Genomic DNA, 57,084 nt, shown 5'->3' on the forward strand with positions numbered 1-57,084 from the left:
GCACCCCGCTGGAGTCGAAGAAGGACAAGGACCTCCGGTCGGATCTGCGGCGGGCCGCGGTCGTCACCGTTCTCGTGACCGTCGCGGGCATCGTCCTCGGGCTCCTCTGGCTGTGGCTGGCGCCGAGGGTTCCGCTGATCTCCGACAGCACCGCCGTCTTCCTGAACGACAGCGAGGGCGAGGAGGCGATCGGCGCCGACGGCACGTTCGTGCTGCTGGGCCTGGCCTTCGGGGCGGTCTCCGCGGCCCTGGTCTTCTGGTTCCAGCGGCGCGGCGGGATCGCCCTGGTGGTGGGGCTCGCGCTGGGCGGGCTGCTCGGTTCGCTGCTGGCGTGGCGGCTGGGGGTGTGGCTCGGGCCTACCCAGGACGTGGTCGCGCACGCGCGGGCGGTCGGCAAGGGCGTGGTCTTCGACGCGCCGCTCCAGCTGCGGGCGAAGGGGGCGCTGCTGGCGTGGCCGCTGGGGGCGATGGCGGTCCATCTCGGGCTGACCGCGCTGTTCGGGCCGCGGGATCCGGAGCCGGAGTGGGGGGTGTTTCCGGGTGGGCCCGTGCCGGGGGCGCCTTCGGCGCCTGTGGCGCCCGGGTCCGGGGCGCCTGCGGGTGGGGGTGTGCCGCCGGTGCCGCCGGTGCAGTCGTAGGTCTGCGGAGCTGGTGGGGGTGCGGTGCGGTGCGGTGCGGGCGCTGGTGGGCTTGGGCGGGTGGGCCGCTGCGCGGGGCTTGTCCCCTACCCGCCCCTTCCCGAAACCGGGGCTCTGCCCCGGACCCCGGTCCTCAATCGCCGGACGGGCTGAAAAGGTTCCCGGACGGGCAGGGAGGCGCCGGAAGGGCTGAAAGGTTCCGGACGGGCCGTGAAGCGCCGGAAGGGCTGAAAGGTTCCGGACGGGCCGTGAAGCGCCGGAAGGGCTGAGAGGGCTCCAGGACGGACCGGGAGGCGCTCCGGACAGGCCGAAAAGGTGCCCGGACGTAGCCGGGAGCGATGCCCGGCTATCCTCGGCCGATCTCCGCGAACACCGCTCCCGTCAGTGACGCCAGGTCCGTGGGTGAGAGCTCTACCTCCAGGCCGCGGCGGCCCGCCGAGACGCAGATCGTGTCGTGGGCACGTGCCGAGGCGTCCAGCACCGTACGCAGGCGCTTCCGCTGGCCCAGTGGGGAGATGCCGCCGCGTACGTAGCCGGTGGTGCGTTCCGCGGCTGCCGGGTCGGCCATGGTGGCCCGCTTGCCGCCCACCGCGGCGGCCAGGGCCTTGAGGTCCAGGGTGCCGGCCACCGGGACGACCGCCACGGTCAGGGTGCCGTCGACGTCCGCCACCAGGGTCTTGAAGACCCGGTCGGGGGAGACGCCCAGCGCCTGGGCCGCCTCCTCGCCGTAGGAGGCCGACGCCGGGTCGTGGTCGTAGGAGTGGACGGTGAACGCCGTGCCGGACGCGGTCAGGGCGACCGTTGCCGGAGTGCCGCCGGACTGTTGCTGCTTCTTCGGCTTCTTCGCCACGGGGGAGACGGTCCTCGGTCGATCGGTCGGTCGGATCGGTTCCGGATCAGTTGGGGTGGGTCGGGGCACGGGTCAGGTCCGCCGCGGGCAGGGACGGCAGATGGCGGATGACGGCGGTCTCGGAGCGCAGCAGCGTCAGTTCCTCGCGCAGCCGGGTCGCGGTGTCGGGTGCCTGGAGCAGCCGTTGCTTGGTCGGTGCGTCGAGTACGGCCGCCGCCGCGACCAGGTAGGAGACGACGGAGGGGTCGTCGGGCAGGTCCGCGCCGGTCGTGAGGGACCGTTCGCTCGCCCCGGCCAGCCGCTTCTGGTAGCTGCGGAAGGCCCGCAGTACGCCTTCGGCGAGCGCCCCCGCCTCCTCGCCGGTCTCCTCGTCCAGCTCTTCGAGTTCGGCCGTCAGGAAGGGGCCGCTCGCGTCGACGGAGAGCAGTTTGACCCGGGTGGTGCCGGTCGCCAGGACCTCGAAGCTGCCGTCCGGCCGTTCCCGGATCTTCGCCGCGTCGGCGATGCAGCCGACCCGGTGGAAGGTCTGGACAGGGTCGGGGCCGAAGCCGTCCGCGGGGCCGCGTTCGGCGGGGACGTTCACCGCTTCCGGCATTCCGGAGCCCGTCGGGGCGGTCTCGCGGCCGTCGCGGATGGCGACCACGGCGAAGCGGCGGGGTTCGTCCTCGTCGGTCTTCAGGAGCTCGCGCATCATGGCGCGATATCGCTCCTCGAAGACGTTCAGCGGCAGCACGAGGCCGGGGAACAGCACCGCGTTCAGCGGGAACAGAGGCAGGCGAGCGGTGGTCACAACGGTCAAGCGTAATGGCCGCCGGGCCGGGCCCGGTCGGCCCGTCCCGGGAACGGCGTCGCGCGGGCCGCCCGGAGCCGCGTGTCGTCCCGCGCCTCCAGGAACCGGCGGAGCGGATCCTCGGAGACCGAGGACCACGGGAACGACGCCGCGTGGGGTCCGATCTGCCGGAACTGTTCCAGCGCCTCGTCCCAGCGGCCCCGGGTGACCAGCACGAACGCCAGCAGGTTGCGGACCTCGGCGGGCCAGGGGTCACCCGGCGTGAACGAGGCGGACAGCGCGATGGCCAGATCCGCCGCCGCGTCGATCCGTTCCTCCTGCACCGAGGTGGTCCGTGCGCCGGCTCCCTCTATCAGCAGGGCGAAGGCGGCCCGCAGCGGCAGTGCCTGGACCAGCGAGCTGGGCAGCGAGTCCTCGGCCGCCCGCTCGGCGAAGTCGAAGCACTCGCGGTGCGAGCCGTACCAGGCGGCGGAGAGGTACCGCAGCGCCGCGACATGGCAGCCGTAGTGGTGCGAGGAACGCCGTATCGCCTGCTCCCACAGTGCCTCGAACATGGTGTGCGTGGCGTGGGTGCCGCGCGCGTGGTCGAGCGCGAGGCGCCAGGGCACCGGGTCGCGCGGATCGCTCTCGGCCGCCGCTGTGATCAGCGGTCCCACCTCGCGCAGCTGCTCGGCCCGAGCGGGCGACTCCCAGGCCCGGCGGACCGCCAGCTCGGCCTTGACGAGCAGCGCGTCCGGGTCGTGCGGGGCGGCGGCGAGCCAGTCGGTCAGCCAGCCGTCGCGGTTGCGGGCGAAGGTGACGAGCCGGCCGAGGTAGCGGTCGCGGTTCTCCCACTCGGCGCCGTCCCGGGTGGTGGCGAGGAGTTTCGCGGCCGGTCCGTACTCCCCGAGGGCGGCGGCGACGAGGGCCGGGGAGAGCCGCTCGTCGGGGGCGTCGAGCAGCACCTCGTCGTCCGCCGGCAGTCCGGCAGGGCCCTGCGAGGGGCGCCGGACCGTGCACGCGGCACGGAGCAGAGCACGAAGGATTGGCATGGTGCAGACCATTGAAAAGCGCTGGTCGGGACGGCGCCAGAGGTGCGCTGTGAAGCTTTGGTGCCGAGTGAATGGGTTGTATTGGACCGGGTCAAGAAGAAGTAAAGGAAAATATGGAATCTGGCTTGTTCCTGCTGTTCCGGCCGATGGCTTGCGGCAGTTCGACCGCAGCTCGGGCAGCCGTTCGACCGCGGCCCACGAGCGCCGTGCGGACCGTTCGGCAGAGGTGATGGCGAACGGTCCGACGGCCCGTGGTCGGGTCGGCCGTGGCCGGATTCCGGTCAGCCCCGGCGCAGCAGCCGTGAGGCGCCGGCCGCGACGGTCGTGGCGAGTATCCAGCCCAGCAGGACGAGCACCGCCGCCGCCCACTGCCAGCCGCCCTCCATCCGCCAGTAGCCGTCCTGGCCCAGATTGATCACCGGGATCAGCAGGTCCAGCGCGTACAGCGCCGGGTTCCACTGCGGATGCTCGTCCTGCTTGATCGCCGCCGGGACGTGCTGGGCGAAGGCCATCGCCCCCGCCGCCCACAGCAACGCCATCCACAGCGCGGCCCGCCCGGGTCGGTAGCCGTACGCCACCGTCCAGTCCTGGAGGAAGCCCCAGAGCTTCGCGGCGAGCGGCAGCGTCTCGCGCCGCCGCCGCTGCTTGGCCAGCAGCACCTCCCGGGCGTCCGCGTCCTCCCCGCAGTTGCGCAGCACCGTCGCGAGCCGCTCGTACGGCTCCGGTACGTACTCCGGGGTCGCCGCCGCCACCCACTCCAGGCGCCGGGAGAGCGGGAAGTGCCCGTACGGGACGAGGTTCTCGTACACGAAACCGCCCATCGCCAGCCCGCCGGGCCCCGGCCAGCTGGTCGACACGTCGATCAGCGTGACGACCTTCGCGCCGTTCAGCACGACCCGGCCCTCCTCCGGCCGTTCCGCGTTGAACCGCAGCTCCGGGGTGACGATCCGGCGCAGCGACAGCTCCTCGTGCCGGCCCAGCACGAACCGCGCCTTGTGCAGATCGACCGCGTCGCCGAACCGTCCGTCGTCCAGGCGCACCCCGCCGCGGCACTCGAAGATCTGCGAACGCGTGCCGCTCGCGGGGGTCGACGCCAGGACGATGCCGAACGGGGGAGTGGTGCCCTGGATCCCGGTGTCGACGCTCACCCAGGCCTCGCTCATGTACAGCGTCCGCTCCACGGTCAGCTGCGGGGCGTTCAGTGCGCGCCGTCCCTCCCTGCCCCGCAGCCGGCTGCCGCGCAGGCTCAGCGAACCGCCGACCTTCGCCCCGCGCAGACTCAGCTCGCCGCGCGCCTCGATCAGCTCCGCCTGCAGATCCTGGGCGACCGCCAGCCCGTCACCGGCCAGCGCCCGCCCGCCCCGGTCCGGGCCGATCTCGATCTGGTTGATCAGCAGATCGGTGCCGATCTGGGCGTCGGTGAGCCGGATCCCGCGTGGGATCCGGCAGCGCGGCAGATGCAGGTCGCCCTCGGTGCGCAGCCGGGCCGCCTCCAGCCGGGGCATCGCGCAGCCGACGATCCGTAACGTCGTGAAATGGCATTCCGGCAGCACCACCTCGTTCTCGAAGCGGCAGCCGGTCATCTCGACGTACGGCGCGACGCGCCCGCCCGCGAGATCGAGTGTTCCGGTGATCCGCACACCCCGGAGCTTCAGCGCCGCGACCCGGCCGGGCCGCGGCGGCGGACCCGAGAGCAGCAGGCGGGCGACGACGCGCCCGTCCACACTGCGCTCCGGCCCCCAGACGCGCGGCGCGAACGGATCGTCCCGCGCCGGGTCGCGGGCGCGCAGATCGTAGGTGCTGCCGTTCCGGAAGGCCTGCCACATGCCGAGCTCGGCTGCGCTCAGTCCGTCCGGGAAATCACCGTCGTGCGGCTCGGTCACGGGTGCCCCTTCCGCTCGGAGCTGTTCTTCCCGCTGAGTGACGAGGTGAAAGCTATTGGTCAGCAGTGACGTCCGGGACATGTATCAGCCAGTGATACGGGCGACCGGACGCCGGAGGCGGTCTGCGAGAATTGCGGTGTGATCTCTCGAATCGATCTGCGCGGCAATGCCCTCCCCGAGGGTGGAGCCCTGCGCGACCTGCTGCCCCGTGCCGAGTTCGACGTGGAAGCCGCCCTGGAGACGGTGCGGCCCATCTGCGAGGACGTACGCCATCGTGGCTCCGCGGCAGTGATCGAGTGGGGGGAGAAATTCGACGGCGTACGGATCGACTCGATCCGGGTCCCGGCCGCGGCGATCACCGAGGCCGTCGAACAGCTCGATCCGGCCGTGCGGGCCGCCCTGGAGGAGTCGATCCGCCGCGCCCGCCTCGTCCACCGCGAGCAGCGCCGCACCACGCACACCACCCAGGTCGTCCCCGGCGGCACCGTCACCGAGAAGTGGGTGCCGGTCGAGCGCGTCGGGCTCTACGTCCCGGGCGGGCGCTCCGTCTACCCGTCGTCCGTGGTCATGAACGTCGTACCGGCCCAGGAAGCGGGCGTCGAGGGCATCGCCGTCGCCTCCCCGCCGCAGAAGGACTTCGGCGGTCTGCCGCACCCCACCATCCTCGCCGCCTGCGCCCTGCTCGGCGTCGACGAGGTGTACGCGGCCGGCGGCGCCCAGGCCGTCGCGATGTTCGCGTACGGAACGGCCGAATGTCTTCCGGTGAACCTCGTCACCGGCCCCGGCAACATCTTCGTCGCCGCCGCCAAGCGCCTCCTCAAGGGCCGCATCGGCATCGACGCGGAGGCGGGCCCCACCGAGATCGCGATCCTCGCGGACTCCACCGCCGACCCGGTGCACGTCGCCGCCGACCTGATCAGCCAGGCCGAGCACGACCCGATGGCCGCGGCGGTCCTCGTCACCGACTCCGCGGAACTGGCCGCGGCCACCGAGGCCGAGCTGAAGCCGCAGATCGCCGCGACCAAGCACGTCACCGACCGGATCGAGCCCGCGCTGGCCGGCCGCCAGTCCGCGATCGTCCTGGTCAACGACCTGGAGGACGGCCTCAAGGTCGTCGACGCGTACGCCGCCGAGCACCTGGAGATCCAGACCGCCGACGCCGCCGCCGTCGCCGACCGGGTCCGCAACGCCGGCGCGATCTTCGTCGGCCCCTGGGCCCCGGTCTCGCTCGGCGACTACTGCGCCGGCTCCAACCACGTGCTGCCCACCGGCGGCTGCGCCTGCCACTCCTCGGGCCTCTCCGTGCAGTCCTTCCTGCGCGGCATCCACATCGTCGACTACACGCGCGACGCGCTCGCCGAGGTCACCCACCACGTCGTGACCCTCGCCGAGGCGGAGGACCTCCCCGCCCACGGCGCCGCGCTCAAGGCCAGGTTCGGCTGGAAGGTCCCGCAGCAGTGACGAACAGCGACACCCCTCGCAAGACCACCCGCATCGACGATCTCCCGATCCGCGACGAACTGCGCGGCAAGTCCCCCTACGGGGCGCCGCAGCTCGACGTACCCGTGCGGCTGAACACCAACGAGAACCCCTACCCGCTGCCCGAGGCGCTCGTCGACCGGATCGCCGAGCGGGTCCGCGAGGCCGCCCGCGACCTCAACCGCTACCCCGACCGGGACGCCGTCGAGCTCCGCACCGAACTGGCCCGCTACCTCACCCGCACCGCCGGGCACGAGGTCGCCCTCGCCAACGTCTGGGCGGCCAACGGCTCCAACGAGGTGCTCCAGCAGCTGCTCCAGACCTTCGGCGGCCCCGGCCGCACCGCGATCGCCTTCGAGCCCTCGTACTCCATGCACGCCCTCATCGCCCGCGGCACCGGCACCGCCTGGATCTCCGGACCGCGCAACGAGGACTTCACCATCGATGTCGAGGCCGCCCGCGAGGCCATCGCCGAGCACCGGCCCGACGTCGTCTTCATCACCTCCCCCAACAACCCCACCGGCACGGCCGTCGACGCCGGGACCGTGCTCGCGCTCCACGACGCGGCCCAGGCGGCCAGGCCGTCGATGGTCGTCGTCGACGAGGCGTACGGCGAGTTCAGCCACCACGCCTCGCTGCTCCCGCTGATCGAGGGCCGGCCGAACATGGTGCTCTCGCGCACCATGTCGAAGGCGTTCGGCGCCGCCGGACTGCGCCTGGGCTACCTCGCCGCCGACCCGGCCGTGGTGGACGCGGTCCAGCTGGTGCGGCTGCCGTACCACCTGTCCTCCGTCACCCAGGCCACCGCGCTCGCCGCCCTGGAGCACACCGATACGCTGCTCGGATACGTCGCGCAGCTCAAGAGCGAGCGCGACCGGATCGTCACCGAGCTGCGCGCTCTCGGCTACGACGTCACCGACTCGGACGCCAACTTCGTCCAGTTCGGCCGCTTCGCCGACAGCCACACCGCCTGGCAGCGGATCCTCGACCGGGGCGTCCTGGTCCGGGACAACGGCGTACCGGGATGGCTGCGGGTCTCCGCGGGCACCCCGGCAGAGAACGACGCGTTCCTCGACGCGGCACGCGAACTGAAGAAGGAGCACGACGCATGAGCCCCCGCGCAGGCCGCGTACCGCATCTCCCGGGCAACGTCCCCCGGACCCCCAGCCGACACGGGGCCGACCGCGATCCGGCCCGGCGAGGCGAGCACAACCAAGGAGCAAGCGCATGAGCCCCCGCGTAGGCCGCGTGGAACGCACCACCAAGGAAACCTCGGTGCTCGTCGAGATAAACCTCGACGGCACCGGCAAGGTCGATGTGTCGACCGGGGTCGGTTTCTACGACCACATGCTCGACCAGCTCGGCCGACACGGGCTCTTCGACCTCACGGTCAAGACCGACGGCGATCTGCACATCGACTCGCACCACACCATCGAGGACACCGCCCTCGCCCTCGGCGCCGCGTTCAAGCAGGCCCTCGGCGACAAGGTCGGCATCTACCGCTTCGGCAACTGCACCGTCCCGCTGGACGAGTCGCTGGCCCAGGTCACCGTCGACCTGTCCGGCCGCCCCTACCTGGTGCACACCGAGCCGGAGATCATGGCGCCGATGATCGGCGCGTACGACACGACGATGACCCGGCACATCCTGGAGTCCTTCGTCGCGCAGGCGCAGATCGCCCTGCACGTCCACGTGCCGTACGGGCGCAACGCCCACCACATCGTGGAGTGCCAGTTCAAGGCGCTCGCCCGCGCCCTGCGCTACGCCAGCGAGCACGACCCGCGCGCCGCCGGGATCCTTCCCTCCACGAAGGGCGCGCTGTGACCGGCCTCAACACCATCCTGATCGTCCTCGGCCTCTTCCTGGCCGGCGGCGTCTACTCCTTCTCGAAGCAGGGCATGCCCAAGGGCGTCATCGTCCTGCTCTCGATCGCCTCCGTGATGTGCCTGGTTGCAGGCATTATGCGGATCCAGGGACTCTGGGACTGAGGAACGAGCTGTGAGCGACAACAAGAAGGTCGTCGTCTTCGACTACGGCTTCGGCAACGTCCGCTCCGCCGAACGGGCCCTCGCCCACGTCGGCGCGGACGTCGAGATCACCCGCGACTTCGAGAAGGCGATGAACGCCGACGGGCTGCTGGTGCCCGGCGTCGGCGCGTTCTCCGCGTGCATGGACGGGCTGAAGAAGGCCCGCGGCGAATGGATCGTCGGCCGCAGGCTCTCCGGCGGCCGCCCCGTCATGGGCATCTGCGTCGGTATGCAGATCCTCTTCGAGCGCGGCATCGAGCACGGTGTGGAGACGGAGGGCCTGGACGAATGGCCCGGCACCGTCGCCCCGCTGAAGGCCCCGGTCGTCCCGCACATGGGCTGGAACACCGTGCGGGCCCCCGAGGACTCCCAGCTCTTCGCCGGTCTCGACCCCGAGGCCCGGTTCTACTTCGTGCACTCCTACGCGGTGCACGACTGGAGCCTGGAAGTCACCAACCCCAAGATCCGCGCCCCCCGGGTCACCTGGGCCACCCACGGCGAGCCGTTCGTCGCCGCCGTGGAGAACGGCGCCCTGTGGGCCACCCAGTTCCACCCCGAGAAGTCCGGCGATGCCGGCGCCCAGCTGCTGACCAACTGGATCGAGACGCTGTAATGCCGAAGCTTGAACTGCTCCCCGCCGTCGACGTCCGCGACGGCCAGGCCGTCCGCCTCGTCCACGGCGAGTCCGGCTCCGAGACCTCCTACGGTTCCCCGCTGGAGGCCGCCCTCGCCTGGCAGCGTGCCGGGGCCGAGTGGCTGCACCTCGTCGACCTGGACGCCGCCTTCGGCACCGGGGACAACCGCGCGCTGATCGCCGAGGTGGCCGGCGCCATGGACATCAAGGTCGAGCTCTCCGGCGGCATCCGCGACGACGCCTCGCTCGCCGCCGCCCTCGCCACCGGCTGCCGCCGGGTCAACCTCGGCACCGCCGCCCTGGAGACGCCGGAGTGGGTCGCCAAGGTCATCGCCGAGCACGGCGACCAGATCGCCGTCGGCCTGGACGTCCGCGGCACGACGCTGCGCGGCCGCGGCTGGACCCGCGACGGCGGCGACCTCTACGAGACGCTCGCCCGCCTCGACTCCGAGGGCTGCGCCCGCTACGTCGTCACCGACATCGCCAAGGACGGCACGCTCCAGGGCCCCAACCTGGAGCTCCTGAAGAACGTCTGCGCCGCCACCGACAAGCCCGTCGTCGCCTCCGGCGGCGTCTCCTCGCTGGACGACCTGCGGGCCATCGCCTCGCTCGTCCCGGACGGCGTCGAGGGCGCGATCGTCGGAAAGGCGCTCTACGCGAAGGCGTTCACCCTCGAAGAAGCACTCCAGGCGGTCTCCGGATGAGCGACTCCGTCAACCGTGTCTCCTCCGGCGCCCCGTGGGAGGAGAAGTTCGGCTACTCCCGCGCGGTGGAGCTGCCGAACGGCCTCGTCCTGGTGGCCGGCTGCACCTCGGTGGAGAACGGACAGATCTCCGCCGGCGGCCCGTACGAGCAGACCGTCACCTCCTTCAAGGTCGCCTTCGACGCGCTGAAGCAGCTCGGTCTGGGCCGCGAGGACGTCGTCCGTACCCGGATGTACATCACGCACGCCCGGGACGTGGACGAGGTCGGCCGCGCCCACAAGGAGCTCTTCGACGACGTCCGCCCCGCCGCCTCGATGATCATCGTGTCCGGTTTCGTGGACCCGAGCCTGGTCGTCGAGGTCGAGGTCGAGGCCTACCGGGCAGGTGCGCGATGAGCCTCGCGGTACGCGTCATCCCGTGCCTGGACGTCGACAACGGCCGGGTCGTCAAGGGCGTCAACTTCCAGAACCTGCGCGACGCGGGCGACCCCGTCGAGATGGCGAAGCTGTACGACGCCGAGGGCGCCGACGAGCTGACCTTCCTGGACATCACCGCGTCCAGCGGTGACCGGGAGACCACCTACGACGTGGTGCGCCGCACCGCCGAGCAGGTCTTCATCCCGCTCACGGTCGGCGGCGGCGTCCGTACCGCCGACGACGTCGACAAGCTGCTGCGGGCCGGTGCGGACAAGGTCGGCGTCAACACCGCCGCCATCGCCCGCCCCGACCTCATCCGGGAGATCGCCGAGCGCTTCGGCCGCCAGGTCCTGGTGCTCTCCGTGGACGCCCGGCGCACCCCCGCCGGCACCTTCGAGGTCACCACGCACGGCGGCCGCAAGGGCACCGGCATCGACGCCGTCGAATGGGCGCACCGGGCCGCCGAGCTGGGCGCGGGCGAGATCCTGCTCAACTCGATGGACGCGGACGGCACCAAGGACGGCTACGACACCGAGATGATCACGGCGGTACGGAAGCACGTGACCGTCCCCGTCATCGCCTCCGGCGGCGCCGGCCGGCTCGCGCACTTCGCACCCGCCATCGCGGCGGGCGCCGACGCGGTGCTCGCCGCGTCCGTCTTCCACTTCGGCGATCTGCGGATCTCCGAGGTCAAGAACGCGCTCAGGGAGGCCGGACACCCCGTCCGCTGACCCGCGGTACCCATCGAGCCCATCGCCGGGCGGAGCCGATTCATCGGCCCCGCCCGGCGATGGGCTTTTCCACGGCCCACGAACCCGCAGCTTTTATTGCGCAATAAAGATTGCGCAAGTTTCCTTTCCTATTTACGGTGGGGGCATGGCAAGCAAGGAATCGCGCCGGGTCTCGGACCTGGAGACCCTGAAAGCGTTCGGACACCCCCTGCGGATGAAGCTCTACCGGGCGCTCCACATCGCCCGTGAGGCCACCGCGTCCCAGCTGGCCGAGCAGGTCGACGAGGCGGTCTCACTGGTCAGCTACCACCTGCGCAAGCTCGCCGACCACGGCCTGATCGAGGAGGCCGAGCAGCAGGGCAAGGACGGCCGCGAACGCTGGTGGCAACCCGCCTCGAACGGACTGAACTTCCACGACGAGGACTTCAGCGACGCCCCCGAGAAGGCCGCCACGCACGCCGCCGTCGGCCGGCTCTCCTTCGACCAGCACATCGAGCTGTACCGCCGCTACCTCGACTCCACCCAGTCCTGGGCCCCCGAGTGGCGCAGCGCCTCCTTCGCCTCCGAGTGCCTGCCCCGGCTCACCGCCGAGGAGCTCGCCGCGCTCGCCCGCGAGATGCACGAGCTGATCAACCGCTACCAGGACGCCGCCCGCGTCCGCGAGGAAGCCGGCGATTCGGACGGCCGTGAACAAGTCGCGCTGCACGTGTACGGATTCCCGTTCCGGACCTGAACCGGCCCCCCGAGGAGGACGATCCATGACCGTCACCGCCACACCCGCGCAAGCCGCCGAACGCCCCGCCCACCGCGACGCCAACGTCCTGCGCTGGCTCGGCGCCCACACCGCCTCGATGATCGGCGACAGCGTCTACTACATGGCGCTCGCCTGGGCCGCCGCCCGCACCGGCAGCGACGCCCAGACCGGGATCGTCCTCGCCGTCGGCTCCATACCCCGGGCCGTGCTGATGCTCGGCGGGGGAGTGCTCGCCGACCGGATCGGACCGCGCCGCGTCGTCATCGGCAGCGACGCCGCCCGCTGCCTGGTCGTCCTCGGCCTGGCCGGCGCCCTGCTGCTCACCTCGCCCGCCCTGTGGATGCTGATCGCCGTCGCGCTGGTCTTCGGCGTGGTCGACGCCCTCTTCCTGCCCGCCGTCGGCGCCCTGCCGCCCCGGATCACCACCGCCGGACAGCTGGCCCGCGTCCAGGGCCTGCGCGGGCTCGCCACCCGTATCGCCAATGTCGTCGGAGCGCCGCTCGGCGGTCTCGCGGTGGCCCTCGGCGGACCGACGCTCGCCTTCGCCGCGGCCGGGGTGCTCTTCGCCGTGTCGCTGCCGCTGCTCCTGTCCCTGCGGATCCGCCCGCTGCCCGATCAGGACGGCGCCGAACCGTCCGGCACCGCCCGGCGCGAACTGGCCGACGGGCTGCGCCACATCCGCCGCCACCCGCTGCTCGGGCCTCTGATGATCGTCGTCGCCGTCAGCGAGCTGGGCTTCGTCGGACCGCTCAACCTCGGACTGGTCCTGCTGGTCCGCGAGCGCGGCTGGGGGGCGTCCGGCATGGGCTGGATCATCGCCGCGTTCGGCATCGGCGCCGGTGCGACGGCGCTGCTGCTCGCCGTGCGCGGCCGGGTGCCGCGCGCGGGGCTGGTGATGTGCCTGACGGTGCTGACCGGCGCGGTCGCCATCGGCGCCCTGGCGTACATGCCCTCGGTGGCCCTCGCCGCCGCCACGGCGGTCTGCGTCGGGCTCTTCGCGGGCCTCGGCGGCTCCCTGTGCGGCGCCCTGATCCAGACCGTCACCGAACCCGCCTACCTCGGCCGGGTCACCTCGGTCTCGACGCTCTTCACCCACGCCATCGCCCCGCTCAGCTACCCGGTCACGGGAGCGGCCGTCGCGGTCTGGGGGACCGGCCCGGTCTTCGTCACCAGCGCCGCGGTGTGCGCCGCGGGGGCGACGGCGGGCCTGGCCTTCACCCGGCTGCGCCGCGCGGAACTCCCGGGCTGAGGCCCTACATCCCCAGCTCCGCCGTGTGCAGCCGGTCCACCGCCTCCTTGTCGCCCTCCAGGCCCACCGTCGCCGCGTCCTGCCGCCCGAATGCGAAGAGCAGCAGCTCGCCCGGCTCGCCGGTGACCGTCACCACCGGGGTGCCCTTGTGCGCCACCGCCGTCTGGCCGTCCGGGCGGCGCAGCACCAGACCCACCGGGGACCGGCGGCCCAGCAGCCGGGCCGTCCTTTCGGCGCGCGACCACAGCAGATCGGCGAACACCGGGTCCAGCTCGCGCCGCGACCAGTCCGGCTGGGCCCGGCGGACATCCTCCGCGTGGATGTAGAACTCCACCGTGTTGGCGGCCTCGTCCAGCTGCTTCACGGCGTACGGGGAGAACCTCGGCGGCCCCGTACGGATCAGCTGGATCAGCTCCTCGTACGGCTTCGCGGCGAATTCGGCCTGCACCCGTTCGAGCCGGTTCCGCAGCGCGCCCAGCAGAATCCCGCCCGCCGCGTCCGGCCGCCTTTCCCGGACCACCACATGGGCGGCCAGGTCCCGGGTCGTCCAGCCGTGGCACAGGGTCGGGGCCTCCGGTCCCGCCGCCTCCAACAGGTCGGCGAGCAGAAGTCGTTCACGCTTCGCATGGGTCGACATGCTCGCCAGCGTACGACCGCCGCACGCGGTCCGCCCAGTGGACGCCGCACGGAAACGCCCCCGCGGCCACGGCACAATGGGCGCATGACCAGCGCGCCCACGCCCAGCACTCCGCCGCCGTCCGGCAACCTCGACCCGGCCATCGCGGCCCGCCTCAAGCGCGGTGCCGACGGACTCGTCCCGGCCATCGCCCAGCAGTACGACACCGGCGAGGTGCTGATGCTCGGCTGGATGGACGACGAGGCCCTGCACCGCACCCTCACCACCGGCCGCTGCACCTACTGGTCCCGCAGCCGCCAGGAGTACTGGGTCAAGGGAGACACCTCGGGCCACATCCAGCAGGTCAAGTCCGTCGCCCTCGACTGTGACGCCGACACCGTCCTCGTCAGGGTCGACCAGACGGGTGCCGCCTGCCACACCGGCGACCGCACCTGCTTCGACGCCGACGTCCTCCCGCTCGCGCAGTAAAGGGCCAGCCGCCATGGATCTCGACACCTTCCGCAAACTCGCCGTCGACCGGCGCGTCATCCCCGTCAGCCGCAGGCTCCTCGCGGACGGCGACACCCCGGTGGGGCTCTACCGCAAACTCGCGGGCGAGCGCAGCGGCACCTTCCTCCTGGAGTCCGCGGAGAACGGCCGCACCTGGTCGCGCTACTCCTTCATCGGGGTACGCAGCGCCGCCACCCTCACCGCACGCGACGGACAGGCCCACTGGCTGGGCGTCCCGCCCGTCGGCGTCCCCGTCGACGGCGACCCGCTGGAGGCCCTGCGCGCCACCATCGAGACCCTGCACACCCCGCGCGACCTGGTCGTCGACGACGGGCTGCCCCCGTTCACCGGCGGCATGGTCGGCTACCTCGGCTACGACATCGTGCGCCGCCTGGAGAAGATCGGCGACAGCGGCGAGGACGACCTGCACGTCCCCGAGCTGACGATGCTGCTCACCTCGGACCTGGCCGTGCTCGACCACTGGGACGGCAGCGTCCTGCTGATCGCCAACGCGATCAACCACAACGACCTCTCGACCGGCGTCGACGAGGCGTACGCGGACGCCGTCGCCCGTCTCGACGCCATGGAACGGGACCTCTCCCGCCCCGTCCAGAACACCCCCGCCGCCCTCCCGCCGTCCGAGCTGCCCCCGTACACCGCGCTGTGGGGCGGCGCGGCGTACCAGGACGCCGTCGAGGACGTGAAGGAACGCATCAGGGCCGGCGAGGCCTTCCAGGTCGTCCCCTCCCAGCGCTTCGAAACCCCGTGCACGGCAAGCGCGTTGGACGTCTACCGGGTGCTGCGCGCCACCAACCCGTCGCCGTACATGTACCTCTTCCGGTTCGACGGCTTCGACGTCGCGGGCTCCAGCCCGGAGGCCCTCGTCAAGGTCGAGGACGGACACGCCATGGTCCACCCGATCGCCGGGACCCGGCACCGCGGCGCCACCCCGCAGGAGGACCAGGCGCTCGCCGACGAGCTCCTCGCCGACCCGAAGGAACGCGCCGAGCACCTGATGCTGGTCGACCTCGGCCGCAACGACCTCGGGCGGGTCTGCGCACCCGGCACCGTCGAGGTCGTCGACTTCATGTCGATCGAGCGGTACTCGCACGTGATGCACATCGTCTCCACCGTCACCGGCCGCGTCGCCGAGGGCCGCACCGCCTTCGACGTCCTCACCGCCTGCTTCCCCGCGGGCACCCTCTCCGGCGCCCCCAAGCCCCGCGCGATGCAGATCATCGAGGAACTCGAACCGACCCGCCGCGGACTGTACGGAGGCTGCGTCGGCTATCTCGACTTCGCCGGGGACTCCGACACCGCCATCGCCATCCGCACCGCCCTGCTCCGCGACGGCACGGCGTACGTCCAGGCCGGAGCGGGCGTCGTCGCCGACTCCGACCCGGTCGCCGAGGACACCGAATGCCGCAACAAGGCCGCGGCGGTCCTCCGCGCGGTGCATACGGCCAACCGGCTCCACGGCGCGTGAGGCGGTAGGGGATAGTGGAGTACGTGAGTGCTGTCCCCGTACCCCAGCCCCGTGCCCGAGCCGCCACCGCGCCCGACACCTCGGGAAGCCGCCGCAGCCTGGCCGCCGGTCTGCTCCTCGGGGCGGCCGGCGCCACCGTCGTCCTGCTCGCCTCCGGCCAGACCTGGGCCGAGGGCGAGGCGTCCGTCGGCGGCGGCTCGCTGCCCCTGACCGCCGACGGCCAGGACGTCACCGGCCTCCCGGCGGCCCTCGCCATAGTCGCCCTGGCCGCCCTCGTCGCCGTCTTCGCGGTCCGCGGGGCCTCCCGGCTGCTCGTCGCCGGGCTCCTCGCCCTCAGCGGCCTCGGTGCCGGACTGAGCGCCTGCCTCGGCGCCTCCGACAGCGCGGCGCTCGACGAGAAGGCCGCCCAGTCCACCGGCGACGCCTCGGCGACCATCGACGCGCTCACCCACACCGCGTGGCCCTACGTCACCGCGGCCGGCGGCCTGCTGATCCTGCTCGCCGGGCTGCTCGCCCTGCGGTACGGGAAGCTCTGGCCCACCATGTCGGGACGGTACGAACGGGACGGCACCCCCCGCCCCCGCAAGGCCGCCCGCACCGCCCCGGACCCGGACCGGCCCGAGGACCTCTGGAAGGCCCTGGACCGCGGCGAGGACCCGACGCGGTAGAAGACCCCCAGCTCACGTCCTACCCGTACGTACGGGACAATGAAGCCGAGCTCTCAGCACAGCAGCACCAGCTTTGCGTACAGCGATACCCACAGCGCAACACCAACAAGGAGCAACTCATGGCGGGCAGCAGCCACGGACACACCCCGGCCGCCTGGACCGGTGTCATCATCTCCTTCATCGGCTTCTGCGTCGCAGGCGTCTTCATGGTCGCGGCCAACCCCGTCGGCTTCTGGGCCGGAATCGCCGTCGTCCTCCTCGGCGGGGTCGTCGGCCTCGCGATGAAGGTCGCGGGCCTCGGCATGCCGAAGGAGTCCGCGGAGATGGCCCAGGCACGGGCCCGCGCCGCACAGGCCCAGGTCTCCTGACGCCACGCGGCACCCGTACGCATGCGAGGCGCAGCCCGCTCCGGGCTGCGCCTTTCCGCGTCAGCGGGGACAATCACCGGGTGGACGCATCGCCTACCCCCGCCGCCGCAGCACCGGCCCCGGCCCCCGGGCCCGGTCCCGGTCTGCCGATGACCGGACAGCCGCCCATGTCCGGCCATCCGTCACCGCCGGTCTTCCCCCCGGCCCCCGTACCCGTCTCGCGTGTCCGGCGGCTGGCCACGCCGGTGGGCGTCATGGCCGTCGTCGTCGGTGCGTTCGGCTACGTCGGTGCCGTCGACCCCAACCAGCCCGGCCACTACCCGCTCTGCCCGCTGCTCCGGTTCACCGGGCTCTACTGTCCGGGCTGCGGGGGCCTGCGCAGCGCCCACGCCGTCGCGCACGGCGACATCGCCGCCGCCCTCGGGTCCAACGCGCTCGCCGTCGTCGGCTACACGGTCTTCGCCGTCCTGTGGGCGGTCTGGATGGTCCGCGCCGCCCGGGGCAGGCCGATGAGCGTCGCGGCGAAACCTGTGGTCTGGTGGGGGATCGGGGCCGTACTGCTGATCTTCTCGGTCGTCCGGAATCTACCGATCGGCTCCGTTCTGGCCCCTTGAATGCCCAGGTAGTGGGACATTCGCCCACCGGATTCGGGCCCTTCGCCCTCCTGCGGATAGCATTGACATGGCTGATCCTGTTCCCTCATCACTGTTCCGGAAGGGGGCCGCTCGCGTGAGTGTGCTCGACGAGATCATCGACGGCGTACGCGCCGACCTCGCAGAGCGGCAGGCGCGTGTCAGCCTCGACGAGCTGAAGGAACGCGCCGCGCGCGCTCCCGGAGCCAAGGACGGAGTCGCCGCCCTGCGTGGCGAGGGCGTGACCGTCATCTGCGAGGTCAAGCGTTCCAGCCCCTCCAAGGGGGCCCTGGCTGCCATCGCCGACCCGGCCGCGCTCGCCGCGGACTACGAGGCGGGCGGCGCGTCCGTCATCTCGGTCCTCACCGAGGAGCGCCGCTTCGGCGGTTCGCTCGCCGACCTGGAGGCCGTCCGCGCCAAGGTCGACATCCCGGTCCTGCGCAAGGACTTCATCGTCACCTCGTACCAGCTCTGGGAGGCCCGCGCCTACGGTGCCGATCTCGCCCTGCTGATCGTCGCCGCCCTCGACCAGGAGGCCCTGGTCTCCCTGATCGAGCGCGCCGAGTCCATCGGCCTGACGCCGCTGGTCGAGGTGCACGACGAGGAGGAGGCGGAGCGTGCCGTGGACGCCGGGGCGAAGATCATCGGTGTCAACGCGCGCAACCTGAAGGACCTCAAGGTCGACCGCTCCGTCTTCGAGCGCGTCGCCCCCGAGATCCCGGCCCACATCGTCAGGGTCGCCGAGTCCGGCGTCCGCGGCCCGCACGACCTGATCGCGTACGCCAACGCGGGCGCCGACGCGGTGCTCGTGGGCGAGTCGCTGGTCACCGGCCGCGACCCGCGGGCCGCCGTCGCCGACCTGGTCGCCGCCGGCGCCCACCCGGCGCTCCGGCACGGACGGGGCTGACCCGACCCGTGTCCGCCGAACGCCCCGCGTCCCGTCCCCGGCGGGGCCTGCGCCCCACCGGAGCGACGGCCCGGGTCCCGCACGCCCCGCCGGCACGCGGCTGCCTCCCGCCCGTCGCTCGCCACCACCCTCAACCGAGCCGCTGCGCGCCGCCCTTCTGGCATCGCGGCTGCCGCGCGCCCGCGCGCCGTGTGCACGGCCGGCGGGTGCGGTACGTGATCGGCGACGAGCCCGGCCAGGTCAACGGCATGCGATGGCGCACGGGGTCCGCGCTGTAGCGAGCCCCGGCCGACGTACCCGCACCACTCCCCTCGTACGTACGACCGCACCGCCCGACCGATCGCCGGTCGCGGTGGCGCTCTGCTCACGGCGCATACGGTGAACCCACCCATTGCGATGTCGAGGAGCACGTCGGATGTCATCTGACTTCTTCATTCCGGACCCGGAGGGTCTGATCCCCAGCGCCGAGGGGTACTTCGGTGCGTTCGGCGGCAAGTTCATCCCGGAGGCGCTCGTCGCCGCCGTGGACGAGGTCGCCGTCGAGTACGACAAGGCGAAGGCCGATCCGGCCTTCGCCGCCGAGCTCAACGAGCTCATGGTCAACTACACCGGCCGGCCGAGCGCGCTGACCGAGGTCCCGCGTTTCGCGGAGCACGCGGGCGGCGCCCGGATCTTCCTCAAGCGCGAGGACCTCAACCACACCGGCTCGCACAAGATCAACAACGTGCTGGGCCAGGCGCTGCTCACCAAGCGCATGGGCAAGACCCGGGTCATCGCCGAGACCGGCGCCGGCCAGCACGGCGTCGCCACCGCGACCGCCTGCGCGCTCTTCGGCCTCGAATGCACCATCTACATGGGTGAGATCGACACCGAGCGGCAGGCGCTGAACGTGGCGCGGATGCGGATGCTCGGCGCCGAGGTCATCTCCGTGAAGTCCGGCTCCAGGACCCTCAAGGACGCCATCAACGAGGCGTTCCGCGACTGGGTCGCCAATGTGGACCGCACGCACTACCTCTTCGGCACCGTCGCGGGACCGCACCCCTTCCCGGCCATGGTCCGCGACTTCCACCGGGTCATCGGCGTCGAGGCCCGCCGCCAGATCCTGGAGCGGACCGGCCGGCTGCCGGACGCCGCCATCGCCTGCGTCGGCGGCGGCTCCAACGCCATCGGGCTCTTCCACGCCTTCATCCCGGACGCCCGCGTCCGGCTGATCGGCTGCGAGCCCGCCGGACACGGCGTGGAGACCGGCGAGCACGCGGCGACCCTGACCGCGGGCGAGCCCGGCATCCTGCACGGCTCGCGCAGTTACGTCCTCCAGGACGACGAGGGCCAGATCACCGAGCCGTACTCCATCTCGGCCGGTCTCGACTACCCGGGCATCGGCCCGGAGCACTCGTACCTCAAGGACATCGGCCGCGGCGAGTACCGCGCGGTCACCGACGACGCCGCCATGCAGTCGCTGCGCCTCCTCTCCCGCACCGAGGGGATCATCCCGGCCATCGAGAGCGCCCATGCGCTGGCCGGGGCCCTGGAGGTCGGCCAGGAGCTCGGCAAGGACGGGCTGATCGTGGTCAATCTGTCCGGCCGCGGCGACAAGGACATGGACACCGCAGCCCGCTACTTCGGGCTGTACGACGAGACCGACGGGGTCGTCGAGGCCGATGTGGCCGACGGGGAAGAGGAGGTCACCAGGTGAGCGGCAATGTGGAGCTGTTGAGTGCCTCCCTCGCGCAGGCGAAGGCGGAGGACCGGGCCGCGCTCATCGCGTACCTCCCGGCCGGATTCCCGACCGTCGACGGCGGGATCGAGGCCGTGAAGGCGGTCGTGGCGGGCGGCGCGGACATCGTCGAGGTGGGGCTGCCGCACAGCGACCCGGTGCTCGACGGACCGGTCATCCAGACCGCCGACGACATCGCCCTGCGCGGCGGTGTGCGGATCGCCGACGTGATGCGCACGGTCCGTGAGGCGTACGCGGCGACCGGTGTCCCGATCCTCGTCATGACGTACTGGAACCCGATCGACCGGTACGGCGTCGAGCGCTTCACCGCCGAGCTCGCCGAGGCGGGCGGCGCCGGGTGCATCCTGCCCGACCTGCCGGTCCAGGAGTCCGCGCTGTGGCGCGAGCACGCCGACAAGCACGGTCTGGCGACCGTCTTCGTCGTCGCGCCGAGCAGCAAGGACGAGCGCCTCGCCACCATCACCGCGGCCGGCTCCGGCTTCGTCTACGCGGCCTCGCTGATGGGTGTCACCGGCACCCGCGAGTCGGTCGGCGACCAGGCCCAGGACCTGGTCCGGCGGACCCGCGCGACGACGGCCCTGCCGGTCTGCGTCGGCCTGGGTGTCTCCAACGCCCGGCAGGCCGCCGAGGTGGCGGGCTTCGCCGACGGGGTGATCGTCGGCTCCGCCTTCGTCAAGGCGATGCTGGACGCCCCCGACGAGGCGGCCGGCCTGGCCGCCGTCCGCTCCCTGGCGGGCCAACTCGCCGAAGGCGTTCGAAAGCGCTGAATCGGGTGTAACCCAAAAGGGTGGACCTGGACCGGGGAGGCACGCACGTGCCTCCCCGGTTCGTTGCTGCGGGTGTGAGCGAGAAGAACGAACAGGGAAAAAGGGCCGCGCGAGACCGGCTCGTCCAGCAGCGCGAGCGCCAGAAGGCGGGCGAGCGCCGCAGGCGCACGCTGATCGTCACCAGTGCGGTGGTGGGTGTGCTGGCGCTGGCCGCCGTCGTCGGCGTGATCGCCGCGAATTCGGGCGGCAAGACCGACAAGAGCGAGGCGGGCCCCGCCGTCGCACCGTCCGGCGCGATCGGGAAGGACAGCCTGGCCATCGGGGTCGGCGCGGACAACGCCCCGTCCACGCTCACCATCTGGGAGGATTTCCGCTGCCCGGTCTGCGCCCAGTTCGAGAACGCGTTCCGCGACGCGATCCACCAGCTGGAGAACACCGGACAGGTCAAGGTCGAGTACCACCTCGCCACGCTCATCGACGGCAATCTCGGCGGCAGCGGCTCGCTGCGCGCGGCCAACGCGGCGGCCTGCGCCCAGGACGCCGGCAAGTTCCCCGCGTACCACGACGTGCTCTACCGCAACCAGCCGCAGGAGACCGACGACGCCTTCGGCGACAACGCCAAGCTGATCGAGCTCTCGGGGAAGGTCCCGGGACTCGACACGCCCGGTTTCCGCAGCTGTGTGGACGACGGCAAGCACGACAGCTGGGTCAAGAAGTCCAACACGGCGTTCCAGAACGGCGGATTCCAGGGCACACCGACCGCGCTGCTCAACGGGGAATCGATCTTCCCGAAGAAGGGGAACGAGCCGATCACCACGGCGAATCTGAAGAAGTGGGTGGCCGAGGCCAACAAGGGCAAGAAGCCGGGCACGGTCACCCCGGCCCCGTCGGGCTCCTGACCGCTCCCCGGGCGGAGTCCGGCAAGGGGAATCGATGACCTGCCCGTTACCCATACGTTGTCGGGTGGGTTGCCGTACGCCCCACCCGGCAAGGTAGCGTCGACCCTGCCATGGACCTTGCCTTCATTCCCAGCCCGTCGACCGGCGTGATCGATCTCGGCCCGATCCCGCTCCGCGGCTACGCGTTCTGCATCATCATCGGTGTCTTCGTCGCCGTCTGGTTCGGCAACAAGCGCTGGGTCGCCCGGGGAGGCAGATCCGGCACCGTTGCCGACATCGCCGTCTGGGCCGTGCCCTTCGGCCTCGTCGGTGGCCGGCTCTACCACGTCATCACCGACTACCAGCTCTACTTCAGCGACGGTCAGAACTGGGTCGACGCCTTCAAGATCTGGCAGGGCGGCCTCGGCATCTGGGGCGCGATTGCGCTCGGTGCCGTCGGCGCCTGGATCGGCTGCCGCCGCCGCGGGATCCCGCTGCCCGCCTGGGCCGACGCGCTCGCCCCCGGCATCGCCCTGGCCCAGGCCTGCGGCCGCTGGGGCAACTGGTTCAACCAGGAGCTGTACGGCAAGCCGACCGACCTGCCGTGGGCGCTGAAGATCAGCGAGGGCCCCAACCGGGTCGCCGGCACCTACCACCCGACGTTTCTCTACGAGTCGCTGTGGTGCGTCGGTGTCGCCCTCCTGGTGATCTGGGCGGACCGCCGCTTCAAGCTCGGGCACGGCCGGGCGTTCGCCCTGTACGTCGCCGCGTACTGCGCGGGGCGGGCCTGGATCGAGTACATGCGGGTCGACGAGGCCCACCACATCCTGGGCCTGCGCCTGAACGTGTGGACCGCGCTGATCGTGTTCGTGCTGGCCGTCGTGTACATCGTGATCTCGGCGAAGGTACGGCCGGGGCGCGAGGAGGTCGTGGAGCCGGGGGCCGCTGAGGACGCGGCGGACGCTGAGGGCGCTGAGGACACGGCGGACGCCACCGATGCCGAGGGCGTCGAGGCCGCCAAGGCCGCCAAGGCCGTCAAGGGCGACGCGGACAAGGGTCCGAAGGGCGACGGTGATACCGAGCGCACGGATGCCGCCAGGACACCGGAGAAGAACGGCGCCGCGGAGGCGGCCAAGAACGGCTGAGCCGTGTGAACCCATGCGAAGGGGCCCCGGACCGACTGGGGCGGATTCTCGGGGTCCTCGCAACACCTGATGGCCTATGCGGTCGTCAGTAGATCACGCAGGCGCTCGGCTGGGGTTCTCCAGCCGAGCGTTTTGCGTGGTCGGCCGTTGAGTTGCTGAGCGACGTGTTCGAGGTCTGCGGCGCTGTGCACGGACAGGTCGGTGCTCTTGGGGAAGTACTGCCGCAGCAGACCGTTGGTGTTCTCGTTCGATCCGCGCTGCCGGGGGAGTGCGGATCGCAGAAGTAGACCGGTACTCCCGTGGCGACGGTGAACTGCTTGTGCGCGGCCATCTCGCAGCCCTGGTCCCAGGTCAGCGAGCCGCGCAGGTGCGCGGGCAGGGTCTGGATCAAGGGCACCAGCACGTCACGGACCTCCTCGGCGGTGTGTCCGCCGGGCAGATGCCCGAGCATGACGTAGCGGGTGGAACGCTCGACCAACGTCACGATCGCGCTCTCGCTGCGGGGGCCGACGATCAGATCGCCCTCCCAGTGGCCGGGCACCGCCCGGTCCTCGACCTCGGCAGGCCGCTCGGAGATCATCACCATCTCGTCGACGAACCGGCGAGTGCGCTGCTCCGGGCCACGGTGTGGCTTGCGGCGGGTGCGCCCGGTGCGCAGCGCGAGTGCGATCTCGCGCCGCAGCCCGCCACGGGCCTGGACATAGATCGCCTGGTAGACCGTCTCCGGACTCACCCGCATACCCTCGTCGTCGGGGAACTCCATGACCAGAGCGTGACAGATCTGCTCGGGTGACCACTGCTGCTGCAGTTTGCCCGCGACGTACTCGCGCAGCGGACCGTCGTGGGCGAGCTTGGACTGCTTGGGGCGTGCCCGGCTCTTCGCCCAGGCCCGCTGTGCCCGGTGGGGCTGATAGACGCCCTCGACGCAACGGGCATCGATCTCACGTTTGACGGTGGATGCCGGCCGGCCCAGTGCCCGTCCGATCGCCCGCAGTGAGCGGCCCTCACGACGCATGTCGGCGATCAACTCCCGCTCGGCCACCGTCAGGAACCGTGGGTGCAGCTCGGCTTCGACTGCCGCAAGAGAGGGCGCCGACGTGACGGCGACGGTGCTGGTCATGCCCGTTGTGTAGTCGATCCTTCGCCCATCGGGGTGCAGGCGCGCGTTGCCGATCTTCCGGATCCCGCGGTCCCAGTCCTTGGCTGTGCGCTCGTGGACCCCGACCTGCGCCGCGGCATCCCGTCGTCGCACCCCCGACGCGCGAAGCCGGTCGTACTCCGCCCGCCCCGGATGCCCACTGGTGCCCGTCTTCCCACGACCACGGACGCCGGCCTTCCGCGCCCAGCCCGCCGCCGTGTGTCGGCTCACCCCAACCGCCCGAGCAGCACCCGAGACACTCCCGTTCTCCCGGTCCAGCGCCTCGAAGAACCGCGCCTTCAACTCCTCAAAATCCACGATCCCCGCAACTCCCTGAAATCCAGGGTGTTGCGGGGATCGCTAGAACCCGCCCTGGTCCGGGGCCCCTTCGCATGGGTCCTCACTCCCCGGACGGGCTCGATTCACCGGCCAGCGCCAGCGTCCTGCGGGCCGAGGCCACCACCGCCGCGTCGACGAACCGGCCGTCCGGCAGGGCCAGCGCACCCTCGTCCGCCACGGCCGCCGCCACGATCTCCGCCGCCTCCTCGACCTCCTGCGGCGTCGGTCGGAACGCCCGCTCGATGACCGGGAGCTGGCGGGGATGGATCGCCGCCCGGCCCAGGAAGCCCAGCGCACGGCCGTGCGCGCAGGACGCCCACAGGCCGTCCAGGTCCCGGACGTCCGGGAACACCGACTGGGTGGGCGGGGCGAGTCCGGCCGCGCGGGCGGCGACCACCACCCGGCTGCGCGACCAGTCGAGCCCGGCGTCGTCCCGTACCCCCAGATCGGCCCGGAGATCCGCCTCGCCGAGGGCGATGGAGCGCACCTGGGGATGGGAGGCGGCGACCGAGTACGCGTGCTCGATACCGAGAGCCGACTCCAGCAGCGGACAGAGCGCGACCCCCGGCGCCACGGCCGCGATGTGATGGACGGACGCCGCATGCGTGATCTTGGGCAGCCGCAGCTCGGTGAGTCCCGGCAGCCCGGCCAGGGTGAGGACGTCCGCCTCGGTGTGGACCCGGACATGGATCGGCACGGCGGCGTCCCCGGGCGCCTCGGACAGCAGCTCGGCGGTGGCCGAGCGCGCGTACTCCTTGCGGTCCGGCGCCACGGCGTCCTCCAGATCCACGATCACCACGTCCGCGCCCGAATCCCGCGCCTTGCGCACCACCTCCGGCCGGTCCCCGGGGACGTACAGCCAGGTGAGTGGAACCGTCGTCGTCACAGGACCCGCTCCGCCCGCAGCGCGGCGATCTCCGGGGCCGACAGCCCCAGTCCGGTGAGGATCTCCTCGGTGTCCGCGCCGTGCGGCCGGCCCGCCCAGCGGATCGCGCCCGGCGTCGCCGAGAGCCGGAACAGCACGTTCTGCATCCTCAGCGGACCCAGCTCCGGGTCGTCGACCTCGGTGACCGAGTCCAGCGCCCGGTACTGCGGGTCCTCCATCACGTCCTGGATGCCGTGGATGGGCGCGATGGCCGCCTCCGCCTTCTCGAAGGCCGAGACCGCCTCCTCCCGGGTGCGCCGGGCGATCCAGTTGCCGACCGCCTCGTCGAGCTCGTCGGCGTGCTCGGCGCGGGTGGTGCCGGAGGCGAACCAGGGTTCCTCGATCAGCTCGGCCCGGCCGACCAGGTGCATCACCCGCTCGGCGATCGACTGCGCGGAGGTGGAGACCGCGACCCAGTGCCCGTCCGAGGTGCGGTACGTGTTGCGCGGGGCGTTGTTCCGGGAGCGGTTGCCGGTGCGCGGCTGTACGTAGCCGAGCTGGTCGTACCAGATGGGCTGCGGGCCGAGCACGGTCAGGATCGGCTCGATGATCGCCATGTCGACGACCTGCCCCTCCCCGGTGCGCTCGCGCCCGGCGAGCGCGGCCATCACGGCGTACGCGGTGGCCAGCGCCGCGATCGAGTCGGCGAGCCCGAACGGCGGCAGCGTGGGCGGCCCGTCCGGCTCCCCGGTGATCGCGGCGAACCCGCTCATCGCCTCGGCCAGGGTGCCGAAGCCGGGGCGGTGCGCGTACGGGCCGAACTGCCCGAAACCGGTGACCCGGACCAGGACCAGCCGCGGGTTGACCGCGTGCAGCTCCGCCCAGCCGAGACCCCAGCGTTCCAGCGTCCCGGGCCGGAAGTTCTCGATGATCACATCGGTTTCGGCGGCCAGCCGGAGCAGGACGTCACGGCCGCCGGCACTGGACAGATCGAGGGTCAGATTGCGCTTGTTGCGGCCGAGCAGCTTCCACCACAGGCCGACGCCGTCCTTCGTGGGGCCGTGCCCGCGCGAGGGGTCGGGCCTGCGCGGATGTTCGACCTTGATCACCTCGGCGCCGAAGTCGCCGAGCATGGTGGCGGAGAGCGGACCGGCGAAGAGCGTGGCGAGGTCGACGACCCGCAGCCCGGTCAGGGGGGCCTGCGCGGGCGCGTTCACGCGGCGTCGATCTCGGTGCGGTACGGCATGGAGGTCGAGGCGCCCGGCCGCTGCACGCAGAGCGCGGCGGCCGACGACGCCCAGGCCAGCGACTCCGGTACGGACCGTCGCTCGCCGAGCGCGACGGCGAGCGTGCCGACGAAGGTGTCGCCCGCCCCCGTGGTGTCGACGGCGGTGACCTCGGGGGCGGGGAAGAGGACGGGCTCGCCGCCCCGGGCCGCGTACAGACAGCCCTTCGCGCCGAGCGTGATGACGACCGCAGGGACCTGACCGAGCAGGTGCTGCGCCGCCGCATGGGGGTCGGTGAAGCCGGAGAGCACCGCCGCCTCGTGCTCGTTGGGGATCAACAGATCGACGCAGTCGAGGAGTTCGGACGGCAGGGGCTGTACGGGGGACGGGGCGAGGATGGTCCGTACGCCCTGGGCGTGGGCCACCCGCGCGCCCTCGATCACCGCGGACAGCGGCAGCTCCAGCTGGACGAGCAGCAGGTCGGCGCCCGCGATGGCGGCCATCTCGCCGGGGCCGAGGGTGGTGATGGTGCCGTTGGCGCCGGGGACCACCACGATGGAGTTGGCACCCGTGTCGTCGACGACGATGTGCGCGGTACCGCTGGGGCCCTCGGCGGTGTGCAGCAGATCGGTGTCGACGCCCGCGTGCTCCAGGTTCGACCGCAGCCGGGTGCCGTACTCGTCGTCGCCCACCGCGCCGATCATCAGCACGTCGCCGCCCGCGCGGGCCGCGGCGACGGCCTGGTTGGCGCCCTTGCCGCCCGGGACGGTGCGGAACTCCCGTCCGGTGACGGTCTCTCCGCGCTCAGGAGTCCGTGCGACGTAGGCGACGAGGTCCATATTGGTGCTGCCGAGCACCGCGATGCCGGTCATGGGCACAGTGCCTCCTTCTGGATGAGCCGGTGGGTCTGTTCGGCGAGTGCGTCGAAGCCGATGGAGTCGAAACCGGGTACGGACGAGGCGAGGCGGTTCTTCAGCGGGGTGGTCCAGTGGCCGGGCAGCCGCTCCGGGGCCCCGGCCAGCAGCCCGGCGAGCGAACCGGCGGTCGCGCCGTTGGAGTCGGTGTCCCAGCCGCCCGACACCGCGCGGCAGATGGAGCGCGAGAAGTCGCCGCCGGCATGCGTGAGGGCGGCGGCGAGCAGCGCGGCGTTGGGCAGTACGTGGACCCAGTGGTACCCGCCGTACTCGGCGTGCAGCCGGTCCGCCACCGCGTCGAAATCGGCGCCGCCGCGGGCTGCCGCGACACCGAAGAGCACGGCCTGCGCGAACCGCGAACGCGGCGGTACGACCCGCAGCCCGGCGGCCAGGCACCCGTGCACATCGCTCTCGCCCCCGGCCGCCTCGGCGAGTGCCGCGGCGGTGAACATCGCCCCGTACACCCCGTTGGCGGTGTGGCTGAGCACGGCGTCCCGGTGCGCCTGCTCCGCCGCGGCCGACGGGTCGCCCGGGTGGGTCCAGCCATGCACATCGGCCCGGATCTGCGCGCCGATCCACTCCCGGAACGGATTGCGGTACCGGGCGGTGTGCGGGGGCTCGATGCCGTCCAGCAGATTGCGGTACGCGACCCGCTCGGCGGTGAACGTCCGGCCGGCCGGGAGCTCGTCGAGCCAGAGCCTCGCGAGATCGCCGGTGGTGAAGGACGGGCCGTGCCGCTGGAGCAACAGCACGGTGAGCAGGGGGTAGTTGAGGTCGTCGTCCTCGGGCATGCCGTCGATGTTCTCGGCCAGCGAGTCGGGTGCGGAGCGGCGGTTCCAGGGGTAGGTGGCGGCCAGTGGGGCGGGCAGTCCCTCGGCGGTGAACCAGGTGGTGAGCGGCCAGTTGCCGGTGGCGCGGGCCAGGGCGCGGATGCCGTCCAGCGGCAGCTTCTCGACGGGCTTGCCGAGCAGACAGCCGGCCGCCCGGCCCAGCCAGGCGGCGTGCAGCCGGTCCCGGCTCACCGGCGTCGGGGCGGGGCGGGGCGCCGGCCAGTCCGGGCACGCGGCCCGGATCGCGGCCAGCTCCGTCGGTTCGTCGATCTCCAACGGTGATTCCAGCAGGGCGAGTTCATCGAGCAGCCGCTCGGCGAGCGCGCGCAGCTCCGGTGCCGGAGGGGTGGAGGCGCCCGCGCGCTCCGGGGCGGGGGCGCCGCCCGCCTCGTACCACCGGCGCGCGATGGCCTGTGCGTCCCGCCCGTCCTCGGCCGCCTGGCGCAGCTCGTGCCCGACGAGGTCCTCCGGCTGCACCCATGTCACCCGTACGGTCATGGCGTACCCGCCAGCGCGGCGAACGCCGACTCGTGTGCGCGGCGGCGGGCCGTGTCCCGTACGAACATCTCGCGGGCGACGCCCGCCAGGGTCCGCGCGGGTGCGTGCAGATCGAGGCGGCTGGCCTCGGCGACCGTTTTCACCCAGGTGGCGGGGATCGTCCGCTCGCCGTGGAGCGCCCCCGCGACGGCGCCGCTCATCGTGGCGATGGAGTCGCAGTCCCGGCCGTAGTTGACCGAGCCGAGGACCGTGTGCCGGTAGTCGCCGTCCGCGACGAGCAGCATGCCGAGCGCGATCGGGAGCTCCTCGACGGCATGCAGCCGGGACGGTCTGCGGGCGCCGAGGGACGGGGCGCGGTAGTCGGGTCCGACCGTGTCGAAGGGGGCGACGGCGGTGCGCAGCGGGATCAGCGCCGACTCGAAGTCGCTGTGCCGGGCGGCCACTTCGCACACCGCTTCGATCGCCGACCGGGTGCCGTCCTTGGCGAGCGACAGGCAGGTGTCGACGACGTGGTCGGGTGTCGCGCCCGGGGCGCAGGCGGCGGCGACGGCCGCCGCGAAGACCCCGGCCGCCTCCCTTCCGTAACTCGACTGGTGGGCACCGGCGACATCCAGCGCCTCGGCGTACGCGGCCTCCGGGTGGGCGGCGTTGACCAGGCCGACCGGGGCCATGTACATCGCCGCACCGCAGTTGACGATGTTTCCGTTGCCCGCCTCGCGCGGATCGACATGGCCGTAGTGCAGCCGGGCGACGATCCACTTCTCGGCGAGGAAGATCCGCTGGAGCGGCAGCGCCTCGGCCTCCAGCTCCGGGATCCAGCGGGGGCCCGAGATCAGCTCGGGCACCAGATGCCCGGCGACCGCGTAGGCGTCGAGATGGTCGCGCACGGCGCCGTACACCCGCACCAGCGCATGGGTCATCAAGGTGTCGTCGGTGACGTGCCCGTCGCCCTTGTGGTACGGGGCGATGGGGCGCGCGGTACGCCAGTTCTCGCCGTCCCACGGGCCCACGATGCCGTCGATCCGCCCGCCGTGACGGGCCACGATCTGCTCGGGGGACCGGCCCTCCACCGGACCGCCGAGCGCGTCGCCGACGGCGGCGCCGACGAGCGCGCCCGTGATCCGTTCATCGAGTGTGAGTGTCCTGGGTCCGGCCTCGTACCGCGTGGGCATCGTGGATGTCATGTCCGAATTGTCCACCCGAGGGCTTCGGTTCCGTGTCTGCCAGCAGCCCGGCGAGTTCGATGAGATCGGTCCCCGCGAGACGGGGCAGCGCACAGCCCGCGAGGGTGCGGCAGGCCTCGCGCCAGCCGTCCGGGACGGCGCCGATACCGCCGAGCGCACCGGTCAGCGCGCCTGCCAGGGCGGGCGCCGAGTCGGCCACCCGCGACAGGCACGCCGCCGCGGGAACGGCCTGGGCGATCTGACCGCGGGCCGCGGTGGCCAGGGCGAGGGCGACCGGGACGGTCTCGGCGGCGGCGATCCCGTAGCTGTAGACGTGGTCGACGATCTGATGCTCCAGCACCGGTACGAGGGCGAAGGCGCCCGCCGCCTCCCCGACGAAGTCACGGGCGATGCGGACGGCGTGGGCGGCGTTGCGGGCGATCTCCGTGCCGTCGGGCAGCTGGGCGAGCGCGGCGTTCACCGCGGCGTCCACGTCCGCACCGCCCAGCGCCACGGCGATGGCCGCCGCCATCGCGCGGGCCCCGTGCACCCCGTCGCCGTCCTGGGTGTAGCGCGCGTCGAACTCGGCGAGGTCGGCGGCGGCGGCGGGGTCCGCGGGGTGGGCGACGGCGAGCACGGCGGCCCGTACGCAGGCCGCGTCGTCGAAGTAGTGCGGGTTGTCGTGGCCGGTGGCGGGCGGGCGCAGCCCGGCGGCGAGATTGCCGAGACCCGCCCGTACCGAGATCCGGGCACGCAGCGGGAGCACCGCGGATTCGACCTCGGGGGCACGGGCGGCAGCCGCGGCGACCTCGGCCGCCAGGGCGTTCCAGGCGACGTCGACGGCGGCCCGCATCCGGCGTCCGGGGGAGAGCCCGTGCAGCGGACCGGCTGCCGATGTGAGCAGGGTCCCGGCGGCGAAGGCCGCCCATTCGGCGTCGTCGGAGGGCCCGAGCCGCAGTGGTTCGGGCGGCTGGTTGAGCGCGATGGGGACGGGCAGCGTGGTCGTGGCGTTCTGCTCGGCGAAGGTGTCGAGCTCGCGGGTGAGCCGCCGGGTCCACTCGGGCATCCGGGCCGCCCGGTGCCGTGCGGCGGGCCATCCTGCGGCGTCCCCGGAGGCGAGCCCGAGCAGCAGCCCCTCGATCCGGGCCCGGTGCCCGGCGGCGGGACGGGTACGGGTACGGGTACGGGCGGCCGGGGAGGCGGGGGTGCGGGAGGCGTCGTGCGGGGGTGTGCCGGTGCTCGTGGGCGGGCGGTGCCGGGTCTCGGCCGCGTCGGCGTCCGCGGGCCGCGGGTGCGGTGAGCCCGCGTCCGTACGCGAGCGGTGCCGGGCCGGGCCCTCGTCGTCGGTGCCGCCGCCCGCGCGCGGCGTGGCGTTCTCCTTCTCCCCGCCCGGGTCGCCCGCGCCGTCCGTCTCGTCCGGGGTGAGCAACTCCGCGATGTCCAGGACGTGGTGACCCCGCATGGCCGGCAGACAGCTGCCCCGGACCGGGCCGATCGCGTCCCCCCAGTGCCGCGGAATCGCGGACGCCCCGTGCAGGGCGCCGGCCAGGGCCCCCGCCACCGCGGCCGTGGTGTCCGCGTCGCGACCCATGTTGACCGCCGTCAGCACCGCCGTACGGAAGTCGCCGCGGGCCGCCGCGAACGCCCCGAAGGCCAGGCCCACCGCCTCGGGCGCCAGGTCCGTCCACGGGTAGCCGCCGACCACCACGGCGGAGCGCACCGCGCGTTCCATGGTGAGCCGGTCGGGGTAGCTGCGCTGCGCGGCGGCCACCGCCCGCCGCAGCGAACGCGCCGTCCAGGAGTCCATGGGGACGACCGACAGCGCGGCGGCGATCACCGACGCGACCCCGGCACCCACCATCGCGGCGGCCACCCCGGCCGCCACCGCCTGGCCGCCGTAGATGCCCTCCCCGTCATGGCTGACCCGACCGTCCACCGCGACCAGCCGCGCCGCCTCGTCCGGCCGGCCGGCCGCGAAGACCCCGAACGGCGCCGCCCGCATCGCCAGGCCGTCGCTCCAGGCGTGCCGGTGCTGGGCGGAGATCGGGGCGGCGAGCCCCCGGCGCAGATTCTCCAGCGTTCCCCGCTCGCTGAACCCGGCACCGCGGAACTGCCCCTCGTCGAGATCGGCGATCCACAGATGCCAGGCCCGCTCCACATGCGTGACGGTCAGCGCGGAACCGTGCCGGGCGAGCAGCAGCCCCGAGAAGATCGCGTACTCCGTGTCGTCCGTGCCCGCGGGGTCGTCGCTCACGAAGCCCTCGATCCGGCCCCAGCGGCGACGGATCTCCGACGGCCGAAGATTCTCCGCCGGCGCGCCCAGCGCGTCCCCGACCGCGAGACCGAGCAGGGAGCCCCGGGCCCGGTCACCGAGGCTCCCCCGGAGCGTCTCGGTCCGGCCCGCGCCGCCCGTCCGCGGATCCGCCGGACTTCCTGTGATCAACTCCATCGCGTCGACCCTTCGCTCGCACCGAGCCAGTTCTCGTACTTCCTTCTCGATCTGTCCCACGCGGAGCCCCGACAGAGGCCGACAATCACAACAAAAGGGCCAGTCGGATGACGGTTCAGAAGCAGCAAGGCAAGCCGGCCTCACCTGCTCACAGAGGGTGGTAAGTACGGCCTGCCTTGCTGGCGGGGGCCGTTTTTCGTGCGTACTTTCGATGGTGACGAGCGGGGGCGGGGCGAGTGGATTCCGCCGCCGGAGAAGGGGAGAGCTGTGTCCATCATCGAGACCGACGCCGTACTGCACGAGGCACACCGCGACAACCACACCCACCGTGACGTGAACGGCGGCTGGCTGCGTCCGGCGGTGTTCGGTGCCATGGACGGGCTGGTCTCCAACCTCGCGCTGATGACCGGCGTCGCGGGAGGTTCCGTCTCCCAGCAGACGATCGTGATCACCGGCCTGGCGGGCCTGGCCGCCGGTGCGTTCTCCATGGCGGCCGGCGAATACACCTCCGTGGCCTCGCAGCGCGAGCTCGTCGAGGCCGAACTCGACGTCGAGCGGCGGGAGTTGCGCAAGCACCCCAAGGACGAGGAGCGGGAGCTCGCCGAGCTCTACGAGTCCCGCGGCGTCGAGCCCGGCCTTGCCCGCGAGGTCGCGCGGCAGCTGTCGCGCGACCCGGAGCAGGCCCTGGAGATACACGCCCGCGAGGAGCTGGGCATCGATCCGGGTGATCTGCCCTCGCCGCTCGTCGCCGCGGTGTCGTCGTTCGGCGCGTTCGCGCTGGGCGCCCTGCTGCCCGTGCTGCCGTATCTGCTCGGTGCGAGCGCGCTGTGGCCGGCCGTGCTGCTCGCGCTGGTCGGGCTGTTCGCCTGCGGCGCGGTGGTGGCCAGGGTGACGGCCCGCAGCTGGCTGTACAGCGGACTGCGTCAGCTGGTGCTGGGCGGGGCCGCGGCGGCCATCACCTACGGTCTGGGCACGCTGTTCGGTGTGGCCGTCGGCAGCTGACCCCTCGAAGGTCCGGGCAGGCACACCCGCGCGGCGGGTGTGCCTGCCCGTGACGTGTCCGCCATCCGTGTGATGTACGTCTTGGTGACCGCCCCTGGGCGGAACGGCTCCTGCCAGCGTAAAATGAGTCCTTATGCGGCGCTACACATAAGTAGCCGATACCTGGCGGTTTCATTTCCTTCGCCGCCGGGCATGAGCCGTAGACACCGTGGGCAACGACGCCTGCTCTCTGCGGCCCCCCGGGCGCCGATCCTCCGACTGCGACTCAGCCCCCACTGCCTCTGGCGGTGTCCGTATGTTGGAACGAACTATCCGCTTCTTGAGAAGCGCCCCATCATGTAACCAGCACGAAATTTCGCAGAGGGCCAACGTCGTCCCTCGGCACTGCATATGCCACGACGACGACGGGAGAGCCGATGCGTTCCGACGCCTGGTCGCCCATGGACGGTCGCCCCGCCCAGCAGGGGATGTACGACCCCCGTAACGAGCACGACGCCTGTGGTGTCGGGTTCGTGGCCACTCTGACCGGTGTGGCCAGCCATGAGCTGGTCGAGCAGGCGCTGACCGTACTGCGCAATCTCGAACACCGCGGCGCCACCGGATCCGAGCCCGACTCCGGCGACGGCGCCGGGATCCTCCTCCAGGTCCCGGACGCCTTCCTGCGCGAGGAGGTCGCCTTCGACCTCCCCGAGGCCGGTGCCTACGCCGTCGGAATCGCCTTCCTGCCCGCCGACGACTCCACCGAGGCCGTCCGCAAACTGGAGAAGATCTCCGCCGAGGAGGGCCTCAAGGTTCTCGGCTGGCGCCAGGTCCCCGTCACCCCCGACATCCTCGGCAACGGCGCCCGCGCCACCATGCCCGAGTTCCGTCAGCTCTTCGTCGCCGACGGCGAGAACACCGGCATCGCCCTCGACCGCAAGGCCTTCGTGCTGCGCAAGCGCGCCGAGCGGGAGGCCGGGGTGTACTTCCCCTCGCTCTCCGCCCGCACGATCGTCTACAAGGGCATGCTCACCACCGGGCAGCTGGAGCCGTTCTTCCCGGACCTCTCCGACCGCCGCTTCGCCACCGCGGTCGCCCTGGTCCACTCACGGTTCTCCACCAACACCTTCCCGAGCTGGCCGCTCGCCCACCCGTACCGCTTCGTCGCGCACAACGGCGAGATCAACACGGTCAAGGGCAACCGCAACTGGATGAAGGCCCGCGAGTCCCAGCTCGCCTCCAGCCTGTTCGGCTCTGCCGGCAATGGACACGGCGGCGAGGCCCAGCTGGACCGGATCTTCCCCGTCTGCACCCCCGACGCCTCCGACTCCGCCTCCTTCGACGAGGTCCTGGAGCTGCTCCACCTCGGCGGCCGCTCGCTGCCGCACTCGGTGCTGATGATGGTTCCCGAGGCGTGGGAGAACCATGACTCGATGGACCCGGCCCGTCGCGCCTTCTACCAGTACCACTCCGCGATGATGGAGCCCTGGGACGGCCCGGCCTGCGTCACCTTCACCGACGGCACCCAGGTCGGCGCGGTCCTGGACCGCAACGGTCTGCGCCCCGGCCGCTACTGGGTCACCGACGACGGCCTCGTCGTGCTGTCCTCCGAGGTCGGCGTCCTGGACATCGACCCCGCGAAGGTCGTCCGCAAGGGCCGCCTCCAGCCCGGGAAGATGTTCCTCGTCGACACGGCCGAGGGCCGCATCATCGAGGACGACGAGATCAAGGCCGCCCTCGCCGCCGAGCAGCCGTACGAGGAGTGGCTGGAGACCGGCGAGATCGAGCTGGAGGACCTCCCCGAGCGGGAGCACATCGTGCACACGCACGCCTCCGTCACCCGCCGCCAGCAGACCTTCGGCTACACCGAGGAAGAGCTCCGCGTCATCCTCGCGCCGATGGCCCGCACCGCCGGCGAGCCGCTCGGCTCCATGGGCACGGACTCGCCGATCGCCGCGCTGTCCGAGCGCCCCCGGCTGCTCTTCGACTACTTCACCCAGCTGTTCGCGCAGGTCACCAACCCGCCGCTGGACGCCATCCGCGAGGAACTCGTCACCTCGCTGCGCTCCACGCTCGGCCCGTCGGGCAACCTGCTGGAGCCGACCGCCGCGTCCTGCCGCAGCGTCACGCTGCCGTTCCCGGTGATCGACAACGACGAGCTGGCCAAGCTGATACACATCAACGCCGACGGCGACATGCCGGGCATGAAGGCCGCCACGCTCTCCGGCCTCTACCGGGTCGGCGGCGGCGGCGAAGCCCTCGCCGCGCGGATCGAGCAGATCTGCGCCGAGGTCGACGCCGCCATAGAGGACGGCGCCCGCCTGGTCGTGCTCTCCGACCGTCACTCCGACGCCGAGCACGCCCCGATCCCGTCGCTGCTGCTCACCTCGTCCGTCCACCACCACCTCATCCGCACCAAGCAGCGCACCCAGGTGGGTCTGCTGGTCGAGGCCGGGGACGTCCGCGAGGTCCACCACGTCGCGCTGCTCATCGGCTACGGCGCCGCCGCGGTCAACCCGTACCTCGCGATGGAGTCCGTCGAGGACCTGGTCCGCGCCGGTACGTTCATCGAGGGCATCGAGCCCGAGAAGGCCATCCGGAACCTGATCTACGCGCTCGGCAAGGGCGTCCTGAAGGTCATGTCCAAGATGGGCATCTCGACGGTCGCCTCCTACCGGGGCGCCCAGGTCTTCGAGGCCGTCGGCCTTGACGAGGAATTCGTCGCGAAGTACTTCAACGGCACCGCCACCAAGATCGGCGGCGCCGGCCTCGACGTCATCGCCGAGGAGGTCGCCGCCCGGCACGCCAAGGGCTACCCTGCCTCCGGCATCTCCGCGTCGCACCGCGCGCTGGAGATCGGCGGCGAGTACCAGTGGCGCCGCGAGGGCGAGCCGCACCTGTTCGACCCGGAGACGGTCTTCCGCCTCCAGCACGCCACGCGCAACAAGCGCTACGACATCTTCAAGAAGTACACGGACCGGGTGAACGAGCAGTCCGAGCGCCTGATGACGCTCCGTGGTCTGTTCGGCTTCAGGCCGGACCGCGAGGCCATCGACATCGACGAGGTCGAGTCCGTCTCCGACATCGTCAAGCGCTTCTCCACCGGCGCCATGTCGTACGGCTCGATCTCCCGCGAGGCGCACGAGACCCTCGCCATCGCCATGAACCAGCTGGGCGGCAAGTCCAACACCGGTGAGGGCGGCGAGGACGCCGACCGGCTCTACGACCCGGCGCGCCGCTCGTCCATCAAGCAGGTCGCCTCCGGCCGTTTCGGTGTGACCAGCGAGTACCTGGTCAACGCGGACGACATCCAGATCAAGATGGCGCAGGGCGCCAAGCCCGGCGAGGGCGGCCAGCTGCCCGGCCACAAGGTCTACCCGTGGGTCGCCAGGACCCGGCACTCCACCCCGGGCGTCGGTCTGATCTCGCCGCCGCCGCACCACGACATCTACTCCATCGAGGATCTGGCCCAGCTGATCCACGACCTCAAGAACGCCAACCCGGCGGCCCGCATCCACGTGAAGCTGGTCTCCGAGGTCGGTGTCGGCACGGTCGCCGCCGGTGTCTCCAAGGCGCACGCGGACGTCGTCCTGATCTCCGGCCACGACGGCGGCACGGGTGCTTCTCCTCTGACGAGCCTGAAGCACGCGGGCGGCCCCTGGGAGCTCGGCCTCGCCGAGACCCAGCAGACGCTGCTGCTCAACGGCCTGCGCGACCGCATCGTCGTACAGACCGACGGCCAGCTGAAGACCGGCCGGGACGTGGTCATCGCCGCGCTGCTGGGCGCCGAGGAGTTCGGTTTCGCGACCGCGCCGCTCGTCGTCTCCGGCTGCGTCATGATGCGCGTCTGCCACCTGGACACCTGCCCGGTCGGCATCGCCACGCAGAACCCGGTCCTGCGGGACCGCTTCTCCGGCAAGGCCGAGTACGTCGTCAACTTCTTCGAGTTCATCGCCCAGGAGGTCCGCGAGATCCTCGCCGAGCTGGGCTTCCGTACGATCGAAGAGGCCGTCGGCCACGCCGAGCTGCTCGACACCGATCGCGCGATCACGCACTGGAAGGCACAGGGCCTCGACCTGAAGCCGCTGTTCCACGTCCCCGAGCTGCCCGAGGGCGCGGTCCGTCACGCGCGGATCGAGCAGGACCACGGTCTGGCCAAGGCCCTCGACAACGAGCTGATCAGGCTCGCCGCCGACGCCCTGAACGCGGACAGCGCCGAGACCGCCCAGCCGGTCCGGGCCCAGATCGCGATCCGCAACATCAACCGCACCGTCGGCACCATGCTCGGCCACGAGGTGACGAAGAAGTTCGGCGGCGCCGGTCTGCCGCAGGACACCATCGACATCACCTTCACCGGCTCCGCCGGCCAGTCCTTCGGCGCGTTCGTACCGAGCGGTGTGACGCTGCGGCTGGAGGGCGACGCCAACGACTACGTCGGCAAGGGCCTCTCCGGCGGCCGGGTCGTCGTCCGCCCGGACCGCGGCGCCGACCACCTCGCCGAGTACTCCACCATCGCGGGCAACACCATCGCCTACGGCGCCACCGGCGGCGAGCTGTTCCTGCGCGGCCGCACCGGTGAGCGGTTCTGCGTCCGCAACTCCGGCGCGACAGTCGTCTCGGAAGGCGTGGGCGACCACGGCTGCGAGTACATGACCGGCGGTCACGCCGTCGTGCTCGGCGACACCGGACGCAACTTCGCGGCCGGCATGTCGGGCGGTGTCGCGTACGTCATCGACCTCAACCGCGACAACGTCAACGCCGGGAACCTCGGCGCGGTCGAGGAGCTCTCCGACTCCGACAAGCAGTGGCTGCACGATGTGGTGCGCCGCCACCAGGAGGAGACCGGTTCCACGGTCGCCGAGAAGCTGCTTGCCGGGTGGGACACCGCGGTGGCCCGCTTCAGCAAGATCATCCCGTCCACCTACAAGGCAGTGCTCGCCGCCAAGGACGCCGCTGAGCTCGCCGGTCTCTCCGAGCAGGAGACCACCGAGAAGATGATGGAGGCGGCGACCAATGGCTGACCCCAAGGGCTTCCTGACCACCGGGCGCGAGGTCGCCGAGACCCGTCCCGTGGGCGAGCGCGTCAAGGACTGGAACGAGGTCTACGTTCCGGGCTCGCTCCTCCCGATCATCAGCAAGCAGGCCGGCCGCTGCATGGACTGCGGCATCCCGTTCTGCCACAACGGCTGCCCGCTCGGAAACCTCATCCCCGAGTGGAACGACTACGCCTACCGCGAGGACTGGTCGGCCGCGTCCGAGCGCCTGCACGCCACGAACAACTTCCCGGAGTTCACCGGGCGGCTCTGCCCGGCCCCGTGCGAGTCGGCGTGCGTGCTCGGCATCAACCAGCCGGCCGTCACCATCAAGAACGTCGAAGTCTCCATCATCGACAAGGCGTGGGACAGCGGCGACGTCACCCCGCAGCCGCCCGAGCGGCTCTCCGGCAAGACCGTCGCCGTGATCGGCTCGGGCCCGGCCGGTCTCGCCGCGGCCCAGCAGCTGACCCGGGCCGGCCACACGGTCGCCGTCTACGAGCGCGCGGACCGCATCGGAGGCCTTCTCCGGTACGGCATCCCCGAGTTCAAGATGGAGAAGGCGCACATCAACCGCCGCATCGAGCAGATGCGCGCGGAAGGCACCAAGTTCCGCACCGAGACGGAGATCGGCAAGGACATCGACGCCGCCAAGCTCCGCCGCCGGTACGACGCGGTCGTCATCGCCGCGGGTGCCACCGTCTCGCGCGATCTGCCCGTCCCGGGCCGTGAGCTGAACGGCGTGCACTTCGCCATGGAGTACCTGCCGCTGGCCAACAAGGTGCAGGAGGGCGATCTGACGGTCTCCCCGATCACCGCCGAGGGCAAGCACGTCGTCGTGATCGGCGGCGGCGACACCGGAGCCGACTGCGTCGGCACCGCCCACCGCCAGGGCGCGCTCTCCGTCACCCAGCTGGAGATCATGCCGAGGCCCGGCGAGGACCGGAACGCCAACCAGCCCTGGCCGACGTTCCCGATGCTCTACAAGGTCACCTCCGCGCACGAGGAGGGCGGCGAGAGGGTCTACTCCGTCTCCACCACGCACTTCGAGGGCGACGAGGACGGCAACGTCCAGGCGCTGCACCTGGTCGAGGTGGAGTTCAAGGACGGCAAGCTGGAGCAGAAGCCCGGCACCGAGCGGAGCATCCCCGCACAGCTGGTCACCCTCGCCATGGGCTTCACCGGCACCGACCAGGCCAACGGTCTGGTCCAGCAGTTCGGCCTGGAGCTCGACGAGCGCGGCAATGTCGCGCGCGACGCGGACTACGCCACCAACGTCGGCGGCGTCTTCGTCGCCGGTGACGCCGGCCGCGGCCAGTCCCTCATCGTGTGGGCCATCGCCGAGGGCCGCTCCGCGGCACGCGGGGTGGACCGCTTCCTGACCGGAGCCAGCGCGCTGCCGGCCCCGATCCGCCCGACGGACCGTTCACTGGCGGTCTGATCACGGCACACAGAGACGTCCCGCACAACGGCGTGCGGAACTGAACGCGGCGCCTGCCCGTCCCCGACCGGACGATTCGGCAGGCGCCGTGGCGCGTCCGGGGCCGGTCCGGCCTGCCCCGGTCCGGCCTGCCCCGGCTCAGCCCGTCAGCGCGGACGTCTTGAGCACCACCAGCAGCACCAGTACGGCGAGCACCACCACAGCCGCGGCGGCCTGAACCGTCGTACGGCGCTTCGCCGGGGCGTAGGCGTACGCGACGGTGACGATGCCGCCCGTCAGGAGCCCGCCCAAGTGGCCCTGCCACGAGGCGAACCCGGCCGAGATCAGCATCCAGATCAGAAAGCCGGCCATGAACCGGTTCACGGCCCGCATGTCGCGGCCCAGCCGCCGGTTGATGACGTAGAACGCCGCCCCGAGACCGAAGATCGCACCCGAGGCGCCCACCGTGCCGTCGAACGGCGCGATCAGATAGACCAGGACCGAACCGCCCAGCGCGGACAGCAGGTACAGCGCGAGGTAGCGGGCCCGGCCCAGCTGGTCCTCCACGACCCGGCCCAGGTTCCACAGCGCGTACATGTTGAAGAGGATGTGCAGCACCCCGAACGGCAGCGACCCCAGGGACGATCCGCCCGGCGGGAGATGCAGGAAGGCCCCGGTCAGCAGCCGGTACCACTCGCCGCCCACCACGCCGATCACATCGAAGCCGGGGAAGTCCCCGGCCTCGTAGACGTAGTGCCCGCCGTCCGGGCCGTTCAGCCCCGCACCGAGCGTCGCGAACCGGTCGACGATCCCCGGTCGGACCAACTCGCCCAGGTACGCCACGATGTTGAGGCCCATCAGCACATACGTGACGAGCGGCACCGCCGACCGCACGACCGCACCGCCGAACACCGTGCGCGCCTGCCGGACCGAACGCTGCCCCTCCTTCACGCACTCCACGCAGTGGTGGCCGACCGCGGCCTCACGCATGCAGTCGGGGCAGATGAAGCGTTCGCAGCGGGTGCAGCTCACATACGTCTCGTACGACGGATGGCGGTAACAGGTGGTGACCGCGGCGTCCACGGCAGGCTCCTTCAGGGGTGGGCGGACACGAGCGGCCGGTGGGGCGGCGGCAGATCAAGATAGCGAACGCCGCCCGACAGGGGCATACCTGAGTGGCTTACGCTCAGGGTTCTGACATGCCCGACACACCGAGGATCGGAGAATCCGCATGGCCGGCTCGTCCGTCGCCGCACCAGGTCCGGCCATCAGCCTCCGCACGATGGAGGAGAGCGCGCCCGCGCTGGTCAGCCTCTACAAGAGCGCCGCCGTCTCGCTGACCAAGCACCGCATGAGCGGCGAGCGCGCCGCGGTCTATCTGGTGCTCGACCACTCCGGCTCCATGCGGGAGTACTACAAGGACGGCAGCGTCCAGGCCCTGGCGGACCGGGTGCTGGGGCTCTCCGCCCATCTGGACGACGACGGCCGCGTCCCCCTCGTCGTCTTCTCCACGGATGTCGACGCCGTCACCGACATGGCCCTGGACAACCACCGCGGCCGGGTCGACGCCGTCGTGGTGGACCTCGGGCACATGGGGAAGACCAGCTACCACCTGGCCATGGACGCCGTCATCGACCACTACATCGACAGCGGCTCCACCGCGCCCGCGCTCGTCGTCTTCCAGACGGACGGCGGCCCGATCAGCAAGCACGCGGCGGAACGCTATCTCTGCAAGGCGGCGAAACTGCCCCTGTTCTGGCAGTTCATCGGCTTCGGCAACAAGCGGAGCAACCAGTTCGACTTCCTGCGCAAGCTCGACGAGCTGGCCGTACCCGCCAAGCGCGCCGTCGACAACGCCGGCTTCTTCCACGCCGGACCCGACCCGAGACAGGTCCCGGACGCCGAGCTCTACGACCGGCTCGTCGCCGAATTCCCGCAGTGGCTGGCCGCGGCCAGGGCCCAGGGGATCGTCAAGTGAGGGCGCGGGTGCTGCGGGCGGCCGACCGCACGGCCACGCCCTGGAAGAACGGCGGGGGAGTCACCCGGGAGATCGCGGCACACCCCGAGGGTGCGCCGATGGGCGCCTTCGACTGGCGGGTCAGCCTCGCCGATGTGGCCGAGGACGGGCCGTTCTCCTCGTTCCCGGGCATCGACCGGACCCTGACCGTGGTCGAGGGCGCCGGGATGGACCTCATGGTGGGCGGCGAGCACCACATCGTCGACGAGCCGTACTGGCCGCACGACTTCCCCGGTGACCTGGAGACCGACGGCAGACTGCTCGGCGGCCCGGTCGTGAACGTCAATGTGATGTGCCGCAGGGGGCGGACGAGTGCGGCGGTCGCGGTGGTGCGCGGCACCGTCCGGCTCGCGGCACCCCCGGGCGGGGCGGTCCTGGCCATCGCGCTGGAGGACGGTGCGGTGCTCGACGGCTCGGACATCGAACTCGACCGCTACGACGCGCTGTTGACGCGGGAGGAGGCGCCGGGCGTGCTGCGGACCCATGGCTGGGCCCTGCTGATCACCCTGTCGGCCGGATGACGACGGGCACCCGGCGGCCCAGGCCTGCCCGACCCTGATCCGCCGGACAGGCCCCAAGGGCTGTCCCGTAATCCCTGGCGGGCGTGCGACGACAGCTACGGCACCTCGCCGCGTTGTCGGAACGCCCGAATACATCCAGTATTCGGGCGTCCCTCCGCCTTGCGATGCACCGCATCTGACGCCGCACGCTGATCCACCAGGGATTACGGGACAGCCCTTAGCCGCCGATCGGGTGCGGCCGGGAAAAGCAGACAGAAGATGTCGGGATTCCAGGGTTCCATGGACGCATGACATCGAGTTCCTGGGAAGAGTTCCGCTCGGCGGAGCCGGCCTTCGCCGACACCGTCCGGACCCGCTTCGAGCAGTACAAGCACCACGTCCTGGCGACCCTGCGCAAGGACGGATCCCCGCGCGTGACCGGCCTCGAAGTGGATTTCCGGCTGGGCGAGCCCTTTCTCGGCATGATGCCGAACTCGCGCAAGGCGCTGGACCTGCTGCGCGATCCCCGGTTCGCGGTGCACGCCAACCCCGGACCGGACGCCGAGATGACCGACGGGGACGTCCGGATCTCCGGCCGCGCGGTGGAGGTGACCGACCCCGCCGTGCTGGCCCGCTTCATCGAGGAGGTGAAGCCACCGGAACCCTTCCACCTCTTCCGCCTGGAGCTGACCGAGGTGGTACGCACCGGTCTCGAAGGCGGCGACACCCTGGCCATCCAGGCATGGCGCCCCGGCCACCCGCTGCGCACCTTCCGGAGGGGCAACGACGACGGCTCAATGGGCGAGGTCTCCTGACGCGGCCGGCCTGTCGGCCAGCACCCGCGCCCGGCACGCCCCCGGCGTTCCCCACGCATCGCGCAGGGGGCGTGCCTTGCGCAGCCACAGCGACAGGTCCAGCTCCTGCGTGTACCCCACCGCCCCGTGCAACTGCAGCGCGGTCCGCGCCGCCGCGTACCCCGCCTCGCCCGCCGTCACCTTGGCCGCCGCCACCGCCGCCCCGGCGTCCGGAGCGCCCCCGGCGAGCGCGAGTGCCGCCCCGTACAGCAGCGGGCGGGCGAACTCCAGCCCGATCAGGGTGTCCGCCAGCCGGTGCTTGACCGCCTGGAAGGAACCGATGGCCGTACCGAACTGGGTGCGCTGTCCGACGTACGCGACCGTGGTCCGCAACAGCGCCTCGCCCGTGCCGAGCGCCTGGGCGGCCGTCGCGAACGCCGCCCACCGGGCGGCCCGCACCGCCGCCTGTGCCACCCGGGCCCCCGACGCGAGCAGCTCCCCGCCCGGCTCGGGGCGCAGCAGCCGACGGGCCGGGTCGGACGACGGACTCAGCTCGCCGGGACCCGGCGCGAGCCGCAACTCGTCGCCGGTCACCGTGAACACGGCGTCCACCGCGTCCGCGTCCAGCGCGTACGGCCCACACCCCGCCACCCGCAGCGTCGCCGATGCCGCGCCGGACGCCAGCCGGGGCAGCCACTCCTCGGCCGCCGGGCCGCCCACGTCCGCCAGCAGCACCGCGGCCGCGACCGTCTCCACCACCGGCCCCGGCACCACATGCCGCCCCAACTCGGTGAAGGCGACCGCGAGTTCCACCGGCAGCGGGCCGACGCCCTCGTACGCCTCCGGTACCGCGAGCGCGAACACCCCCGCTCCCGCCAGCCGCGCCCACAAGGCCGTGCCGGGGTCGTGGTCCCCGGCGGCCCAGGCCCGTACCACCGACGGAGTGTCCGAGGCGGTCAGCATCGCGTCCAGCGAGCGGGCGAACTCCCGCTGCTCGTCGTCGAGCAGGAAACGCATCAGCGCCGTCCCTTCGGCAGGCCGAGCAGCCGCTCGGCGATGATGTCGCGCTGGATCTCGTTCGTGCCGGCGTAGATGGGGCCCGCGAGGGAGAAGACATGGCCCTCGGCCCACTCGGATGCGGCGAGTTCCGCGTCCGGGCCGAGCAGATCGAGTGCGGTCTCGTGCAGCGCGATGTCGTACTCGGACCAGAACACCTTGTTCAGGCTGGACTCCGCGCCGATGGACGCCCCGGCGGCGAAGCGGGACGCGTTGGCGCCGGTGAAGAGCTGATACGCGCGCGCCCCGATCACCGCGTCCGCCACCCGGTCCCGCATCGCCGTGTCCGACGGATCGCCCTGGGCGCGCCACAGCGCGGCCAGCCGGTCGGCGGCGGCCAGGAAGCGGCCGGGGGAGCGGAGCGTCAGCCCGCGCTCGTTGCCCGTTGTCGACATGGCGATACGCCAGCCCTGTCCGGGCTCCCCGATGACGTCCTCGTCCGGTACGAACACCTCGTCCAGGAACAGCTCGGCGAAGGCCGGCTTGCCGTCGAGCCGCCCGATGGGCCGGACCGAGACCCCCGGCGCCGACAGGCCGAACATCAGATACGTCAGCCCCTGGTGCGGCTTGGCCGCACCGGGATCGGTACGGAAGATGCCGAACGCCCGGTCCGCGAACGCGGCCCGGGAGGACCAGGTCTTCTGCCCCGAGAGCAGCCAGCCGCCGTCCGTGCGCACCGCCCGTGAACGCAGCGACGCCAGGTCCGATCCCGCCTCCGGCTCGGACCAGGCCTGCGCCCAGATCACCTCACCGCTCGCCATCGACGGCAGGACCCGGGCCCGCTGCTCGTCCGTGGCGTGGTCGAAGAGGGTCGGGGCGAGGAGGTTGATGCCGTTCTGCGAGACCCGCCCGGGGCCGTCCGCCGCGTAGTACTCCTCCTCGAAGATCAGCCACCGGAAGATGTCGACGCCCCGGCCGCCGTACTCGGCCGGCCAGGAGACGACCGACCAGCGGTCCGCGTACAGCCTCGCCTCCCACTCCCGGTGCGCGGCGAAGCCCTCGGCGGTCTCCAGCGACGGCAGCGGCCCGGCGGGCACGTTGGCCCGCAGCCATCGGCGCGCCTCGGCCCGGAAGGCCGCCTCCTGCGCCGTGCAGGACAGATCCATCAGCCGTCCGCCTTCTTCTTCATCGAGGCGATGTCCATGCCGCCGAGCGGGTCCGCCGCCGTCTCCGCGTTGTGCGCATGGGCGAGGTGGTGCAGCCCGAAGACGGAGTCCATCCCGGTGTGCATTCCCTGGAGGTCCTCGGCCTGATTGACGGCGCGCTTGGCCAGCGCCAGCCCGAGGCGCGGCATCCCGGCGATCCGCAGTGCCAGCTCATGTGTGGAATCGGCGAGTTCCGCCCGCTCCACCACCTTGTTCACCATGCCGACCTCGTACGCCCGGCGGGCGCCCATCCGGTCGCCGGTGTACAGGAACTCCTTCGCGATCCGGGGCGGCATCACCCACGGGTGCGCGAAGTACTCGACACCGGGGATGCCCATCCGCACCACCGGATCGGCGAAGAAGGCGTCCTCGCTCGCCACGATCAGGTCGCAGACCCAGGCGAGCATCAGCCCGCCGGCCACGCACGCGCCCTGGACGGAGGCGATGACCGGCTTCGGCAGCTCGCGCCAACGCCGGCACATGCCCAGATAGACCTCCGACTCGCGGGCGAAGCGGCTCTCCGCCCCGGTCTTGTCGGAGTGGTCCCACCACAGGCCCGCCCTGCGCTCGAAGGGCAGATGCGCGTCGCGCTCGGGCGTGCCGATGTCATGGCCCGCCGAGAAGTGTTCCCCGGCGCCCGCCAGCACGGCCACCTTGACCTCCGGGTCCTCGGCGGCCCGGTAGAAGGCGTCGTCCAGGGCGTAGGTCATGGCCGAGTTCTGGGCGTTGCGGTAGCGCGGGCGGTTCAGCGTGATGTACGCGACCGGGCCGCGGCGCTCGTACAGCACCGGGCCGGGCCGGTGGCCGTCGGCGGAGGCGTCGTGGCCGGAGGCGTCATGGGCAGAGGGCATCGGCTCATCCTTCCCTAACAAGTGTTTGGTAGGTTAACGTACGGGCACGAGCACCGTCGAGGATCCGCGGGCCGGACCGAGGAGGTACAGGCGTGAGCGCACCGCAGTACGTATCCGGACACGGGCTGCTGGCCGGCCGCACCGCCGTCATCACCGCCGCCGCGGGCGCCGGCATCGGCGGCGCCACCGCCCGCAGATTCCTGGAGGAGGGCGCCCGCATCGTCATCGGCGACGCGCACGCCCGCCGGCTGAAGGAGACCGAGCAGGCGTTCGCCGAGGAGTTCGGCGCGGACCGCGTCGCCGCACTGCCCTGCGACGTCACCGACGAGAGCCAGGTCCAGGCGCTGTTCGCGCTCGCCGAACAGGTCCACGACGGCCTCGACGTCGTCGTCAACAACGCCGGGCTCGGCGGCACCGCCGAACTCGCCGAGATGACCGACGAACAGTGGACCAAGGTCCTCGACGTCACCCTGAACGGCACCTTCCGCTGCACCCGGGCCGCTCTGCGCTCCCTGCGGGCGGCGGGCCGCGGCGGCATCGTCGTCAACAACGCCTCCGTCGTCGGCTGGCGCGCCCAGAGCGGCCAGGCCCACTACGCCGCCGCGAAGGCGGGCGTCATGGCCCTCACCCGGTGCGCCGCGATCGAGGCCGCCGAGTACGGCGTACGCGTCAACGCCGTCGCACCCAGCCTCGCCATGCACCCGCACCTGGTGAAGGTCACCTCCGCCGAACTCCTCGACGAACTGACCGCGAAGGAGGCCTTCGGCCGGTACGCCGAGCCGTGGGAGGTCGCCAACGTCATCGTCTTCCTCGCCAGCGACTACTCCTCGTACCTGACCGGCGAGGTCGTCTCCGTCAGCAGTCAGCGTGCCTGACCGTGCGACGGCCGGGACACCCCCGACGGCGGCCGCCGGGCGGAGAATGGTCGGGTGCCTACCAAGAAGAAGCCCCAGGTGACCCCCTCGCCCGAGCGGCGCCGCGAACTGCTCGCCACCGCGGCCGAGGTCTTCGCCGCCCAGGGATACAACGCCACCACCGTCCGCAAGATCGCGGACGCGGCCGGGATGCTCGCGGGCAGCCTCTACTACCACTTCGATTCCAAGGAATCGATGATCGACGAGATCCTCTCGACCTTCCTCACCGAACTCTGGGAGGGGTACGACACGGTGCTCGCCGCCGGACTGGCCCCCAGGGAGACCATCGAGGCACTCGTCACCGAGTCCTTCCGGGAGATCGACCGCCACCGCGCCGCGGTCGCCATCTACCAGAAGGAGTCCAGGCATCTGGCCGCCCAGCCGCGGTTCCAGTACCTCGTCGACTCCCAGCAGAAGTTCGAGAAGGCCTGGCTCGGCACCCTGGAACGCGGCGTCGCCGACCACAGCTTCCGCGCCGACCTCGACATCCGCCTCACCTACCGCTTCGTCCGCGACACCGTCTGGGTCGCGGCGTCCTGGTACCGGCCGGGCGGACTGCACAGCCCCGAGGAGATCGCCCGCCAGTACCTCTCGATGGTCCTGGACGGCATCGCCCTCGACACCTGACCCCACCCGCGCTCACGGAGGAGCAGCAGACATGGCCGAGGCATATGTGGTCGAAGCGGTACGCACCCCGGTCGGCCGGCGCGGCGGAGGGCTCGGCGCCGTCCACCCCGCCGACCTCGGCGCCCATGTCATCAAGGCCCTCGTCGAACGGACCGGGATCGATCCGGCGGCCGTCGAGGACGTGGTGTTCGGCTGCGTCGACACCGTAGGACCGCAGGCCGGCGACATCGCCCGCACCTGCTGGCTGGCGGCCGGACTGCCCGAGGAGGTCCCCGGCGTGACCGTCGACCGCCAGTGCGGCTCCTCCCAGCAGGCCGTGCACTTCGCCGCCCAGGGCGTCCTCTCCGGCACCCAGGACCTGGTCGTCGCGGGCGGTGTCCAGAGCATGACGCAGATCCCCATCGCCTTCGCCTCCCGCCAGGCCGCCGAACCCCTCGGGCTGACGGGCGGCCCGTACGCGGGCAGCGCGGGCTGGCGCGCCCGGTACGGCGACGCACCGGTCAACCAGTTCCACGGCGCCCAGCTGATCGCCGAGAAGTGGGGCATCAGCCGCCAGGACATGGAGGAGTTCGCGCTCCGCTCCCACCGGCACGCGATCCGCGCCATCGACGAGGGCCGCTTCGCGCGCGAGACCGTCGCCCTCGGCGACGTCACCACCGACGAGGGGCCGCGCCGCGACACCACCCCGGAGAAGATGGCGGCGCTGAAGCCGGTCCTGGACGGCGGCACGATCACCGCCGCGTGCTCCTCGCAGATCTCCGACGGCGCCGCCGCCCTGCTCATCGCCTCCGAGCGCGCGGTGGCCGAGCACGGCCTCACCCCGCGCGCCCGCGTCCACCACCTCTCGGTACGCGGCGAGGACCCGATCCGCATGCTGTCGGCACCGATCCCGGCCACCGCGTACGCGCTCAAGAAAGCCGGAATGACCATCGACGAAATGGACCTCGTCGAGATCAACGAGGCATTCGCCCCCGTCGTGCTGGCCTGGCTGAAGGAGACCGGGGCCGACCCCGACCGGGTCAACGTCAACGGCGGCGGGATCGCCCTCGGTCACCCGCTCGGCGCAACCGGAGCAAAATTGATGACGACTCTGCTGCACGAACTGGAGCGCACCGGCGGCCGCTACGGACTCCAGGTCATGTGCGAGGGCGGCGGTCAGGCGAACGTGACGATCATCGAACGGCTCTGACCCCGGACCCGGCCGGGCACGGTCGCCGAACCCCTCCGACACGGTCGCCGAACCGCTCGGGCACCGGTCCCGGCAACGATTCCGGTGGCGTTCCGAGACCGCTCCCGGCCAGTTACCACAAGGGCCGGGACAAGAATCCGCCGGTCGGCGGCGCGGTGTGTTCCCACCGCGGACCGGCGGAACGTGCTACGGTTGCCGAGTTGCAGTTTTGGTACCCATGAACTTTATGTGCGCCTGACGGGAATGCTTCCTCAGGCGCATTATTGTTTTCCGGCTTTCTCCGGATGGGGCTCAATGCGGCGACTTGAAATTCGTAAAGTGCGGATTTCCGGCACTGCACCTCTTTTAGGAGAATGACATGGCTACTGGAACCGTGAAGTGGTTCAACTCGGAAAAGGGCTTCGGCTTCATCGAGCAGGACGGCGGCGGCGCCGACGTCTTCGCCCACTACTCCAACATCGCCACCTCGGGCTTCCGTGAGCTCCAGGAGGGCCAGAAGGTCTCCTTCGACGTCACGCAGGGCCAGAAGGGCCCGCAGGCGGAGAACATCGTCCCGGCCTAATTGCCGGACGCGTACCTCGCAGCCGGGGCCCGCACCGTGAAGGTGCGGGTCCCGGCTTGTGCTGTCCCCAGGACATGGCGAACACGCACGCCTGCCCACAGCGCTCCCCAGCAGTCCCACGCAGTTCTCAGGAATCCCCAGGACTCCTCAGGAATCCCCCAGGAGGGCAATTCCGTATGACCCGCTCCGAACGCCAGGACCGACCCGCCCGCAACCGCCCGTCGAGGGGGCGCGGCACGGCCCCGGCAAAGGCAACCGCTAAGGGTTCCGGCAAGGGATCCGGCAAGGCGTCGCCCCGTCGCAGGGCCACGCCGCCGCAGGGCGAATTCGCCCTGCCCGAAACCATGACCCCCGCACTGCCCGCCGTAGAGGCGTTCGCCGAGCTGGACATGCCCGCAGCCCTGCTGAAGACCCTTGCCGCGCAGGGCGTCACCGAACCGTTCCCGATCCAGGGCGCCACCCTGCCGAACTCGCTCGCAGGCCGGGACATCCTCGGCCGCGGCCGCACCGGCTCCGGCAAGACCCTCGCCTTCGGCCTCGCCCTGCTGGCCCGCACCGCCGGACGGCGCGCCGAGCCGAAGGCGCCGCTGGCGCTCGTCCTCGTCCCGACCCGCGAGCTCGCCCAGCAGGTCACCGACGCGCTGACGCCGTACGCGACGTCCGTGAACCTTCGCCTTGCCACCGTCGTCGGCGGCATGTCGATCACCAAGCAGTCCGGCACGCTGCGCCGCGGCGCCGAGGTGCTCGTCGCCACGCCCGGACGGCTGAAGGACCTCATCGAGCGCGGCGACTGCCGCCTCGACCAGGTCGCCATCACCGTCCTCGACGAGGCCGACCAGATGGCCGACATGGGCTTCATGCCGCAGGTCGTCGCCCTGCTCAAGCAGGTCGAGCCGGACGGCCAGCGGATGCTGTTCTCCGCGACGCTCGACAAGAACATCGACCGGCTGGTCAAGATGTTCCTGACGGACCCCGTCGTGCACTCCGTCGACCCGTCCGCCGGCGCCGTCACCACGATGGAGCACCATGTGCTGCACGTGGCCGACGAGACCGACAAGAAGGCCGTCGCCACCAGGATCGCCGCCCGCGACGGCCGGGTGATCATGTTCGTGGACACCAAGCGCGCCGCCGACCGGTTCGCCAAGCGGCTGCTCGCCAGTGGTGTACGGGCCGCTGCCCTGCACGGCGGGCGCTCGCAGCCGCAGCGCAACCGGACCCTGGACCAGTTCAAGAACGGCCAGGTCACCGCGCTCGTGGCGACCAATGTGGCGGCCCGCGGCATCCATGTCGACGACCTCGACCTGGTCGTGAACGTGGACCCGCCGACCGACCACAAGGACTACCTCCACCGCGGCGGGCGCACCGCGCGCGCCGGGGAGTCCGGCAGCGTCGTCACCCTGGTGCTGCCCGAGGAGAAGCGGGAGATGACCCGGCTGATGGCCGACGCGGGCATCGCCCCGCGGACCACCCGGATCAAGTCCAGCGACGAGGAGCTCACCCGGATCACCGGGGCCCGTGAGCCGTCCGGTGTCGCGATCGTCATCGAGGTCCCGCAGCCGACCCCGCCGAAGCAGCGCACGCGCTCGGGCGGGGCCGCGGCGGGCGGCACCGGCTTCCGCTCGGGCAGCCGCGGCCGGGGCCGGCGCGGCGCCGGACAGGGCGGCGGCGAGGCCCGCGGCACGGGCGGCGCCTCCCGCACCGCGGCTACGGGCGGCGGCCGTGCCAACGGCGAGTCGCGCGGCGCGGGTGCCGGGCGCTCCGGGGCCGGACGCGGCGGCGCGGCGGCGGGACGTGGCCGCAGGGCCGCGTAGCCGTACGGATATGTAGCGGACAGGGCGGCGCCCGGAGAGATCCGGGCGCCGCCTACGCGTCCGCGCCCTCCGCCCGCTCCGCGCGGGTCACCGCGCCCAGCGCCTCGTGGGCCTCGGCCATCACCCGGTCCACCAGCTCCGCGCAGCTGGGCAGATCCTCGATCAGGCCCGCCACCTGGCCCGATGCCATCACCCCCAGATCCGTCCGGCCGTCGACCATGGACGCCTTCAGGAGCATCGGCGTGTTGGCCGCCAGCAGGACCTGGCTCCACGACAGGTCCTTGCCGTGCCTCATCGCGAGACCGTCGCGCACCATCCGGGACCAGCTCATCCCGGAGATCCGCCGGAAGCCCGCCGCCCGGCGCACCGCCTGGGCCAGCGCCCGGACCCGGCCCGCGTGCTCCAGCGCGGCGACCATCTCCGTACGCAGCATCCGGTGCGGGAGCCCGTCCACCGCCGTGGTGACCGTGATGTCCTTGACGCCCGCCGCCAGGTACCGGGCCTTCACCGCGTCCGGCACGGTCGAGTCCGACGTCAGCAGGAACCGCGTACCCATCGCGATGCCCGCCGCCCCGTACGCCAGCGCCGCGACCAGGCCCCGGCCGTCACGGAAACCGCCCGCCGCGATCACCGGGATGTCCACCGCGTCGACGACCTGGGGCAGCAGCACGGTCGTCGCCACCTCACCGGTGTGCCCGCCGCCCTCGCCGCCCTGCACGATCACCGCGTCCGCGCCCCATGCCGCGACCTTCTCGGCATGACGCCTGGCGCCGATCGACGGGATCACGATCACCCCCGCGTCCTTCAGCTCGGCGATGAGCTCCTTCGAGGGGGCCAGCGCGAAGGACGCCACCTTCACGCCCTCGTCGATGATGATCCGTACCCGCTCGCGCGCGTCGCCCGCGTCGGCGCGCAGATTGACGCCGAACGGCTCGTCCGTACGGGACCCGACCTCCCGCACCGCCGCCCGCAGCTGCTCCGTGGTCATCGTCGCGGAGGCCAGGATGCCGAGGGCGCCGGCGCGGGCCGTGGCGGAGACCAGGCGGGGGCCCGCGACCCAGCCCATGCCGGTCTGGACGATGGGGCGGCGGATGCCTACGAGGTCCGTGAGCGCCGTCCGCATCAGACCCTGACCTCGCGGTTCCGGGTGCCCTGCGGGTCGATGACCTCGCGGATCAGGGACAGCTCCGCGGCGGTCGGCTCCCGGGTGTAGGGGACGTCGTCCGCGATGGTGAGCGCGAAACCGGTGGCCTCGCGGACCTGGTCGACGGTGACGCCGGGATGCAGCGAGGCCAGGCGCATCGAGCGGTCCGGGGTCGCGAAGTCGAGGACGCCGAGATCGGTCACGACGCGCGGGATGCGGTGGTAGCGGGTCGCCGAGGGACCGGCCGCGGCGGCACTGTCGTAGCCGACCCCGCAGATCATGTCGACGCGCTCGACGAAGACCCGGGTGGAGTGCCTGGGCACCCAGTAACTGACCGGGTTGTTCAGGGTGTTGACCGGGGCGCCGCGCACGCCGAGCAGTTGGCGGGCGGGCTGTTCCCAGTCACCGATGCAGGAGATGTTCTGGTTGCCGAACCGGTCGATCTGGCTCGCCCCCATCATCACGTGACGCCTGCCGCCGGTGACCATGGTGAGGTGATGACGGTAGGGCAGCCAGCCCTCCGTCGTGCCGTCCGGGCCGACGAGCAGCGCCTCGCCGTCGGTGAGCAGCAGATCGGGCGAGAAGGTGCGCCGGGCGAGCCGGGCGCCGACGGACGGGACGAGGCCCATCGGGCTGGCGAGCACCTCACCGTTGTCGCGCCAGGCCTCGGCACAGGCGATCACGCAGTACTCGGCCCGGGTGGCCGCGGTCGTGGCCGTGATCGCGTTCACGGGCGCGTTCGCGTTCTCCGTGGTCATTTCTGCTCCTCGTGCCAGGTCCGGACGGCCGACTGGTAGCTCTTCTCGTCGCCCTCGGCGGGCAGGAAGCGGTCGCTGAAGGCCGCCCAGGCGGCGGGGTCGGCGGCGGCGGTCGCGTACGCCTGCTGGAACGCCTCGTCGCGCGGGTGGTCGGGCACGCAGGAGGTGAAGTGCGCGCCGTTCGGGGTCTCGACGACGCCGGTGACGGAGTGCCGCTTGACGAGGAGGGTCTGCGGGGCGGCGTTCCCGGTCAGCTCGGCGGTGTCCACGAGGCGTTCGCAGGAGACGTACGCGGTGTCCGCGGCCTCGCAGAACAGGTCGTCGAAGTACGGGTCCGGGCCGAGGTACTGGCCGTTGCCGAACCGGTCGGCGCGGTTCAGGTGGACCAGCGCCGCGTCCATCCGCAGCGCGGGCATCGCGACGAACTCCTCGCCGTCCTCGTACGGCGAAGTCACCGTGCGCAGGCCCGGGTTGACCCGCATCACGTCGGAACCGATACCGGCCCGCACGGGGAGGAACGGCAGCCGGTTCGCGGCGGCGTGCAGTCCCCACATGAACATGGCCTCGTCGATCTCCATCAGTTCGAACGCGCCGCGCTGGCGGGCGGCCCTGAAATGGGGTTCGAGCGGGATCGAGTCGAGCGTGGCGAAGGCCGCGACCAGTTTCCGGATCCTTCCGGCGGCGGCGAGCAGCCCCACGTCGGGGCCGCCGTACGAGATCACGGTGAGATCGGTGATCCGGGAGCGGAGCAGCGCCCGCACCAGCGCCATGGGCTTGCGGCGCGAGCCCCAGCCGCCGATACCGATCGTCATCCCGCTGCTGAGCCGGGAGACGACGTCGTCGGCGGTCATGGTCTTGTCGGTCATGGTCATGCCTCCTTGCCGAACGTTTCGCGTACGCGGTCGGCGATGCCACTGAGGTTGGCCTCGAAGGTGAAGCCCTGCTCGAAGCGGTAGCTGCGGCGTACGTCCACCGGGTCGATGCCGTTGATGGCGGCCTTGGCCAGCCGGATCAGATACCCGTCCTTGAGAGCTATCTCGCCCGCCAGCTCCAGTGCCGCACCGAGGAGTTCGTCGCGCGGTACGACCTTCCAGACCGAGCCGTGGGCGTGCAGTTCGGCGGCGGTGGCGGTGCGCGAGGTGTAGTAGAGCGCGCGCATCAGATGCTGGGGCACGAGCCGGGCCAGATGGGTCGCCGCACCGAGCGCGCCCCGGTCCAGCTCGGGCAGGCCGAACGTCGCGTCGTCGCTCGCCACGATCGCGTCCGCGTTGCCGACGAGGCCGATGCCGCCGCCGAGGCAGAAGCCGTTCACCGCGGCGACGACCGGGACCTCGCACTCGTACACGGCGGCGAACGCCTCGTAGCAGCCGCGATTGGCGCCGATCAGGGTGGCGTGCCCGGTGTCGCGCTGCATCTCCTTGATGTCGACGCCCGCGTTGAATCCGCGTCCGGTGGCGGCCAGCACGACGCAGCGGACCTCGGGGTCGCGGCCCGCCGCGCGGAGTGCGTCGGCGAGGTCGTACCAGCCCCGCACGGGCAGCGCGTTGACGGGCGGATGGTCGACCGTGACGAGTCGGATGCCCTTGCGGGGACTTGTGGTGGAGACACCCATGAGTGAATCAGCTACCTTTCCACCAAACATTTGTTAGGTGTGGAAGGTAGCAGCCTGCCCCCGCATCGCCAACAAGGAGACAAGTGGGGAGACGAGTGATGACTGGTCTGTGTGACGGCCGCGTGGTGATCGTGACGGGAGCGGGGCGCGGGCTCGGCCGGGCCCATGCGCTCGCCTTCGCCGCCGAGGGTGCGAAGGTGGTCGTCAATGATCTGGGCGTCGGCCCCGGCGGTGACGGCGGCTCCACCGGCCCGGCCCGGCAGGTGGTGGAGGAGATCGTGGCGGCGGGCGGCGAGGCGGTCGTCCACGGGGGCGACATCGCCACGACCGAGGGAGCCGCGTCACTGGTCACCGCCGCGCTGGAGACCTTCGGACGGCTGGACACCCTGGTCAACAACGCGGGATTCCTGCGCGACCGGATGCTGGTGAATCTGGACGAGGACGACTGGGACGCCGTGATGCGGGTCCATCTCAAGGGCCACTTCCTGCCGTTGAGGCACGCGGCCGCGCACTGGCGGTCCGAGGCGAAGGCGGGCCGCGTACCGGCCGCCCGGGTGATCAACACCAGCTCCGGCGCGGGGCTGCTCGGCAGTGTCGGCCAGGGCAACTACTCCGCAGCGAAGGCCGGGATCGTCGGTCTGACGCTGGTCGCCGCCGCGGAGATGGGCCGGTACGGGGTCCAGGTCAACGCGATCGCCCCGGCGGCCCGGACCCGGATGACCGAGCAGACGTTCGCGCAGGCGATGGCGGCGCCGGGGGAGGGCGGGTTCGACGCGATGGCCCCGGGGAACGTCTCCCCGCTGGTGGTGTGGCTCGGCTCGGCCGCGAGCGACGGGGTGACCGGGCGGGTCTTCGAGGTGGAGGCCGGGCGGATCACGGTCATGGAGGGCTGGCGGCCCGGCCCCACCGCGGACCGGGGCGCGCGGTGGGCGCCGGCGGAGGCGGGGGAGGCGGTACGGAAGCTGCTGGCGGAGGCGGCGTCGGCGCAGCCGGTGTACGGGGCGGAGTAGGGCCTGTCCGGTTCTGATCCGCCGGACGGACTCCGGTGGTGTGCCGAGTGGGGAGACCCCGTGGCGGGGGCCGCCCCGCGGGCGTCGGCTCGGCCGGTGTCACTCCTTGCGCGGGCCCGGGAGATGGCGCCGCACCTTGTTGCTGGGGTCGGCGGCCAGCCGGTCGATCCTACGGCCCACTTCCCGCGGGTCCAGAATGCTCAGGGCCCGCCAGGCCTCGGCGCGTACGCGGACCCTGGGGTGGGCCGTGAAGTCCAGGATCCTGGGCACGTCGCACGCGCTGCCCAGGTCGGACAGCCCACCGAGCGCGCCGATGGCGGTCGCGTCCGGCACGGAAGCCGGTGCCAGGGCGTCGCGATACACCTGCGGCGCGAGATCCGTGTGCCCGCGGGCGTACAGCGTGGCGCGGGCGTGGTAGCGGATCCGGGCGTCCGGGTCGAGCACGGCCCGCCGCACATGCGCCTCGCCCTGCGGGCTTCGGGCCCTGGCCCGCAGGCCCGCAGGCGTATACGGGGGCTGCTGCTGCCTTCGAGGAACGGGAGCAGTGCGTCCTGCTCGGCCGGTGTCAGCCGTGAGGACGTGGCGGTGCGGGCGGCCCACTGCCACAGGGCGGGGTCCCGGGTCGTGAACGCGGTCCCGACGGCCGCGACCGGATCGGTCCGGGCGAGCCACCGCAGACAACTCCCGCGCACCAGGGGGTCGTCCGATTGGGCACCCTGCCACAGCGCGTCCGTCCCGGCGCGGTGGAGAAGGCCCTCCACCGCGGTCAGTACCCGGCCGGCCCTGCGGCGGCCACGCAGTCCGTCGATGAGGGGGAGAAGCCGGACGAGGAGTTCCACGTGTTCGGGACCCAGTCGTGCGGCCACCGCGCCCTGCGCGAGAACCCGCACCTCCTCGACCGGATCGTTCAGCCGCAGCAGGAGGAAGGGGACCGCGAAGGGGTCCGTGGTGCCGGCGAGGCGTGCGACGCCCGCCTCCCGCAGATATCCCGACCGGTCGAACGACATCAGGGCCGCCACGGAAGTGCCGTGCCGCTCGGCCGTCGCGTCGTCCGGCGTCCGGTCACCGGCCAGCGCACCGCGACCGAGTGCGCCGAGGCTGTAGTGCCGGCTCCGGTAGCCCGATTCGAGCCGTATCAGTTCATGCGGAGTCACCCTTCGGAGCACGCCGTCGAGATGGCGCGCCGCCAGGGCGGGTTCCTCGTTCCACGAGAAGATCACGCGGACGACGTCGTCCAGCAGCCACGACCAGCCGACTCCGGAGACTGTCATCTCGCCCTCCCCCATCCGCCCGTGGCCGTTCCCCATCCGCTCCGAAGGTTACGTGCCCGTCTCCCT

The 57,084-nt window shown here is 72.0% G+C and carries 53 protein-coding genes and 2 pseudogenes (1 of these 55 cut by a window edge); 33 read left to right on the forward strand and 22 right to left on the reverse strand.

The window, feature by feature from the left end:
- Positions 1-638: the 3' portion of an ABC transporter permease gene (locus tag OG520_RS29905; protein ID WP_406015231.1), read on the forward strand. 130 nt of this gene lie to the left of the window's left edge; 638 of the gene's 768 nt are visible here — the last part of the coding sequence; the start codon falls outside the window, past its left edge; it ends in the stop codon at positions 636-638.
- Positions 639-984: 346 nt separating this feature from the next.
- Here OG520_RS29905 and ybaK read toward each other — a convergent pair whose 3' ends face one another.
- The 4 genes from ybaK to OG520_RS29925 form a co-directional block, all read right to left on the reverse strand.
- Positions 985-1,488, reverse strand: a complete 504-nt coding sequence (gene ybaK / locus OG520_RS29910; RefSeq protein WP_399325849.1) for a Cys-tRNA(Pro) deacylase — start codon at positions 1,486-1,488, stop codon at positions 985-987.
- Between the two features lie 46 nt (positions 1,489-1,534).
- Positions 1,535-2,278 carry an LON peptidase substrate-binding domain-containing protein gene (locus OG520_RS29915; protein ID WP_399325846.1) on the reverse strand — a complete coding sequence of 248 codons (744 nt, stop codon included), beginning with the start codon at positions 2,276-2,278 and terminating at the stop codon, positions 1,535-1,537.
- A 5-nt stretch (positions 2,279-2,283) separates the two neighbouring features.
- Entirely contained in the window at positions 2,284-3,321 is a 1,038-nt protein-coding gene (locus OG520_RS29920) for a hypothetical protein (RefSeq protein ID WP_399325844.1), read from the reverse strand.
- Between the two features lie 269 nt (positions 3,322-3,590).
- Positions 3,591-5,192 (reverse strand): oxidoreductase, encoded by a 1,602-nt coding sequence (locus OG520_RS29925; protein WP_406015232.1) that lies wholly within the window; start codon positions 5,190-5,192, stop codon positions 3,591-3,593.
- 138 nt (positions 5,193-5,330) lie between these two features.
- Here OG520_RS29925 and hisD point away from each other — a divergent pair, with 138 nt between their 5' ends.
- From hisD to OG520_RS29975, 10 genes are all read left to right on the forward strand, one after another.
- Positions 5,331-6,653 (forward strand): histidinol dehydrogenase, encoded by a 1,323-nt coding sequence (hisD, locus tag OG520_RS29930; RefSeq protein ID WP_385326951.1) that lies wholly within the window; start codon positions 5,331-5,333, stop codon positions 6,651-6,653.
- Positions 6,650-7,783 carry a histidinol-phosphate transaminase gene (locus OG520_RS29935; protein ID WP_406015233.1) on the forward strand — a complete coding sequence of 378 codons (1,134 nt, stop codon included), beginning with the start codon at positions 6,650-6,652 and terminating at the stop codon, positions 7,781-7,783. The genes hisD and OG520_RS29935 overlap by 4 nt, the downstream gene beginning before the upstream one ends.
- Positions 7,784-7,898: 115 nt before the next feature.
- A complete protein-coding gene (hisB, locus tag OG520_RS29940; RefSeq protein ID WP_406015234.1) occupies positions 7,899-8,495 on the forward strand; it encodes an imidazoleglycerol-phosphate dehydratase HisB in 597 nt (198 codons plus the stop codon).
- Entirely contained in the window at positions 8,492-8,659 is a 168-nt protein-coding gene (locus OG520_RS29945; RefSeq protein ID WP_399325835.1) for a hypothetical protein, read from the forward strand. Before hisB ends, OG520_RS29945 begins: the two co-directional genes overlap by 4 nt.
- A 10-nt stretch (positions 8,660-8,669) precedes the next feature.
- Positions 8,670-9,311, forward strand: a complete 642-nt coding sequence (hisH, locus tag OG520_RS29950; RefSeq protein ID WP_266420552.1) for an imidazole glycerol phosphate synthase subunit HisH — start codon at positions 8,670-8,672, stop codon at positions 9,309-9,311.
- Positions 9,311-10,036, forward strand: a complete 726-nt coding sequence (priA, locus tag OG520_RS29955; RefSeq protein WP_093543489.1) for a bifunctional 1-(5-phosphoribosyl)-5-((5-phosphoribosylamino)methylideneamino)imidazole-4-carboxamide isomerase/phosphoribosylanthranilate isomerase PriA — start codon at positions 9,311-9,313, stop codon at positions 10,034-10,036. The genes hisH and priA overlap by 1 nt, the downstream gene beginning before the upstream one ends.
- A complete protein-coding gene (locus tag OG520_RS29960) occupies positions 10,033-10,431 on the forward strand; it encodes a RidA family protein (protein WP_266420556.1) in 399 nt (132 codons plus the stop codon). The genes priA and OG520_RS29960 overlap by 4 nt, the downstream gene beginning before the upstream one ends.
- A complete protein-coding gene (gene hisF / locus OG520_RS29965) occupies positions 10,428-11,183 on the forward strand; it encodes an imidazole glycerol phosphate synthase subunit HisF (RefSeq protein ID WP_266420558.1) in 756 nt (251 codons plus the stop codon). Before OG520_RS29960 ends, hisF begins: the two co-directional genes overlap by 4 nt.
- Positions 11,184-11,328: 145 nt before the next feature.
- Complete coding sequence (locus tag OG520_RS29970) at positions 11,329-11,916, forward strand: ArsR/SmtB family transcription factor (RefSeq protein ID WP_406015235.1); 588 nt, start codon at positions 11,329-11,331, stop codon at positions 11,914-11,916.
- Between the two features lie 25 nt (positions 11,917-11,941).
- Positions 11,942-13,186, forward strand: coding sequence for an MFS transporter (locus OG520_RS29975; RefSeq protein ID WP_399325829.1), 1,245 nt, complete (start codon positions 11,942-11,944; stop codon positions 13,184-13,186).
- Between the two features lie 4 nt (positions 13,187-13,190).
- Here the strand turns inward: OG520_RS29975 and OG520_RS29980 are convergent, their stop codons facing one another.
- Positions 13,191-13,823, reverse strand: a complete 633-nt coding sequence (locus OG520_RS29980; RefSeq protein WP_389970182.1) for a TIGR03085 family metal-binding protein — start codon at positions 13,821-13,823, stop codon at positions 13,191-13,193.
- An 84-nt stretch (positions 13,824-13,907) separates the two neighbouring features.
- Here OG520_RS29980 and hisI point away from each other — a divergent pair, with 84 nt between their 5' ends.
- The 10 genes from hisI (at position 13,908) to lgt (ending at position 22,901) form a co-directional block, all read left to right on the forward strand.
- Positions 13,908-14,291, forward strand: coding sequence for a phosphoribosyl-AMP cyclohydrolase (hisI, locus tag OG520_RS29985; RefSeq protein WP_093543499.1), 384 nt, complete (start codon positions 13,908-13,910; stop codon positions 14,289-14,291).
- Entirely contained in the window at positions 14,227-15,798 is a 1,572-nt protein-coding gene (locus tag OG520_RS29990) for an anthranilate synthase component I (protein ID WP_406015236.1), read from the forward strand. Before hisI ends, OG520_RS29990 begins: the two co-directional genes overlap by 65 nt.
- A gap of 14 nt (positions 15,799-15,812) precedes the next feature.
- Entirely contained in the window at positions 15,813-16,466 is a 654-nt protein-coding gene (locus tag OG520_RS29995; RefSeq protein WP_399325823.1) for a TIGR02234 family membrane protein, read from the forward strand.
- A gap of 119 nt (positions 16,467-16,585) precedes the next feature.
- Complete coding sequence (locus OG520_RS30000) at positions 16,586-16,834, forward strand: HGxxPAAW family protein (RefSeq protein ID WP_399325822.1); 249 nt, start codon at positions 16,586-16,588, stop codon at positions 16,832-16,834.
- Positions 16,835-17,001: 167 nt separating this feature from the next.
- Entirely contained in the window at positions 17,002-17,448 is a 447-nt protein-coding gene (locus tag OG520_RS30005) for a DUF2752 domain-containing protein (protein WP_406016598.1), read from the forward strand.
- 115 nt (positions 17,449-17,563) lie between these two features.
- On the forward strand, positions 17,564-18,373 hold the full coding sequence (gene trpC / locus OG520_RS30010) for an indole-3-glycerol phosphate synthase TrpC (RefSeq protein ID WP_406015237.1): 810 nt from the start codon (positions 17,564-17,566) through the stop codon (positions 18,371-18,373).
- A gap of 415 nt (positions 18,374-18,788) precedes the next feature.
- Positions 18,789-20,069, forward strand: coding sequence for a tryptophan synthase subunit beta (trpB, locus tag OG520_RS30015; protein WP_399325820.1), 1,281 nt, complete (start codon positions 18,789-18,791; stop codon positions 20,067-20,069).
- Positions 20,066-20,878, forward strand: a complete 813-nt coding sequence (gene trpA, locus OG520_RS30020; RefSeq protein WP_406015238.1) for a tryptophan synthase subunit alpha — start codon at positions 20,066-20,068, stop codon at positions 20,876-20,878. The genes trpB and trpA overlap by 4 nt, the downstream gene beginning before the upstream one ends.
- A 74-nt stretch (positions 20,879-20,952) precedes the next feature.
- A complete protein-coding gene (locus OG520_RS30025; protein WP_406015239.1) occupies positions 20,953-21,777 on the forward strand; it encodes a thioredoxin domain-containing protein in 825 nt (274 codons plus the stop codon).
- 110 nt (positions 21,778-21,887) lie between these two features.
- A complete protein-coding gene (lgt, locus tag OG520_RS30030) occupies positions 21,888-22,901 on the forward strand; it encodes a prolipoprotein diacylglyceryl transferase (RefSeq protein WP_406015240.1) in 1,014 nt (337 codons plus the stop codon).
- A 74-nt stretch (positions 22,902-22,975) separates the two neighbouring features.
- Here lgt and OG520_RS30035 read toward each other — a convergent pair.
- The 8 genes and pseudogenes from OG520_RS30035 to OG520_RS30070 all read right to left on the reverse strand — a co-directional run.
- A pseudogene (locus OG520_RS30035) lies at positions 22,976-24,153 on the reverse strand (IS30 family transposase).
- Between the two features lie 286 nt (positions 24,154-24,439).
- Positions 24,440-25,264, reverse strand: a complete 825-nt coding sequence (locus tag OG520_RS30040) for an HpcH/HpaI aldolase/citrate lyase family protein (RefSeq protein WP_406015241.1) — start codon at positions 25,262-25,264, stop codon at positions 24,440-24,442.
- Entirely contained in the window at positions 25,261-26,460 is a 1,200-nt protein-coding gene (locus OG520_RS30045) for a CaiB/BaiF CoA transferase family protein (protein ID WP_406015242.1), read from the reverse strand. Before OG520_RS30045 ends, OG520_RS30040 begins: the two co-directional genes overlap by 4 nt.
- Positions 26,457-27,341, reverse strand: coding sequence for a ribokinase (rbsK, locus tag OG520_RS30050; protein ID WP_406015243.1), 885 nt, complete (start codon positions 27,339-27,341; stop codon positions 26,457-26,459). Before rbsK ends, OG520_RS30045 begins: the two co-directional genes overlap by 4 nt.
- On the reverse strand, positions 27,338-28,711 hold the full coding sequence (locus tag OG520_RS30055) for an ADP-ribosylglycohydrolase family protein (protein ID WP_406015244.1): 1,374 nt from the start codon (positions 28,709-28,711) through the stop codon (positions 27,338-27,340). The genes rbsK and OG520_RS30055 overlap by 4 nt, the downstream gene beginning before the upstream one ends.
- Complete coding sequence (locus OG520_RS30060; protein WP_406015245.1) at positions 28,708-29,895, reverse strand: ADP-ribosylglycohydrolase family protein; 1,188 nt, start codon at positions 29,893-29,895, stop codon at positions 28,708-28,710. Before OG520_RS30060 ends, OG520_RS30055 begins: the two co-directional genes overlap by 4 nt.
- Positions 29,837-31,015 (reverse strand): ADP-ribosylglycohydrolase family protein, encoded by a 1,179-nt coding sequence (locus OG520_RS30065; RefSeq protein ID WP_406016599.1) that lies wholly within the window; start codon positions 31,013-31,015, stop codon positions 29,837-29,839. The genes OG520_RS30060 and OG520_RS30065 overlap by 59 nt, the downstream gene beginning before the upstream one ends.
- A gap of 426 nt (positions 31,016-31,441) precedes the next feature.
- Positions 31,442-32,323: pseudogene (locus OG520_RS30070) on the reverse strand (ADP-ribosylglycohydrolase family protein); the annotation flags it as partial.
- A gap of 267 nt (positions 32,324-32,590) precedes the next feature.
- On the opposite strand from OG520_RS30070, the gene OG520_RS30075 reads away from it, so the two are divergent.
- From OG520_RS30075 to OG520_RS30085, 3 genes are all read left to right on the forward strand, one after another.
- On the forward strand, positions 32,591-33,325 hold the full coding sequence (locus OG520_RS30075; RefSeq protein WP_266420601.1) for a VIT1/CCC1 transporter family protein: 735 nt from the start codon (positions 32,591-32,593) through the stop codon (positions 33,323-33,325).
- Between the two features lie 416 nt (positions 33,326-33,741).
- Entirely contained in the window at positions 33,742-38,325 is a 4,584-nt protein-coding gene (gene gltB / locus OG520_RS30080; protein ID WP_406015246.1) for a glutamate synthase large subunit, read from the forward strand.
- Entirely contained in the window at positions 38,318-39,778 is a 1,461-nt protein-coding gene (locus tag OG520_RS30085) for a glutamate synthase subunit beta (protein ID WP_406015247.1), read from the forward strand. The genes gltB and OG520_RS30085 overlap by 8 nt, the downstream gene beginning before the upstream one ends.
- Positions 39,779-39,916: 138 nt before the next feature.
- Here OG520_RS30085 and OG520_RS30090 read toward each other — a convergent pair whose 3' ends face one another.
- Entirely contained in the window at positions 39,917-40,840 is a 924-nt protein-coding gene (locus tag OG520_RS30090) for a rhomboid family intramembrane serine protease (RefSeq protein ID WP_406015248.1), read from the reverse strand.
- Positions 40,841-40,988: 148 nt separating this feature from the next.
- Between OG520_RS30090 and OG520_RS30095 the strand changes: the two genes are divergently transcribed.
- From OG520_RS30095 to OG520_RS30105, 3 genes are all read left to right on the forward strand, one after another.
- Positions 40,989-41,735 (forward strand): vWA domain-containing protein, encoded by a 747-nt coding sequence (locus OG520_RS30095; RefSeq protein ID WP_406015249.1) that lies wholly within the window; start codon positions 40,989-40,991, stop codon positions 41,733-41,735.
- Positions 41,732-42,295, forward strand: coding sequence for a HutD family protein (locus OG520_RS30100; protein WP_406015250.1), 564 nt, complete (start codon positions 41,732-41,734; stop codon positions 42,293-42,295). Before OG520_RS30095 ends, OG520_RS30100 begins: the two co-directional genes overlap by 4 nt.
- 287 nt (positions 42,296-42,582) lie before the next feature.
- Positions 42,583-43,089 (forward strand): pyridoxamine 5'-phosphate oxidase family protein, encoded by a 507-nt coding sequence (locus OG520_RS30105; protein ID WP_399325793.1) that lies wholly within the window; start codon positions 42,583-42,585, stop codon positions 43,087-43,089.
- Here the strand turns inward: OG520_RS30105 and OG520_RS30110 are convergent.
- From OG520_RS30110 to OG520_RS30120, 3 genes are read right to left on the reverse strand one after another with little or no spacing between them, the layout of a single operon-like run.
- Positions 43,069-44,085 (reverse strand): acyl-CoA dehydrogenase family protein, encoded by a 1,017-nt coding sequence (locus tag OG520_RS30110; protein ID WP_406015251.1) that lies wholly within the window; start codon positions 44,083-44,085, stop codon positions 43,069-43,071. The two genes, OG520_RS30105 and OG520_RS30110, sit on opposite strands and share 21 nt — an antisense overlap.
- Entirely contained in the window at positions 44,085-45,230 is a 1,146-nt protein-coding gene (locus OG520_RS30115) for an acyl-CoA dehydrogenase family protein (RefSeq protein WP_406015252.1), read from the reverse strand. Before OG520_RS30115 ends, OG520_RS30110 begins: the two co-directional genes overlap by 1 nt.
- A complete protein-coding gene (locus OG520_RS30120) occupies positions 45,230-46,120 on the reverse strand; it encodes an enoyl-CoA hydratase (RefSeq protein ID WP_406015253.1) in 891 nt (296 codons plus the stop codon). The genes OG520_RS30115 and OG520_RS30120 overlap by 1 nt, the downstream gene beginning before the upstream one ends.
- A gap of 92 nt (positions 46,121-46,212) precedes the next feature.
- Here OG520_RS30120 and OG520_RS30125 point away from each other — a divergent pair, with 92 nt between their 5' ends.
- The 5 genes from OG520_RS30125 (at position 46,213) to OG520_RS30145 (ending at position 51,223) form a co-directional block, all read left to right on the forward strand.
- Positions 46,213-46,995, forward strand: a complete 783-nt coding sequence (locus OG520_RS30125) for an SDR family oxidoreductase (RefSeq protein ID WP_406015254.1) — start codon at positions 46,213-46,215, stop codon at positions 46,993-46,995.
- 54 nt (positions 46,996-47,049) lie between these two features.
- Entirely contained in the window at positions 47,050-47,661 is a 612-nt protein-coding gene (locus tag OG520_RS30130) for a TetR/AcrR family transcriptional regulator (RefSeq protein ID WP_385326901.1), read from the forward strand.
- A gap of 31 nt (positions 47,662-47,692) precedes the next feature.
- On the forward strand, positions 47,693-48,850 hold the full coding sequence (locus OG520_RS30135; RefSeq protein ID WP_406015255.1) for an acetyl-CoA C-acetyltransferase: 1,158 nt from the start codon (positions 47,693-47,695) through the stop codon (positions 48,848-48,850).
- Positions 48,851-49,208: 358 nt separating this feature from the next.
- Positions 49,209-49,412 (forward strand): cold-shock protein, encoded by a 204-nt coding sequence (locus tag OG520_RS30140; protein ID WP_003969786.1) that lies wholly within the window; start codon positions 49,209-49,211, stop codon positions 49,410-49,412.
- A 176-nt stretch (positions 49,413-49,588) separates the two neighbouring features.
- Positions 49,589-51,223, forward strand: a complete 1,635-nt coding sequence (locus OG520_RS30145) for a DEAD/DEAH box helicase (RefSeq protein ID WP_406015256.1) — start codon at positions 49,589-49,591, stop codon at positions 51,221-51,223.
- 52 nt (positions 51,224-51,275) lie between these two features.
- On the opposite strand, the gene OG520_RS30150 is transcribed toward OG520_RS30145, so the two are convergent.
- The 4 genes from OG520_RS30150 to OG520_RS30165 are packed head-to-tail and all read right to left on the reverse strand — an operon-like array spanning position 51,276 to position 54,737.
- On the reverse strand, positions 51,276-52,346 hold the full coding sequence (locus tag OG520_RS30150; protein WP_406015257.1) for an NAD(P)H-dependent flavin oxidoreductase: 1,071 nt from the start codon (positions 52,344-52,346) through the stop codon (positions 51,276-51,278).
- Entirely contained in the window at positions 52,346-53,125 is a 780-nt protein-coding gene (locus OG520_RS30155; RefSeq protein WP_406015258.1) for a CoA-transferase subunit beta, read from the reverse strand. Before OG520_RS30155 ends, OG520_RS30150 begins: the two co-directional genes overlap by 1 nt.
- Complete coding sequence (locus OG520_RS30160) at positions 53,122-53,991, reverse strand: CoA transferase subunit A (protein ID WP_399325778.1); 870 nt, start codon at positions 53,989-53,991, stop codon at positions 53,122-53,124. The genes OG520_RS30155 and OG520_RS30160 overlap by 4 nt, the downstream gene beginning before the upstream one ends.
- 2 nt (positions 53,992-53,993) lie before the next feature.
- Complete coding sequence (locus OG520_RS30165) at positions 53,994-54,737, reverse strand: enoyl-CoA hydratase family protein (RefSeq protein WP_406015259.1); 744 nt, start codon at positions 54,735-54,737, stop codon at positions 53,994-53,996.
- 98 nt (positions 54,738-54,835) lie between these two features.
- Here OG520_RS30165 and OG520_RS30170 point away from each other — a divergent pair, with 98 nt between their 5' ends.
- On the forward strand, positions 54,836-55,747 hold the full coding sequence (locus OG520_RS30170) for an SDR family oxidoreductase (protein WP_406015260.1): 912 nt from the start codon (positions 54,836-54,838) through the stop codon (positions 55,745-55,747).
- A 200-nt stretch (positions 55,748-55,947) separates the two neighbouring features.
- On the opposite strand, the gene OG520_RS30175 is transcribed toward OG520_RS30170, so the two are convergent.
- Positions 55,948-57,018: a HEAT repeat domain-containing protein gene (locus tag OG520_RS30175; protein ID WP_406015261.1), complete on the reverse strand. Its 1,071-nt coding sequence runs from the start codon at positions 57,016-57,018 to the stop codon at positions 55,948-55,950.
- Positions 57,019-57,084: the final 66 nt, after the last annotated feature.

It is taken from the genome of Streptomyces sp. NBC_00984, assembly GCF_045162475.1.
GTDB lineage: Bacteria > Actinomycetota > Actinomycetes > Streptomycetales > Streptomycetaceae > Streptomyces.

Coding starts and splice junctions, on each gene's coding strand:
- OG520_RS30135 (WP_406015255.1), top strand. CDS start 47,693: ATGGCCGAGGCATATGTGGTCGAAGCGGTACGCACCCCGGTCGGCCGG.
- OG520_RS29960 (WP_266420556.1), top strand. CDS start 10,033: ATGAGCGACTCCGTCAACCGTGTCTCCTCCGGCGCCCCGTGGGAGGAG.
- OG520_RS29975 (WP_399325829.1), top strand. CDS start 11,942: ATGACCGTCACCGCCACACCCGCGCAAGCCGCCGAACGCCCCGCCCAC.
- OG520_RS29970 (WP_406015235.1), top strand. CDS start 11,329: ATGGCAAGCAAGGAATCGCGCCGGGTCTCGGACCTGGAGACCCTGAAA.
- priA (WP_093543489.1), top strand. CDS start 9,311: ATGCCGAAGCTTGAACTGCTCCCCGCCGTCGACGTCCGCGACGGCCAG.
- OG520_RS30085 (WP_406015247.1), top strand. CDS start 38,318: ATGGCTGACCCCAAGGGCTTCCTGACCACCGGGCGCGAGGTCGCCGAG.
- OG520_RS30165 (WP_406015259.1), bottom strand. CDS start 54,737: ATGGGTGTCTCCACCACAAGTCCCCGCAAGGGCATCCGACTCGTCACG.
- OG520_RS30120 (WP_406015253.1), bottom strand. CDS start 46,120: ATGCCCTCTGCCCATGACGCCTCCGGCCACGACGCCTCCGCCGACGGC.
- OG520_RS29980 (WP_389970182.1), bottom strand. CDS start 13,823: ATGTCGACCCATGCGAAGCGTGAACGACTTCTGCTCGCCGACCTGTTG.
- OG520_RS30055 (WP_406015244.1), bottom strand. CDS start 28,711: ATGACCGTACGGGTGACATGGGTGCAGCCGGAGGACCTCGTCGGGCAC.
- OG520_RS30105 (WP_399325793.1), top strand. CDS start 42,583: ATGACATCGAGTTCCTGGGAAGAGTTCCGCTCGGCGGAGCCGGCCTTC.
- gltB (WP_406015246.1), top strand. CDS start 33,742: ATGCGTTCCGACGCCTGGTCGCCCATGGACGGTCGCCCCGCCCAGCAG.
- OG520_RS30170 (WP_406015260.1), top strand. CDS start 54,836: ATGACTGGTCTGTGTGACGGCCGCGTGGTGATCGTGACGGGAGCGGGG.
- OG520_RS30000 (WP_399325822.1), top strand. CDS start 16,586: ATGGCGGGCAGCAGCCACGGACACACCCCGGCCGCCTGGACCGGTGTC.
- OG520_RS30060 (WP_406015245.1), bottom strand. CDS start 29,895: ATGACATCCACGATGCCCACGCGGTACGAGGCCGGACCCAGGACACTC.
- OG520_RS30115 (WP_406015252.1), bottom strand. CDS start 45,230: ATGGATCTGTCCTGCACGGCGCAGGAGGCGGCCTTCCGGGCCGAGGCG.
- OG520_RS30150 (WP_406015257.1), bottom strand. CDS start 52,346: ATGCGGACGGCGCTCACGGACCTCGTAGGCATCCGCCGCCCCATCGTC.
- OG520_RS30160 (WP_399325778.1), bottom strand. CDS start 53,991: ATGACCGACAAGACCATGACCGCCGACGACGTCGTCTCCCGGCTCAGC.
- OG520_RS30175 (WP_406015261.1), bottom strand. CDS start 57,018: ATGACAGTCTCCGGAGTCGGCTGGTCGTGGCTGCTGGACGACGTCGTC.
- OG520_RS30145 (WP_406015256.1), top strand. CDS start 49,589: ATGACCCGCTCCGAACGCCAGGACCGACCCGCCCGCAACCGCCCGTCG.
- OG520_RS30110 (WP_406015251.1), bottom strand. CDS start 44,085: ATGCGTTTCCTGCTCGACGACGAGCAGCGGGAGTTCGCCCGCTCGCTG.
- rbsK (WP_406015243.1), bottom strand. CDS start 27,341: ATGACCGGCATCGCGGTGCTCGGCAGCACCAATATGGACCTCGTCGCC.
- trpB (WP_399325820.1), top strand. CDS start 18,789: ATGTCATCTGACTTCTTCATTCCGGACCCGGAGGGTCTGATCCCCAGC.
- OG520_RS30095 (WP_406015249.1), top strand. CDS start 40,989: ATGGCCGGCTCGTCCGTCGCCGCACCAGGTCCGGCCATCAGCCTCCGC.
- OG520_RS30155 (WP_406015258.1), bottom strand. CDS start 53,125: ATGACCACGGAGAACGCGAACGCGCCCGTGAACGCGATCACGGCCACG.
- hisI (WP_093543499.1), top strand. CDS start 13,908: ATGACCAGCGCGCCCACGCCCAGCACTCCGCCGCCGTCCGGCAACCTC.
- hisF (WP_266420558.1), top strand. CDS start 10,428: ATGAGCCTCGCGGTACGCGTCATCCCGTGCCTGGACGTCGACAACGGC.
- lgt (WP_406015240.1), top strand. CDS start 21,888: ATGGACCTTGCCTTCATTCCCAGCCCGTCGACCGGCGTGATCGATCTC.
- hisB (WP_406015234.1), top strand. CDS start 7,899: ATGAGCCCCCGCGTAGGCCGCGTGGAACGCACCACCAAGGAAACCTCG.
- OG520_RS30005 (WP_406016598.1), top strand. CDS start 17,002: ATGTCCGGCCATCCGTCACCGCCGGTCTTCCCCCCGGCCCCCGTACCC.
- OG520_RS29920 (WP_399325844.1), bottom strand. CDS start 3,321: ATGGTCTGCACCATGCCAATCCTTCGTGCTCTGCTCCGTGCCGCGTGC.
- OG520_RS30140 (WP_003969786.1), top strand. CDS start 49,209: ATGGCTACTGGAACCGTGAAGTGGTTCAACTCGGAAAAGGGCTTCGGC.